39 protein-coding genes (1 of these 39 running past the window's edge) are annotated in these 57671 nt (G+C 69.4%); 12 read left to right on the forward strand and 27 right to left on the reverse strand.

The genetic code is table 11. The features are described from left to right. The 3 genes from QHF89_RS36525 to QHF89_RS36535 all read right to left on the reverse strand — a co-directional run. On the reverse strand, window positions 1-2211 hold a 2211-nt coding region (locus tag QHF89_RS36525), incomplete at its 3' end, for a GspE/PulE/PilB domain-containing protein (protein ID WP_483880026.1). A gap of 142 nt (window positions 2212-2353) precedes the next feature. Continuing rightward, a complete protein-coding gene (locus QHF89_RS36530; protein WP_284721390.1) occupies window positions 2354-3517 on the reverse strand; it encodes an NHL repeat-containing protein in 1164 nt (387 codons plus the stop codon). A 40-nt stretch (window positions 3518-3557) separates the two neighbouring features. Beyond that, the gene (locus QHF89_RS36535; RefSeq protein WP_170228962.1) at window positions 3558-4298 is read right to left on the reverse strand and encodes a sensor histidine kinase; all 741 of its coding nucleotides are present in this window, start codon (window positions 4296-4298) and stop codon (window positions 3558-3560) included. 269 nt (window positions 4299-4567) lie between these two features. On the opposite strand from QHF89_RS36535, the gene QHF89_RS36540 reads away from it, so the two are divergent. Further along, window positions 4568-4996 carry a response regulator gene (locus tag QHF89_RS36540; RefSeq protein WP_136928412.1) on the forward strand — a complete coding sequence of 143 codons (429 nt, stop codon included), beginning with the start codon at window positions 4568-4570 and terminating at the stop codon, window positions 4994-4996. 54 nt (window positions 4997-5050) lie between these two features. Here the strand turns inward: QHF89_RS36540 and QHF89_RS36545 are convergent, their stop codons facing one another. Next, window positions 5051-5473 (reverse strand): response regulator, encoded by a 423-nt coding sequence (locus QHF89_RS36545; RefSeq protein ID WP_269749864.1) that lies wholly within the window; start codon window positions 5471-5473, stop codon window positions 5051-5053. A 368-nt stretch (window positions 5474-5841) separates the two neighbouring features. Between QHF89_RS36545 and QHF89_RS36550 the strand changes: the two genes are divergently transcribed. Then, window positions 5842-6639: a sensor histidine kinase gene (locus QHF89_RS36550; RefSeq protein WP_136967488.1), complete on the forward strand. Its 798-nt coding sequence runs from the start codon at window positions 5842-5844 to the stop codon at window positions 6637-6639. A gap of 93 nt (window positions 6640-6732) precedes the next feature. Here QHF89_RS36550 and QHF89_RS36555 read toward each other — a convergent pair whose 3' ends face one another. The 7 genes from QHF89_RS36555 to QHF89_RS36585 all read right to left on the reverse strand — a co-directional run bounded on the left by QHF89_RS36555 (window position 6733) and on the right by QHF89_RS36585 (window position 19682). Next, on the reverse strand, window positions 6733-10059 hold the full coding sequence (locus QHF89_RS36555) for a MopE-related protein (RefSeq protein WP_284721391.1): 3327 nt from the start codon (window positions 10057-10059) through the stop codon (window positions 6733-6735). Next, window positions 10056-14738: a MopE-related protein gene (locus tag QHF89_RS36560; protein ID WP_136967486.1), complete on the reverse strand. Its 4683-nt coding sequence runs from the start codon at window positions 14736-14738 to the stop codon at window positions 10056-10058. The genes QHF89_RS36555 and QHF89_RS36560 overlap by 4 nt, the downstream gene beginning before the upstream one ends. A gap of 268 nt (window positions 14739-15006) precedes the next feature. Further along, window positions 15007-16617 carry an SBBP repeat-containing protein gene (locus QHF89_RS36565; RefSeq protein WP_136967485.1) on the reverse strand — a complete coding sequence of 537 codons (1611 nt, stop codon included), beginning with the start codon at window positions 16615-16617 and terminating at the stop codon, window positions 15007-15009. Between the two features lie 829 nt (window positions 16618-17446). Further along, a complete protein-coding gene (locus QHF89_RS36570) occupies window positions 17447-18589 on the reverse strand; it encodes an acyl-CoA dehydrogenase family protein (RefSeq protein ID WP_136928424.1) in 1143 nt (380 codons plus the stop codon). Between the two features lie 6 nt (window positions 18590-18595). Then, window positions 18596-18739, reverse strand: a complete 144-nt coding sequence (locus QHF89_RS36575) for a hypothetical protein (RefSeq protein ID WP_170228964.1) — start codon at window positions 18737-18739, stop codon at window positions 18596-18598. 1 nt (window position 18740) lies between these two features. Continuing rightward, window positions 18741-19007, reverse strand: coding sequence for a CcmD family protein (locus tag QHF89_RS36580; protein ID WP_136967484.1), 267 nt, complete (start codon window positions 19005-19007; stop codon window positions 18741-18743). A 3-nt stretch (window positions 19008-19010) separates the two neighbouring features. Beyond that, window positions 19011-19682 carry a cytochrome c biogenesis protein gene (locus tag QHF89_RS36585; protein ID WP_284721392.1) on the reverse strand — a complete coding sequence of 224 codons (672 nt, stop codon included), beginning with the start codon at window positions 19680-19682 and terminating at the stop codon, window positions 19011-19013. Between the two features lie 214 nt (window positions 19683-19896). Between QHF89_RS36585 and QHF89_RS36590 the strand changes: the two genes are divergently transcribed. Next, window positions 19897-21708 carry a serine/threonine-protein kinase gene (locus QHF89_RS36590; protein ID WP_136967482.1) on the forward strand — a complete coding sequence of 604 codons (1812 nt, stop codon included), beginning with the start codon at window positions 19897-19899 and terminating at the stop codon, window positions 21706-21708. 120 nt (window positions 21709-21828) lie between these two features. Here the strand turns inward: QHF89_RS36590 and QHF89_RS36595 are convergent, their stop codons facing one another. From QHF89_RS36595 to QHF89_RS36610, 4 genes are read right to left on the reverse strand one after another with little or no spacing between them, the layout of a single operon-like run. Continuing rightward, the gene (locus tag QHF89_RS36595) at window positions 21829-23193 is read right to left on the reverse strand and encodes a TolC family protein (protein ID WP_136967481.1); all 1365 of its coding nucleotides are present in this window, start codon (window positions 23191-23193) and stop codon (window positions 21829-21831) included. Window positions 23194-23236: 43 nt separating this feature from the next. Continuing rightward, window positions 23237-24709 (reverse strand): sigma-54-dependent transcriptional regulator, encoded by a 1473-nt coding sequence (locus QHF89_RS36600; protein WP_284721393.1) that lies wholly within the window; start codon window positions 24707-24709, stop codon window positions 23237-23239. A gap of 39 nt (window positions 24710-24748) precedes the next feature. Then, the gene (locus QHF89_RS36605) at window positions 24749-26584 is read right to left on the reverse strand and encodes a hypothetical protein (RefSeq protein WP_284721394.1); all 1836 of its coding nucleotides are present in this window, start codon (window positions 26582-26584) and stop codon (window positions 24749-24751) included. Window positions 26585-26634: 50 nt separating this feature from the next. Next, window positions 26635-27186, reverse strand: coding sequence for a hypothetical protein (locus QHF89_RS36610; RefSeq protein WP_136967480.1), 552 nt, complete (start codon window positions 27184-27186; stop codon window positions 26635-26637). A 311-nt stretch (window positions 27187-27497) separates the two neighbouring features. Between QHF89_RS36610 and QHF89_RS36615 the strand changes: the two genes are divergently transcribed. From QHF89_RS36615 to QHF89_RS36625, 3 genes are all read left to right on the forward strand, one after another. Further along, the gene (locus tag QHF89_RS36615) at window positions 27498-28619 is read left to right on the forward strand and encodes a PEGA domain-containing protein (RefSeq protein WP_136928431.1); all 1122 of its coding nucleotides are present in this window, start codon (window positions 27498-27500) and stop codon (window positions 28617-28619) included. A 19-nt stretch (window positions 28620-28638) separates the two neighbouring features. After that, complete coding sequence (locus tag QHF89_RS36620; RefSeq protein WP_136967479.1) at window positions 28639-29760, forward strand: hypothetical protein; 1122 nt, start codon at window positions 28639-28641, stop codon at window positions 29758-29760. 899 nt (window positions 29761-30659) lie between these two features. Beyond that, window positions 30660-30824, forward strand: coding sequence for a hypothetical protein (locus QHF89_RS36625; protein ID WP_284721395.1), 165 nt, complete (start codon window positions 30660-30662; stop codon window positions 30822-30824). On the opposite strand, the gene QHF89_RS36630 is transcribed toward QHF89_RS36625, so the two are convergent. Then, window positions 30825-32807 (reverse strand): hypothetical protein, encoded by a 1983-nt coding sequence (locus QHF89_RS36630; RefSeq protein ID WP_136967478.1) that lies wholly within the window; start codon window positions 32805-32807, stop codon window positions 30825-30827. It abuts the gene before it with no gap. Between the two features lie 104 nt (window positions 32808-32911). Between QHF89_RS36630 and QHF89_RS36635 the strand changes: the two genes are divergently transcribed. Further along, the gene (locus QHF89_RS36635) at window positions 32912-33232 is read left to right on the forward strand and encodes a transcriptional regulator (RefSeq protein ID WP_232379442.1); all 321 of its coding nucleotides are present in this window, start codon (window positions 32912-32914) and stop codon (window positions 33230-33232) included. A gap of 1 nt (window position 33233) precedes the next feature. Here QHF89_RS36635 and QHF89_RS50265 read toward each other — a convergent pair whose 3' ends face one another. Then, window positions 33234-35693, reverse strand: coding sequence for a pentapeptide repeat-containing protein (locus QHF89_RS50265; protein ID WP_136967477.1), 2460 nt, complete (start codon window positions 35691-35693; stop codon window positions 33234-33236). 54 nt (window positions 35694-35747) lie between these two features. Here QHF89_RS50265 and QHF89_RS36645 point away from each other — a divergent pair, with 54 nt between their 5' ends. Then, a complete protein-coding gene (locus QHF89_RS36645) occupies window positions 35748-36566 on the forward strand; it encodes a hypothetical protein (protein ID WP_136967476.1) in 819 nt (272 codons plus the stop codon). A gap of 6 nt (window positions 36567-36572) precedes the next feature. Here the strand turns inward: QHF89_RS36645 and QHF89_RS36650 are convergent, their stop codons facing one another. Further along, on the reverse strand, window positions 36573-37382 hold the full coding sequence (locus tag QHF89_RS36650; RefSeq protein WP_136967696.1) for an MXAN_2562 family outer membrane beta-barrel protein: 810 nt from the start codon (window positions 37380-37382) through the stop codon (window positions 36573-36575). Beyond that, entirely contained in the window at window positions 37382-38524 is a 1143-nt protein-coding gene (locus QHF89_RS36655; RefSeq protein WP_136967475.1) for a hypothetical protein, read from the reverse strand. Before QHF89_RS36655 ends, QHF89_RS36650 begins: the two co-directional genes overlap by 1 nt. Before the next feature lie 249 nt (window positions 38525-38773). Here QHF89_RS36655 and QHF89_RS36660 point away from each other — a divergent pair, with 249 nt between their 5' ends. Together QHF89_RS36660 and QHF89_RS36665 are read left to right on the forward strand one after the other, a co-directional pair. After that, window positions 38774-39673 carry a 1,4-dihydroxy-2-naphthoyl-CoA synthase gene (locus QHF89_RS36660; protein WP_136967474.1) on the forward strand — a complete coding sequence of 300 codons (900 nt, stop codon included), beginning with the start codon at window positions 38774-38776 and terminating at the stop codon, window positions 39671-39673. 175 nt (window positions 39674-39848) lie between these two features. Continuing rightward, window positions 39849-43325: an Npt1/Npt2 family nucleotide transporter gene (locus QHF89_RS36665; protein WP_136967473.1), complete on the forward strand. Its 3477-nt coding sequence runs from the start codon at window positions 39849-39851 to the stop codon at window positions 43323-43325. A gap of 4 nt (window positions 43326-43329) precedes the next feature. On the opposite strand, the gene QHF89_RS36670 is transcribed toward QHF89_RS36665, so the two are convergent. Both QHF89_RS36670 and QHF89_RS36675 read right to left on the reverse strand, forming a co-directional pair. Continuing rightward, complete coding sequence (locus QHF89_RS36670; RefSeq protein WP_136967472.1) at window positions 43330-45036, reverse strand: tetratricopeptide repeat protein; 1707 nt, start codon at window positions 45034-45036, stop codon at window positions 43330-43332. Between the two features lie 2 nt (window positions 45037-45038). After that, window positions 45039-46610, reverse strand: a complete 1572-nt coding sequence (locus QHF89_RS36675; protein WP_136967471.1) for a thrombospondin type 3 repeat-containing protein — start codon at window positions 46608-46610, stop codon at window positions 45039-45041. Between the two features lie 238 nt (window positions 46611-46848). Here QHF89_RS36675 and QHF89_RS36680 point away from each other — a divergent pair, with 238 nt between their 5' ends. Continuing rightward, window positions 46849-48255 (forward strand): DUF6600 domain-containing protein, encoded by a 1407-nt coding sequence (locus QHF89_RS36680; RefSeq protein WP_136967470.1) that lies wholly within the window; start codon window positions 46849-46851, stop codon window positions 48253-48255. Window positions 48256-48307: 52 nt separating this feature from the next. After that, window positions 48308-48916: a hypothetical protein gene (locus QHF89_RS36685; RefSeq protein WP_136967469.1), complete on the forward strand. Its 609-nt coding sequence runs from the start codon at window positions 48308-48310 to the stop codon at window positions 48914-48916. Between the two features lie 65 nt (window positions 48917-48981). On the opposite strand, the gene QHF89_RS36690 is transcribed toward QHF89_RS36685, so the two are convergent. The 6 genes from QHF89_RS36690 to QHF89_RS36715 all read right to left on the reverse strand — a co-directional run. Continuing rightward, window positions 48982-50592, reverse strand: coding sequence for a M16 family metallopeptidase (locus QHF89_RS36690; protein ID WP_136967468.1), 1611 nt, complete (start codon window positions 50590-50592; stop codon window positions 48982-48984). Further along, window positions 50589-52001 carry a M16 family metallopeptidase gene (locus tag QHF89_RS36695; protein ID WP_136967467.1) on the reverse strand — a complete coding sequence of 471 codons (1413 nt, stop codon included), beginning with the start codon at window positions 51999-52001 and terminating at the stop codon, window positions 50589-50591. Before QHF89_RS36695 ends, QHF89_RS36690 begins: the two co-directional genes overlap by 4 nt. A 71-nt stretch (window positions 52002-52072) precedes the next feature. Continuing rightward, window positions 52073-53248 carry a TFIIB-type zinc ribbon-containing protein gene (locus tag QHF89_RS36700; RefSeq protein ID WP_136967466.1) on the reverse strand — a complete coding sequence of 392 codons (1176 nt, stop codon included), beginning with the start codon at window positions 53246-53248 and terminating at the stop codon, window positions 52073-52075. A gap of 67 nt (window positions 53249-53315) precedes the next feature. After that, window positions 53316-54680: a cation:proton antiporter gene (locus tag QHF89_RS36705; protein ID WP_136967465.1), complete on the reverse strand. Its 1365-nt coding sequence runs from the start codon at window positions 54678-54680 to the stop codon at window positions 53316-53318. Then, window positions 54677-56005 (reverse strand): cation:proton antiporter, encoded by a 1329-nt coding sequence (locus QHF89_RS36710; RefSeq protein WP_136967464.1) that lies wholly within the window; start codon window positions 56003-56005, stop codon window positions 54677-54679. Before QHF89_RS36710 ends, QHF89_RS36705 begins: the two co-directional genes overlap by 4 nt. Before the next feature lie 149 nt (window positions 56006-56154). Further along, window positions 56155-57671, reverse strand: partial view of a hypothetical protein gene (locus QHF89_RS36715; RefSeq protein ID WP_136967463.1) — the 3' portion only. The gene runs 607 nt beyond the window's last position; only the last 1517 of its 2124 coding nucleotides appear in the window; its start codon lies beyond the right edge, outside the window; its stop codon occupies window positions 56155-56157.

Consider the following 57671-nt stretch of genomic DNA (forward strand, 5'->3'; position numbering starts at 1 on the left):
GACGGCGCGGCGGGCGGCGCGCGGGGGCGGGGCTGCCGCGGGCGCTGGGCCGACCTCCGGAAGCCGGGCGACGTCCGTGAGGGGCGGCGGTGGTGGCGTGGTGGGGCCGAGGCGCAGGCGACCCGTGGCGACGACGCCGAGGGGCGTGCGACGGCGACGGGACGCGGGGCCGCCGCGGCGGTTGGAGAGGTCCCAGGTGGTGTCGGAGTCGGGCGAGCGCTGGGCGAGGGGCTCGACGCGGGGGACGACCGCGTCCGGCGCGGGTGTGGGGCTCTGGAGCGTCTCCACGAGCGCGGGGGACGACGGCGCTGGGGCCGGGGGCGCTGGGGCCGCAGACGCCGCACGCGGAGACGCGGGGGCGGGCCGGGGCGCGGCGCTCGGCTGGCTCGAAGCGACACCCGCGAAGGAGGTCTCGCCCGCGCGTGGCAAGGCCGCCGCCGCTGCCGCCGACGGCGGGCTCGCATGGAGCACGGCCGGCGCCATCGCCGAGGCGGACGGCAAGGTCACGGCGATCGAGGAGATGGCCGCCGGCGGGGACTTCGGCTCGGCCGCGGGCGACTGTGCAGGATCGGCGGCGTCCGCAGGACGCGCGGGCAGCTCGAAGGCGCGCGCGAGCGCGACGAGGCCGCCCTGCCGCACCGCGCCCTGGGCCTGCGGCGGAGGCGCGGGCTTCGGCGCGCGCTTCACCGGGGCGTCGTCACCGCCTGCGCCGCCGCGCTTCTTGCGCAGGATGGCGCGCTCGATCGCCTCGGCGGTCAGCCCCGCGATGGCGATGACGTCCCCGAGCGCCGAGAGCTCGACATCGACGACGCCGTCGTCGCCGTAGAGCAGCGCGACGGTCCGGTTTCGCACGACGATCGGCAGGACGAGCACGGCCGCGGCGCGTGTGCCGGCTTCGGTGCGGCCCGATCGACCGAGCTCGGAGACGATCTCGACGTCGAGATCGCCGACGGCGGGCGGCATGATCACGGGCGCCCTACGTTCGCGTGCGAGGGCAAGCAGGCTCGGGCGGCCGAGGGGCACGGCGAGGGACATGAGCCGCGCCGCGCCCGCGCCGGGGCCCGCAGCGTCACGCCCGTCGGCGACGTCGCCGTGCACGACGAAGAGCGACGTGTACTCGAAGAACTGGTGGGCGAATGCGAAGAAGATGTCGAGGACGGCGTCGGTCGTGGTCGCCTCGCCGAGCTCCTCTTCCGCCATCGCCGTGGTGAACGGGCCCTTGCGACGAGGCCGCGCCGCGCGCCGGTCGGGCGCCTCGACGACACGTGTCTTGCGCTCGCCGGTGACCGCGCGGCGGAGCACGCTCGCGCTCGTGCGGGTGCGGTTCGACTCGCGTCGCATGAGCCGCTCGGGCCGGCGCGAGACGGGCGCCTCTTCCTCGTCGGCCGCGTCCACGATCGGCGTGGGCTCCGGCGGCGCGGCGATGGTCTCGGGCATCTCGTCGCTGGTGAGCGGGCGCGGCGCGGGCCCAGGTGCAACGACCGGCTTCGGCTCGATGACCTCGACCGTCGGCACGGGTTTCGGGTGATCCGAGCGTGCGGCGCGCGCGGCCATCGGTGTGGCCGAGAGCCTCGTGCGCGTCGGCGCGAGCGGCGGAGGCGCGCCTGCGACGAGCGTGTCCGGCGTCTGCGTGGGCGGCTGCGGCGTGGCGACGGGAGGCTCCACGAGGCGCTCGGGCGGCGGGCGAAAGGTGCCACGCGGAGGCTCCGTGCTGCGCGGCGGCGGCACGACCGTCGGGCTCGGATCGGGGCGGCTCTCGAGCTTGGCGACGAGCCGGAGGAAGCGACGATCGAGCGGGATCTGGTAGGCCTCGGCGATCGCCTGACGGATCCGCACGAGGGGCGCGACGCTCTGCCGGATCTCGACGGCGAGCGCGAAGGCGAGGTCCCCTTCGACGGCGGGCGAGAGGGGTTCGGCGGTGGCGATCGTGAGGACCCGCCGCGTGAGCGCGAGCGGGAAGATGCCGTGCCGGATCGCGAGATCCCCGGGCACGAGCCGCAACACCGGCGCGGCCGGCAGCGGGAGTTTGCCCGAGGGCGCCTCTTCGAGGCCGAGCACCTCGGCGAGCAGCGGCACGAGCATCTCCTCGCGGGCGCCGCCGACCTCGAGCAGGTTCGTCACGAGGTCACCGCCGTGCACGACCTGCCGCGCGATCGCCTCTTCGAGGGAACGCATCGGCACGCCACGCTCGGCGAGCGCGGAGCTCAACATCGATGAAGGGGCGCGGTCAGCCAAGGCGTTTCCAGCGATGGTAAACGAAGTTCGCCCGGGAGGCACAGGGGCGAAAGGGGGCTCGGGGGCCTGGCGCGGTGCGCCCGCGCCGAGCCCCCACGCGCGGGATGGATGATGACGGTCAGGGCACGGGCAAGAGCGACACGGGCGGAAGGCGCTCCGGGACGAGGGTGCCGACCTCGCGGCTCGACGCGCGCTCGAAGATGTGGATCGCGGGCGCGCCGTGGGCCTTATCGCCCAAGAAAACGTGGCGCCCCACCACCGCGAGGCCCCCGTAGTCGTAGTTACCGCCCTGCCCGCCTTCCCGCGTATCGGCCAGGACGATCGGCTCGGTTTTTCCGGACGGATCAAAGCGCACGAGGCGCGTCGCATTCTCGAGCCCCGTGCCCGCGAGGATCGCATATGCCTCGTCCGGCGCCGCGAGCTCGATTTCGACGATGGAACCTTCGAACGTGCTCTCCTCGGCGATGCCCGTCACGGCGAGGGTATCGAGATCCACGATCGCGGCCGCGTACCCGTCGTCGATCGCGTAAAAGTCGCCCGGCATCGCCAGCGCCATGGTCCGGCCCGCGGGATCCCACGGCACCGGCCTCATGCGGCCGAACGGGTTTTTCCCGCCGAGGTCGACAGAGCCGACGACGCTGCGCGAGGCCACGTCGATCGCCACGAGCGCGCCGTTCTCCGCCGCCTTCCACGTGCGGCGATCGAGGCGCTGCACGGTGACGAACACGCGATCGCCGACGACACGGAGCGCCTCGATCTCGGGCAGGCCGTCGACGTCGGCGAACATCGAGAGATCCACCGTGCCGCCGAAGCTGCCGTCCGGCTCGATCACCGCGACGCCGGGCTGCTCGTATCGCGCGACCCACAACCTCCCTTCGGCGTCGAGGTCGGCGTCGTGCGGGTTGTGCGGGCCGCCCGCCTTGCCGCCCGTCGCGAGTTCGAACGTCGTCTCGGATTCGCCGAACGCGACCCACGTCCGCGTGAGTGCGAGCGAATCCGGATCGACACGGCGGACGAGCCCCTGGTCGCGCACGCACACGAACGGCCCGCCGAAGCCGGACGAGAGCAGCGGATCGACGCCGAGCGCGATGTCGGGGATCTCGGTCAAGCAGCCGGCCTCGTCGATGCGCCCGAGGCCGCTCGCTTGCAGGTTCGTCGCGAGCATCACGAGGGCGCCGTCGAGCGCGACGCCGCTGCACGTGTGCGCGACCCCGGCAGGCTCGGAGCAGCCCGCGAGGAGCGTGAGCCCAACACCCAGGAAGACGACCGCCGCGCGTGCCATGCGGGCGAGCGGAGCATGCCCGTCCGATCGTCGCAAGCGGCTACCCGGCGCGCGCCTTCTCGGGCTCGGGCGGGATCTCGGAGGCCTTGCGCAAGGAGACCACGCCGCGGAGCGTGAGCCCCGCGTCGCTCGGCTCCACGACGAGCGAGCCGCCGTGCGCTTCGAGGATCGCTCGCGCGATCGGCAAGCCGATACCGAGCCGCAGCTTGCGCCGGCCGTGCGTCTCGCGCGGCACGATCTCCCGCTCGACGAAGGGCTCGAAGAGGCGGGCGAGCACGTCCTTGGGCACGGCGTCCCCCTCGTCCCGCACGCGCATGATCGGCGCGCCGTCCCGGACTTCGACCGTGACGTGCACCGTGCCCGCGGGCGCGCGCAAGGTCGCCAGATCGACGACCGAGGTGAGCGCCGTGGCGAGCAGATCCACGTCGCCGACGAGCGTGGACGCGGCGTCGGCGTCGTTCAATTCGAGGATGAGCCTCACGCCGCGTGTCTTCACGGCCGGCTCGATGCGCGACATCACCTCGTCGACGAGCTCGCCGAAGCGAATCGGCGCGAGCACGAGCGGCTTCTGGGTGTCGAGCAGCCAGACGGCGTCGTCGAACTCCGCGAGCATCCGCGTGAGCCGCTCGCCGGCGCCGCTCACCCGCTCGAGCATATCGCGCGTCGGAGGCGCGAGATCACGTCCGAACCGGAGCAAGTAGTGGACGCCGGCGAGCATCGTCGAGAGCTCGCCACGCAGGTCGTGGGCCACGCGGTCGAAGAAAACCTCGTCGACACTCATGAGACACTCTCTAGAGCCCGAGGACGGGCGCGGTAAGCGTTGACCGAGCACACGACGCTCCCTGCGTAGCACGCAGGAGATGCCGAGGAGCGAGGAGATCGCGAAGAGAGCCGACGGACGGATCGCGCGTCGCGCGGGGACGAAGATCGCAGAGACCGCGCCGCCGCATTGCGCATCGCGAACGCCGGTCCAAGACATGGGGGAGCGAAGCGTCTCGTCGCGCGTGGTCTCGCGCGGACGTTGAGCTGCGCGCAGGCGGAGGGGGCGGGATGGCGGAGATGATGGGCGGGGCGGGCGAGATGGAGCAGATGAGCGCGTTTCGCCCGCGGGTGCTCATCGTCGACGACGATCCCGACTTCCTCGCGATCGCCGAGGCCTCGCTCGAAGCGCACGGCTTCCAGGTCGAGCGGGCGAAAGGCGGCCTGCGCGGCGTCTTCCTCGCCACGCAGGACGTGCCGGACGCCGTCCTGTGTGATCTGCGCATGCCCGGCATCGACGGCTTCGTCGTCGCCGAAGCGCTGCGCTCCGATCCCGCGACCCAGCGCATGGCGCTCTTCGCGTGCACCGGGCGGCGTGATCTCTCCGCGCGCGCCAAGCTCGCGAACAGCGCGTTCGACGCCGTGCTCGTCAAGCCAGTCGACTGGGACGAGGCTGCCCGCCTCCTGCGTGACGCCATCCGCGCGCACGCCCACCCGTGAGCCCTCGGACGCTCTCATGTTCCCCCCCTTTTGCTTCGTCGCCGATTCGCGCGACTACCGCGCTCGCTTGCCGAGGACACGCTTGATCTCGTTCACCAGCGCGTCGGGCAAGCACGGCTTCGTCAAGAACGAGTCGCAGCCCGCTTCCTTGGCGTCCTTCGAGTGACCCGCGAGCGCGTGCCCCGTGAGCGCCACGATCGGGATGCCCTTCGTGCGCTCGTCGTTCTTCAGGAACCGCGTCGCCTCGAGTCCGTCGAGCTCGGGCAACGACAGATCCATCAGGATCAGATCGGGCAAGAGAGAAAACGCCTGGTCCAGCGCCTCCCGCCCCGTCGAAGCCTGCGCCACGCGGAACCCGGAGAAGGAAAGAAACTCCGTGAACATCTCGCGGTTGTCATCGAAGTCGTCGACCACGAGGACGAGCGGCGAGAGGCCGCCGGTTTGTTGCCCGAGCCCAGTTTCGTCTGTCGTCTTCACGACGTAAAACCCCCGGTCATTCGATGGAGCGCGTCGCCGCCGAGCCCTCACCCGCAGCGCAGCGTGCGTCGCGAGCGAGCGTCGATGATAGCCGCAGGCGAAGAATCTCCGACACGGAAACATGCCCTTCTTGGGCCGTGGAGACAGGCCTGAGCGGCATATCGGGAGAAACCCGACGCGATGCCTCCGGACATCGCAGCACGGATGGCGGAGTGAGGCGATCTCCGACTGCATCGGCTGCGCGAGGTCGCGTTACCCTGCCGGTCAAAGAGGCGATCGTGGCCGAAGCGAGGAAACGCAAACAAGCAAGCAAGCCGGCAAATGGGACGTCGCGGAGCACGTCGCGCCCCGCGACGAAACGCGCTCGTATGCCCGCCGCGCAAACCAAGGACGCGCGTTACGTGGCCGAGCTCGAGCGGCGATGCCGAGAGCTCGAGCGGCGCGCCAAAGCCTCCGAAGCGCAACGCTCGGAGCTGCTCACCATCGTCTCGCACGACCTGCGCAACCCGCTCGGCGTGGTGATGGTGACGACGACGCTGCTCGCGCGCGAGCTCGGCGGAGATCCGGCGCATGATCGTCAGCTTCAGACGATCAAGCGCGCCGCGCTGGAGATGAACCAGATCGTCGAGGATCTCGTCGACGCCGCGCACATCGACGCGGGCAGGCTGCCGATCGGGCAGGAAGTGCACGACGCCGCGTCGATCGTGGAGGCCGCCACGCTGGCCGCCGCGCTCGCCACGGCGCAACGGCCGATCGCGGTCGTGAAGGAGGTCTCTCCGCACCTGCCGGCGCTCTACGTCGACCGGGCCCGCGTGCTGCAGGTGCTCTCCCGGCTCGTCAGCAACGCCGCGCGCTTCATGCAGAAGGGCGGGTCGATCACGATCCGCGCCGAGCCCATGCCCTCCGGCGCGCGTTTCTCCGTGACGGACACGGGGCCCGGGATCGCCGAGCCCGACCGGCCGATGTTGTTCTCGCGCAGGCCGCCGGAAGGGCGCCGCGCGTGCCAGGGCATGGGCCTCGGCGTCTACGTCGCCAAGGGCATCGTCGAGGCCCATGGCGGGCGCATCGGCGCGCAGAGCGAGGTGGGGCGTGGGAGCACGATCCACTTCACGATGCCCGCGGCCGACAGCGCGGCGCTCTCGAATCAGCACGATCGCAGGGATTGAACGGGCCACGAGGGGCGCGCGAGGGACGCGCCTTCGTGAGGGGAACGAAGGACCGAGCGGGCGCCGCGCGAGGCGCCCGCTCGATTCGTTTCGTCAGCCGGGGTTCTGCGTGAAGCAGCAGCGGAAGCCGAGGTCGAAGAGCTTGAAGTTCTGATCGACCGTGTAGAACTGGAACGAGCACGTCGCGCCGCCGGGGTCGCTGGTGTTGAACGCGCCGCCCATGAGCGGGTACGTGTTCGCCGCGCTCTTCGTGATCTCACGGAGGTTGCCCGTGATGTCGTAGATCCGGTTCGTCGCGGCCGTGTTGCCCTCCAAGTTCAACCAGTCCGCCCAGCAGTTCTTCAGGCTGTCCGAGCCCGTGAAGAGCAGGCCGTCCTGATCCCCAGCGATCGACGGGCTGAAGTCGAACTCGGGGCCGAGGTTGCAGAACTTCGTGGCGTCGAACGTCGACTTGCACTGCGCGCCGCGCGGGTTGTAGCCGTACGTGCAGGTCAGGTTCGTCTGGCACGCCGTCGTCCAGTTGGCCGTCGAGCAGATGGTCCCGCCCATCGCGTTGCACGTCTGCTCGACCTCGGCCGGCGTGACGTTGAACCACGGCAGCTTGTTGGGCACCGAGCACGCGAGCGTCTTGTCGAGCGTCGTGCCCGGAGGCGCAGTCGTGTGGTAGCCGTTGCCGTTGCCGGGCGTGATGACGTTGTTCGCGAGATCGGTGATGGCGTTCGGCCGGCTCGCCTCGTAGCTGTAGACCCAGAGGCTCGACGCGATGCGCGTGACCGCGGGTTTGACGTAGTTCGCCGCGTTCGAGCCCTTCGACACGTAGGTCTCGTCGACGAGCCCGTCGCAGTCGTTGTCCACGCCGTCGCACAGCTCGGTGCAGCCGCCGGGCAACGTCGCGCAGTCGGCCTTGACCGCGCTGCACGTCGTGGCGTTCGCGCCGCTGCACACGAAGGTGCCGGTCTTGCGGCAGGCGCCGTGTCCGGGCGCCGCCAGGCCGTCGTCGCTCGCGCACGCCTTGCCGTAGTTCGGCACGTTCTCGTTGAGGATGCCGTCGCAGTCGTTGTCGAGGTTGTCGCAGACCTCGGTGGCGCCCGAGCAGTAGTTCGGGGCCGCGCCGTTGCACACGCCCGCCGGGAACGTGCACTTCCACGCGCCCTGCGTGCAAGCGACCGTGACCTGCGACGTGCACTCCGGCCGAATGGCCGTGGCGCTCACGCCGCAGACCTGCACCGGCGTCGGGGCCACGACGCCCTCGTCGATATTCCCGTCGCAGTCGTCGTCCTCGCCGTTGCAGATCTCCTGCGCCTGCTTGTACTGGCAGCTGTATTCGCAGGTCTTGTTGCCGTCGAGATCGTAGTAGCCGTTCTCGCAGCCCTGGAAGGCGCACATGCCCGACGTGCACGACCAGATCGCGTGGACCGCGTTCGCGTAGCAGTTGTTGCCGCACGCGCCGCAGTTCGCGATGTCGGTCTGCAAGTTCGGCTGGCCGGTCAGCGTGCCGTCGCAGTTCGAGTCCACTTTGCAGGCGTCGACGCTGCTCGAGGGTCCCGTCGAACCCTGGCACGTCTGCACGCCGCCCACGCAGGTGAACGTGCCCGCCTTGCAAGGCGACGTCGCGCCCGCGGGGGGCGCAGGCGGCACGTTGCAAGCGCCGAGGTTCAGGTTGTTGTCGATAACGCCGTCGCAGTCGTCGTCGAGGCTGTTGCACGTCTCCGTGCTCGGCCCGATGTACCCCGTGCACGCGCCGCCGCAGGCCTGCGTGCCCCGCACGCACCTGCTCAGGCCGCCGTAGACGAGGTTCGGCGGCGCGCCGACGGGCACGCAGGGCTGGCTCGAGATGCCCTCGTCGACCTGCCCGTCGCAGTCGTCGTCGACCGTGTTGCAGGTCTCGGCCTTCGGGTCGATGTTCCCGACGCACTGGAGCGCCATGCCCACGCACTGGAGCGTGCCGAGCTTGCAAGGCAACGTGCTGCTCTGGCCACACGCCGAGCCCGTGCCCGCGACGTCGTCGACGAGCCCGTTGCAGTCGTCGTCTTGGCCGTTGCACGTCTCGGTCTTCGGCGCGATCTCACCGACGCAGGTCTTCTGGCCGCCGGGCAGGCACTGCTCGACGCCCTTCTGGCACGGACCGACGTCGGTCAAACCGCACGTCGCGCCCACGTCGACGGGCATGTCGTCGATCGATCCGTTGCAGTTGTCGTCCTGGCCGTTGCAGAGCTCGGCGGAGGGGTTCACCGCGCCGTTGCAGACGAGCTGACCGTTCTGGCACTGCTGCTTGCCGAACTGGCAGGGGAAGATGTTGCTCTGGCCGCAGGAGTTGCCGGCGTCCGTGGGGTTGTCGTCGACCTGGCCGTCGCAGTCGTCGTCGAGGCCGTTGCAGATCTCCTGGATCTGCCCCTCGACGACGACGTTCGGCCCGGCGCACACGACCTTGTTCCCGACGCACGCCGTCTTCCCGGCGGCGGCGAGCAGCCCGCAGATGCCGTCCGGATCACCGAAGCAGTTCTTGCCGATCTGCGGATCCATCGAGAGATCGTCGGCCTCGTCGATCTTGCCGTCGCAGTCGTTGTCGAGGCTGTCGCCGCACTTCTCGACGCCGCCGTTCGACGGGGTGCACTGGTACTCGCAGCCCGTCGCGACGGAGTTGTCGAGATCGTACCAGCCCACGTCGCACTGCTTGATCGTGCACTGCGTGTTCGCTGGGGAGCACGCCTCGCCGGCGCCCGCGGTCGTCGAGCACTCCGACGTGCCGTTGATGACGACGCAGTTGTTCCCGCACTTGCCGCAGTCCGTCGTGCTCGTGCAGAGATCGACGTCCTCGTCCTTCACGCCGTCGCAGTCGTCGTCCTTGTTGTTGCACGACGCGTCGTCCTGCGTGTTCTTGATGCAGTAGTACTCGCAGGCCTTGTCGCCATCGAGGTCGTAGTAGCCCGACACGCACGTGCCCGTGCACTCCCCCGGCACCGTGCCCGGGTTCGGGCTCGGCACGCAGGTGATGGTCGCGGGATCGTTGTTGAGCAGCTTCGTGAAGCAGTTGTTGTCACACGTGCCGCACGTCGTCTTGGCCTCGAGGTTGATGTTCGGACCGTCGTCGACAGCGCCGTTGCAGTCGTTGTCGAGCTTGTCGCAGATCTCGATGCCGCCGTTCGTCGGGACGCATGGGCCGCCGCCGCCGGCGCCACCCGATCCCGGGCCGCCGTCGTTGCCGCAGAACGGGAAGCAGTTGTCGCCACCTTCGCCGCCCTGACCGCCGGCTCCGCCGGAGCCCGAGCCCGAGCCCGAGCCCGTCGGCGTGTCGCCGGCGCACTTGTCGAAGCAGAACGCGTCCGTCGTGCACCCCGCGGTCCCGAGCGCGAGCGCCGAGACCACGAGGGCCGAAAGGAGCCCTCCGAAGGGCTTAGCGAGCTTGCCGAGCGAGCTCATCGCGACACCTCCGTACCGCCGCGGCGCTCGGAAGATCGCCTGCGTGCCATGCCAAGCGCGAGCGCAGCGAGCGCCAGCGCGAAACCACCGTTCCGATCCTGCGCGCCGACGTCGCATGCGCATCCGCCGCCGCCCGTCGCGAGGCCCCAGATGCTGTCGTCCGGAGGCGCGCCGCCCGTGCCCGTGCCCGTCGTCGACGTCGGGTTGCCTCCGCCGCCCGCGCCGCCCTCTCCACCCGCGCCGCCACTTCCACCCGCGCCGCCGCTGCCGCCCTGGCCCTGCAAGCAGTCCCCGTTCTGGCAGACCTGGCCCATCGGGCAGAGCACGCCTTCGCACGGACCGTTACCGCAGTTGCCCGTCAGCGGATCGCAGTACGCACCGTCCGGGCAGCTCGGCGTGGCGCACTTGTTGTCCACGCACGCCGGAGGCGACTGCGACAGGTCGCAGACCTGCGTCCCGACGCACGCCGGATCGCAGCCCGCGACGCACTGGCCGTTCTTGCACACCTCGCCCGTGGGGCAGCTCTTGTCCGCGCACGACTCGACGCAGGTGAAGCCGGTGAACGTTTCGTTCGGCTTGCAGACCTGACCCGTCGGGCAGCTCTCGGGCTTGCACGGGTTGTCCACGCAGGAGCCGCCGTTGCAGGCCTTGTCGCAGCCGACGCAGGGCACGTTGTAGCAGTTGTTCTGCACGCACTTGCCCGCGGTCGCGCCGTAACTCGAGCAAACCTCGCCCGCGCCGCACGTCACGCCGTCGCAAGGATCCTTGCAGCCGGCGATGCCCTTGCAGACGCAGACCGGAGGCACGACGCAGTTCGCGTCCGCAGGCGTGCCCGCGGGCGCGCAGAGCACCTTGCCCGCCGCGTCCTTCACGGTCTTCGTCGGGCAGTCGCCGCAGTTGTTCGCGATGCAGAAGTTGCCGAGCGGCTGGCCGGTCTCGCTGGAGATGACCTCCTCGCAAGCCTGGCCCGGCGGGCACGGGAACTCGCCGCCCTGGCAGGGCGTCGCGCAGGTGCACGCGCTGCCGCTCTTCACGCACGAGTTACCGGGCGCGCAGATCTGCGGCATGTTCGGGTCCTGCTCGTCGGTCGTGCCGTCGCAGTCGTTGTCCTCGCAGTCGCACGCCTCGTCCGTCTGACCCTGGCCGCCGAGGCAAGCGAAGATGCCGTTGAGGCACGCCCAGTGGCCCTGCTGGCAAGCGCCCGTGTCGACGCCGCAAGCGCCGCCGATCGTCTGCGTCGCGTCGAGCGGGTTCGCCGTGCCGTCGATGCCGTCCGGCGCGGGGCCCACCTCGTCGATGGAGCCGTCGCAGTCGTTGTCGACGCCGTCGCAGATCTCGGGCTGCGGGCCGGTGCCGTTGAGGCACGTCTCGCCGCCCATGCCGTCGCACTGCAGGGTGCCCGGCTCGCACGCGCCCTTGTCGCGCGGGCCCGGGTAGAGCGTCGTGTCGTAGGACGGGGTGCATGAGCCGCCGACGACGATGCCGTTGTCGATCGTGCCGTCGCAGTCGTCGTCGAGGCCGTTGCACGCCTCGGCGATCGGGGGCACGTCGCCCACGCAGTCGAGGATGCCGCCCGTGCAGTCGATGACGCCGGGCGCGCACTGGCCCGTGTCGGTGCCGCAGGCCGCGCCTTCGCCCTGGAACGTGCCGTCGTCGATCGTGCCGTCGCAGTTGTTGTCGAGGCCGTCGCACGCCTCGGCCTGCGGGCTCTTCGCGTTCAGGCAGACCCAGCCGAGCGCGCCCTGGCAAGCGAGCGAGCCCTTGTTGCAAGGCGGCGCGAGCGTGCCGTTGTCGGCGCAGGACGCACCGGGCGGGGGGCACCACTGGAGGTTGCCGTGCTGGCAGCAGTTGCCCGCCAGATCCCAGCAGCCGTTCTGCCCCGCGTTGGGCGCGTCGAAGAGCGGCGCGTCGTCGATCTTGCCGTCGCAGTCGTTGTCCACGCCGTCGCAGACCTCGGCCTGCGCCTGGATGCCGCCCTGGCACACGATCGCGCCGTTCACGCACGCCGTTTGTCCGAGCGAGCAGGGCGGCTGGTTGATGCCGCACGGCTTGGCGAGGCCACCAATGTTGTCGTCGATGACGCCGTCGCAGTCGTTGTCCTTGCCGTCGCAGATCTCGGTCGAGGGACCGACCTGGCCGACGCACTGCACGCCGTTCGGCCCGCACTGCTGGACACCGGCGACGCATTCGCCCACGTCCGAGCCGCAGGGCCCGCCCGTGCCGGGCACGTTGTCGATCATGCCGTCGCAGTTGTTGTCCGCGCTGTCGCACTGCTCGGTCTGCGGACCGACGGGGCCCTGGCAGGCCCAGGCGCCGCTCGTGCAGACGAGCGTGCCCTTGTTGCACGGCGACGTCAGCGTACCGTTGGCGTAGCAAGTACCGCCGGCGGGCGGGCACCACTGCAGGTTCTTGAACACGCAGCAGTTGCCGGGGTTCTGCCAGCAGCCGTTCTGCCCGGCGGCCGGGCCGTCGGCGAGCGGCGCCTCGTCCACGATGCCGTTGCAGTTGTTGTCGATGTTGTCGCAGACCTCGGCCTGCGGCCCCGTCCCGCCCTGGCAAACCAGCGCGCCGTTCACACAGGCGAGCGTGCCGGGCGTGCAGGGCGCGAGCGCCACGCCGCACGAGGTCCCGACCCCCACGGCCCCCTCGTCGACCTGGCCGTCGCAGTCGTTGTCGATGCCGTCGCAGACCTCGACAGACGGCCCGACGAAGCCCGTGCACGTGCTGCTGTTGCACGGCCGCAAGCCTTGCTTGCATTGGCTCGTGCCGCCGTACACGAGGCCCCCCGGCGTCCCCACCGGCGTACAGGCCGTCGGCGCGACCCCGTCGTCCACGATGCCGTCGCAGTCGTTGTCGATGCCGTCGCAGGTCTCGGTCTGCGGGTCGTTCTGGCAGGCCGCGAGGCCGCCGCCGGCCACGCACTGGCCCGGCTGCGGCACGGGCTGGGCGGGCTTGCACGCCTGCGTGCCCTGGCAGTTCGTCGGGGTCGACAGGCCACACGCGACCGCGGGGATGTTGTCGTCCGCGATGCCGTCACAGTCGTTGTCGCAGCCGTCGCAGACCTCGGGCGAGGGCACGCAGTTCGGGCAGACGCTCTCGTCCGTCAGGCCGTCGCAGTCGTTGTCCTGGCCGTCGCAGGTCTCGGTCGTGGGACACTGCGCGGGGTTGCCGCACTTGTTGAAGCCCTCGTCGATGAGGTTCGTCTTGTTCGCCCCGTTGCCGTCGCAGTTGTTGTCGGCCTCGTCGCAGATCTCTTTGGGGTCGTAACAAAGCCAGTTCGCCGGCTGCGTCTGCTGCAAGTCGGTCGTACACGGCAGGAGCGCCTCGTTGCCGTCGGGATCCGCGCTCGTGATCGATGCGACGTAGCTGTTGAGGCAGGCCGTGCGCTGCGCGGGCGTCGACCAGGCGCAGCACGCTTTCTGCGGCGCCCCCTTGTTGCAGTAGTGCTTGTAGCCCTCGTCGGTGCAGCCGTTGCAGTTGTCGTCGCTGTTGTTGCAGACCTCGGGTTTGGCCGCGGTGCTGACGATCGTCGCCAGCGCCTTCGCCAGCTCGACCTCGTTGTTCACCGAGTACGACGACCCGGTGCCGCCCGCCTGCGCGATGAGGTCGGTCTTGGACTTCGAGCCGCCCGCGAAGTTGATGACGTAGACCGGGACCTTCCAGTTCTTCTGGTTGGGGGCGGTCCCGAGCGTGACGCCGTTCTGGTAGAGATCCGTCGCCACCGCGACGGGCGCGGACGTGTCGTTCCCGCCCGGCGTTTCACACGTCTCGTCGCCGTCGGTCAAAAGGATCACGTTCACGCTGCGACACGGCCGATCGTTGATGTTCAACGGCGTGGCGCGATTCGCACCGAAGCCAAACCCGGTCTGGCAATAATTCGTCGTGGCCCAGTTGAGGTTCCAGCCCGAGCGCAGGTACTGCGCCACAGAGCGGAGCGAGCCGGCGATCGGCGTCGCGCCGTCGGCGAACAGTTCCCGGTTGTCGCCGCACAGGCCATCGAACCACTGGAGCAAATCCGGCACGTTCGACGCGGGCGCGGCAGGCCCCCACCAGGGATCCTGCGGCAAGGGCACGACGATGTTGCCGCCGTTCCGCCAAGTGCCCTCCAGGTAGTTGGGGCTCGTGGGCCCGATCCCATTGCCGGTCGTGCAGTTCGGAAGGTTCCCGCAGCTCAAGGAGGGATTGCTGGTGGCCCCCGTGAAGTCGCCGATGTTGCACCCGTAATTATCAACGATGCATTGGGCGCCGTTCGGCGTGCCACAGGTGCTCACGCAGGCGCCGCTCGGGCAGCCCGACATGATGCCCGCGTACGTCGCGAGCCCGAAGTTCACCTCGCCGCCGAACGCCTGGACCGTCTGCCGGAGCGCGCATTTCGCGTCGTTCAGCCGGCTCGGAATCATGTTGCAGGAGTTCAGCTTGTAGAGGGGGTCGCTGGCGTCGCACTCATCCTGAACGTCGTCGCCCGGCGGCGTCGTACACGTGGTCATCGAGCCGGACGTGTCCGCGATGATCATGAAGTACGGCCGCGAGGGCGTGGGCCAATCCGCAGGGTTTTGCGAGAGGCACGCAGCGGCCTCCTGCGCGTCGGCCGGCGTGGTGAACGCCGCAGCCGCGGCGACCCCTACGAGCGCGGCAAACGAAGTGAGGATCCCTTTCGAGGGCTGCCGGAACAAAGCCATGGGTAGCTCCGAAGGGCGCACCGAGATGCACCCGTTCTGCACGCCTTCCCGTCGAAGACTCGACGTAGGCGAGCATCGTTCGTCAGGATCTCAGAGCCCTCGCCGCGCCACAAGCCCCGGACACGGCTCCGGCGCGCCCCTCCCCGCCCATTGCGCAGGAAATCAGGCGCGCCGAATGTGTCGGACGGTCGAGCCGGCGATCCTCGCGGCGACGCGTGAGCACGAAGACGCCGCGAGAACCGCCCCCGGGGCGCCCGCGGCGTTCGTTTCAGGGCTTGACAGCGAAGAGGAAAGCGTCATCGCCGGCGGCGGTCAGCGGGCCGAGGCCAAAGTCGACCGTGCCCCCGAAGCTGCCGGTCAAAATCACGTTGCCCGAGACCGGATCAAACACGAGCGACTGCGGCGACTGCACGAGAGGCCCGCCATAACTGCGGCCCCAGACGAGGCAGCCGTCCTTCGCGGCGAGCCGGCCGAGGAACATGTCGAACCCATCCGCGCTCGGGCTGGCCCCGCCGCCGAGATCGATCGAGCCGGTAAACGCGCCCGCGAGCAGCACGTCCCCGTTCGGCGCAAACGCCACACCGTCGGCGCGCTGGAAGGTCGGATCGCCGAACGCGCGCGTATACGTCTGCGCGCCGGACGAGGTGAGCACCGAGACGAACGCATCGTCGACGTCGATGTTCGTCATGGGCTTGCCGCCGAGATCAAACGTGCCCTGGAACTGCCCGGCCACGGCCACCGCGCCCGAAGGCGACACGGCAACCGCGTTCGCCGAGGCCTTGCCCGCGCCCGAGCTGAGCTTCGCCCAGAGCGGAGCGCCCTGCGAATCGAGCTTGGCGACGAACGCGCTCGGGTTGCCCTGGGCCATGACCAGCCCCGCGCCAAAATCGATCGCGCCCGACGCCTCGCCCGCGACGTACACATTGCCCGCGCCGTCGACCGCGAGGCTCTTCGCCGACTGATCGGCGTCGTTACCGTACTTCTTGCTCCAGAGGTGCTGTCCCGTCGCGTTGAACTTGGCGACGAACGCGTCGAAGGCCTGGCCCGCCGCGGTGAGGACGCCGCCGCCGAAGTCGACCTGCTGCTGGAAGTAACCCGCGATGACGACGTTGCCGACGCCGTCGACCGCGAGCGCACGCGCGTACTGGATGTTCGAATCGCCGAACTTCTTGCTCCAGACGTGGCTGCCGTCGGGCGCGAACTTCACGAGGAAGACGTCCTGGAAGAAGTTCGTGTCGCTCGTGAGGTTCGAGCCGCCGAAGTTGACGGTGCCGATGAAGATGCCCGTGACGTAGACGTTGCCCTCGGCGTCAGCGCCGATGCCCGTCGCACTCTGGTTCTGCCCGTCGCCAAAGCGCTTCGCCCAGATCACCTGGCCGGCCGAATTGAGCTTCGCGACGAACGCATCCTCCTTGCCGCCACTCGTGAGCATGGTCCCGCCGAGGTTCATCGTGCCCTGGAGAGCACCGGCGAGGAGGATGTTGCCCGTCTTGTCGGTCGAGACAGACACGCCGCTCTGCGTTTGCGCGTCGCCGTACGCGGCAGCAAACGCGGTGACGCCGCCGTTCGGATTCGGCGGGTCGCACATGGGCCCAGGATTCTGCCCGCCGGTCCCGGAAGAGCTCGACGACGAGCTGCTCGACGCGCTCGTGACGAAGTCCTGGAGCCCGTCGCCACCCTGGCCGCCGCCCGCCGCCCCGGCGCCGCCCGTTCCAGCACCCGAGCCCCCCGCGCCGCTCTCCCCGCCACTACACGCGGACGCGAGCGCCACGAGAGCTCCCGCGCAGACGAACGAAGCCAGCAAGGTGCCCGTGCCAAGGAGCTTACCGGCGCCGGAGGACGCCTTGAGGATCGAAGGATGCGCGCGACGTGTCCGCATGAAGCCATTCCTCCCGCAAAGGGAAAGTTCGCCAGTCCTCGTTGATATCAACGGTCGGCGCGCACGTGTAGAGGGGGCAGCGGGAAAAGGAGGTCTTGAGGCGCCGCAGGATGGGGGGCGCAGAGCGCGCTCGGGGCCCCGCAGCGCCGCAGAACGAGAGACGGCCTCACGGAGGAAGACTTGCAGCGCCGCAGGTCGGCGCCTCCAGAGCAAGGCTGTCGAGCTGCGGCGCCGTCGATCGGGTGCAGGTGAGCGCGGAGGGCCACCTGCGGCGCCGCAAGGCAGCAGACGCGCCCAGGGACCCGCGGTTCCCGGCGCCCAAGGTCGGCGGGCGCGCAGACGGCGGCCGGGTTGCGGCACGGCAGGAGGCAATCCGCGGGGAGCGATCACGATCTTGCAGGGATGCAGGGCATTCCGCGCCCCGTGGTGACCCCATGGGGCCGGGCGCCAAGGAGGGGTCTCAGGGTGGGGGCGCCGCGCTGGGGCGCTGCCCCAAGCCCCGCCCGGGGCTGTCCGCCCCGGGACCCGGACCAGGCACGGCCTGGACCGAGGGTCGATGAACTGCGCTCCGCGCAGTTCATCGAACAGCCAGGGTCAAGACCGGCGACGATCCTGCCCACCAAGGCGGCAGCGCTGCAGGTTCAGCCGGCAGCGTGCTCGTCGCCCGTTCGAGACGCCCCCCCATGGTCTTGCCACCGGCCCGTTGGAAGAACTGCGCACCGCGCAGTTCTTCCATCCCGGTCCAGGCCGTGCCTGGTTCGGGTCGAGGGGCGAACAGCCCCCGCGGGGTCCGGGGCAGCGCCCCGGCGCGGCGGCCCCAAGGCGGGGCTCAGCCGCCGAAGAGCTGCTTGGCGATCACGATGCGCTGGATCTGGCTCGTGCCTTCGTAGATCTGGAGGACCTTTGCGTCGCGCATGAGCTTCTCCACGGGGTACTCCTTCACGTACCCGTTGCCGCCGAAGACCTGCACGGCGTCCACGGCCGTCTGCATCGCGCTGTCGGCGCCGTAGGCTTTCGCGAAGCTCGACACGATCGGATCCCGCACGCCGTGGTCCAGGTTCCAGGCGGCCTTCTGATAGAGCAGCCGCGTCGCTTCCACGCGGATGGCCATCTCGGCGATCATCCACTGCACGAGCTGGTGGTTCGCGATGGGCGTGCCGAAGGTCTTGCGCTCCTTCGCGTAGGCCACGCACTCGTCGAGGCAGCGGCGCATCAGGCCTGTCGCGCCTGCGCCGATGTCGGGGCGCGTCTGGTTGAACGTCTCCATCGCGAGCTTGAAGCCCTTGCCCTCGGGCGCGAGCAGGTTCGCCTTTGGCACGACCACGTCCTCGAGGAAGATCTGCGCCGTGTCGCTCGCGCGTTGCCCGAGTTTGTCCTCCTTCTTGCCCACGCGGAGCCCGGGCGTGTCGCGATCCACGATGAACGCCGCGATGCCCCGGTGCCGGAGCTCGGTGTTGCTCGTCGCGAAGATCACGTAGAACCGCGCGTAACTCGCGTTCGTGATCCAGCACTTCTGCCCGTTCAGCACGTAGTCGTCGCCGTGCTGCGCGAAGCGCGTCTGGATACCGGCCACGTCGCTGCCTGCGTCGGGCTCGCTCGTCGCGTAGCTCGCCATCACCGGCTCGCTCGTCAGCAGGCCGAGGTACTTCTTCTTCTGCTCCTCGCTCCCGCCGAGCTTGATCGGCGTCAGCGCGAGGCCGTTCGCGAGCAGGCTCGTCTGGATGCCCGTGCACCCGTACGCGAGCTCCTCCGTGATGATCGCGTTCTCCAGCTCGCCCATGCCCGAGCCGCCGTACTCGGCGGGGACCGTCGGGTTCACGAGGCCGATTTCCCACGCCTCTTTGAAGACATCCATCGGGAAGCGGGACTCGTGATCACACGCGGCCGCGATCGGGGTGATCCGCTCCTTCGTGAAGCGGCGGGCGGTCTCGATGAGACCCTTGTGCTCTTCGGACAGCGAGAAATCGACCACGGGCTCCTACTCCTTCATCCTGCGCTTGCGCTTCTCGAGCTCTGCGCGCACGGCGCGCGCGCCCAGGGTGTAACCGACGACGAGCCCGAGGAGAAGAACGCTCGGGATGTAGATCACGTGCTGGGGCGTGATCTGACCGAAGTCCGGCACGTCACTCGCTCCCGGTCTTCGCGCGCGCCTTCTGGAGTGCCACCTCCAGCGTCTCGATTCGCCGGTCGAGCCGACGCTGCCGTCGGAACATCGACGCGACGAACACGAGGACCACGATCCAGATGACCGCGTATGCCTCGACGAGCAGCTTCTCGCCGCTCTGCATCTGGTTGCCGCCCTCGACCGCGCGAAACGTCGTCGAGCGATCGTCGGCCGTCCCCTGGCCTGCTGTCCCCGGCGCTTGTTGTCCTGCTTGATCTGCCGACATCGTCTACTCCTCGCCCACGCCGAGCTCGAGCGCCTCTTCCTCGGCCTCACTCAGCCGCGACGCTGCGAGCTCGATCCGCACGCGCGTCCAGATCAACACCACCGCGAGCAACGTGAACGTCAAGAACCCGAGCATGAGCGCGAGCTTCATGTCTGGATGCTTGAGCCCGCCGCCGCCCGACGTGATCACCTTCGGGTGGTTGCCGCCCCACTTCTGCACCGAGTAGTGGATGATCGGCAGGTTCGCCGCGCCGAGCACCCCGAGCGCTGCCGCGAACTTCCGCTCCGAATCCCCGTCGCCCGCGAACGCCCGCATCACCACGTACGCCACGTAGATCAGCACCGAGAGCAGCGCCGTCGTGAGCCGCGGATCCCAGGTCCAGTACACGCCCCACGCCTTCGCGCCCCAGAGCGCGCCGGTCACGAGCACGAGCACGCCCATCGCCACCGCGCACTCTGCGCCTGCGCGGGCGAGTGCGTCCCAGCCGCGCGTCCCGCGGGCGAGGTACCCCGCCGAACCGAGGAAACACACGGCGGCCCCGACGTACATCGAGTACGCGATGGGCACGTGGAAGTAGAAGATCTTCTGGACGATGCCCATCGTCGACTCGACGGGCGCCTTGAAGAAGATCACCTGGAGCGTGATCAGGAACGCGGCCGCGCAGAGGGCGAGCACCGTGTAAAAGACAACGTCCCCCCAGGAGCGGGAGCCGGACGTTTCGACTTTCGTTCCGGCTGCCAAAGCCTCGCTCGTCGCCATGGTGAGCGGCAACGGTAGTGGCAAGGTCGCGGGTGTTCAAGGACCCACACCTCCCGCGTCGCGCTTCCCCTCCTGGAAAGTATCCCTCGGCGACGAGCTGATCTAGACTCGCGTCCGAGCCGCTATCCCCATGGCCCCCATTCGCCCCGAGCAAGCTCCGGCAGATGTACAGGCCGACGTCCCCGCGTTCCGTCCCGGTACCGTCGTCGACGGTCGTTACCGCGTCCTTCGGCTCATCGGAGGCGGCGGCAACGGCCTCGTGCACGAGGTCGAGCATGTCCGCACGGGCCAGCGCTTGGCCCTCAAGTCCCTGCTCGATCCGACGACGTACCAGCGCCTGGAGCAGGAAGCCCGAGCGACGAGCCTCCTCAAGAGCCCGCGCGCGGTGAAGATCGTCGACATGGGCATGAGCCCGACCGAGGGCCCGTACCTCGTGATGGAGCTGCTCGCCGGGCAGAGCCTGCGCGAGCTCTTGCACGAGGCGGGGCAGCTCCCGCTCGAGCTCACGGTCAACGTCGCGCTGCAGGTCGGCGAGTGCCTCGCCGAGGCGCATACGCAGGGCATCGTCCACCGGGATCTCAAGCCCGACAACATTCACCTCGGACCGGGCCCGAGCCCCGGCGTCTACGACGTCAAGCTCCTCGACTTCGGCATCGTCAAGATCGCCAGCGACGCGCCCGTCCCCGGCGGCTCGCTCACGCGCACGGGCTCCACGGTCGGCACGCCGTACTACATGAGCCTCGAGCAGCTCCGGAACCCCTCGGGCGTCGACGGCCGCAGCGATCTCTACTCGCTCGGCGTCGTGCTTTACGAGTGCTTGACCGGCCGCAAGCCTTACGACGCGGACACCATCGGCGACCTCGTCTTCGCGCTCTGCTCGGGCCCGCCCACGGACATCGCGCGGCTGCGTCCCGATCTGCCGCAGCCCGTGGGCAAGGCGATCATGCGCGCGCTCGCGCCCGACCGCGACGATCGACAAAGCGGCGTGCTCGACCTCTGCCGCGACCTCGCGCCGTTCGGCGATCGTTCCCTCTCCGCGTGGATGCACGAGCCGCAGCGGCCCGCCGCGCCCGAGCCGCCGCGCCCCTCGCACGCAGGGCCTTTCGGCGGTGCGCCGACGCCCTCGGGCCTGCGGTCGATCCCGTCCAGCGAGGCGACCCAGGCCTTCCCGCTGCCCGACGGCCCCGTGCCGCCGATCGACGAGCTCACGCCGTCGTTGCCGTCGAGCCCGGGGCGCGACGACGACGACGAGCCCGGCGAGCGGCGCGACACGCCCACGACGTTCTACGTCAAACCCGAGCTGCCCGAGCGCGTGCCCGACAGCGAGAAGACGCGCATGCTCGTCGAGCCGAGCCGCGGGCAACGCCAGTACGCGATCCCGTCGGAGAACATCGACGATCCGCCGACGGCGCCGGTCAAGCCGGGCGACTTCGCGGCCGCGAAGAACACGTTCGGCCCGGGCAACAAGTACGCGAAGACGGCGCCGATCGACACGAGCCAGTTCCCCGAGCTTCAGAACCTGCCGCCGCTCGGCCCGTATGGCCCCCCAAACCCGGGGGGCTTCGGCGCGCCCACGCCGACGGGGTCCGGCGTCTACGCGGCGCCGCCTCCGGGCATGATGGGCCAGCCTGGGATGCCGCCGGGCATGTTCCGCCCGCCGCCCATGCCGGGCCAGCTCATGACCTCGCAGAGCAACCTGCCGGCCGTGAACATCCCCGGCACGACGGGCCCCTTGCCCATGGGCCCCGGCGCGCCGCCCGCATGGATGACGCGGCCCGGTCAGCCCACGCAGGCGCCTCCGCCGCCCGCGGGCGGCGGCCTCGCGGCGCTCGTGAACTTCTGGCAACACGCCCCGCCGCGCACGCAGCTCGCCATTGCGGTGGGCAGCGCGAGTGGCCTCGTCGCGCTCCTGCTCATCCTGCTCTGGATCGTCGTCCGATAGCAGGGGGCCGATAAACTTGCTGCGCGCCCCGAATCGTCGGTCGGGCTCCTCGGAATACTGGAGTATTCCTGCGTCGCCCTCCCTAGCTTCGAGGCGCTCGCTGCGTTTCTCAGCCCCCTGCTAAAGGCCGTCGGGCGCGATCGCGTCCCAGCCGGTGGCCTTCGCGAGCCGGCTCATCGCGAGATCGAGCTCCATCATCGCGTTCATCAGGTTGAACCGGTTCGTCGCGAACGCCTTCGCCGGGTCGAGGACGTCTTTCTCCTCGCGCGTCCCCACGTCGATGCCTTGCTGCACCGTCACCAGCCACTTGCGGGCGTACGACACGGCCTTCGAATACGCGTCCACGCGCCTCTGCCAGTCGACGACCTCGGCGTAGGCCGTCTCCACCTCGACCCCCGCGCCGCCGAGCGCGAGTTTTTCCGTCGCGCGCATTTCTTCGAGTTGCGCCTCGGCGTACTCGATGCGGGCCGATTGCGGCAGGAAATCGAGCTTCCAGTTGAACACGACGGCCGCGCCGTACCAGAAGAAGTTCGCCGTATCCGAGCCGAACGGGTTGATCTGGTTCGCCACCTCGGGCGCCCGCGCATACCCCGCGTTCAAGCCGAGGCCGATATCCGGGAAGAGCTGCGCCCGCGCCACCTCGACCTGCGCGCGCCGCGCTTGCACGCCGGCCCGCGCCATCGCGAGCTCCGGCCGATGCAGCCGCGCCGCCGTCAGGTACCGCGACACATGCCCGAGCTTGTGCGTCGGCGGCTTGAGCGGCGCGTCGGGGATGTCGAGATCCGGGATGCCCGTGAAGAACCTGAGCCCCGAAAGCGCCACCGTCGTGTACCGCGTGACCTCGGCCTCGCGCACTTCGAGCTCGGCCGTGTACGTCTGCAGCTTGAAGAGCTCGATCGGGTCGCCCTCGTCCTCCTCGATCGACTCCTTCATCTTGCCGATGGCCTTGTCGATCGCCGCGCGCACGTCCTTGAGGAGCAGGGCCCCATCACGCGCAAGCTGCAGGCCGAAATAGGCCCGGCGCACGTCGAGGCGCACGGCGTCGCGCTCCTTCTCGACGTTCGCCTTGTTCACCTCGACGTTCGCCTCGGCCGCCTCCCACAGGTTCGTGATCTTGCCGAAGGTCCAGAGCGGCACGACCCCATCGACGCTGGCCCTCCAGGCGAGCCCGAGGCTGCTCGTCAGCGACACGTCCGTGTTCGGGCTGAACATGTTGTTGCCGAGCACGGTCGGCGCGAGGCCCACGCCGCCGCTCATGCGGAATTGACTGAACGGCGCGCGGTGGGCCTCGTCGAGCTGCGCCCGCACCTGCGCGAGCCGCGCCCGGGCCGCGAGCACGTTCGGGTGGTTTCGCTCGGCGATCTCCAGGATCTTCCGCAGATCGTAGACGACCTTGTCCGCGGCCTCCGCGGGCGCCGGCAAGGCCAGAAGGCCCAGGGAAAGGGCCGCCCCGAGGAGCCATCGCCGGATCGACCGCTGCGCCATGTCCGCGCTCTTTTTCACAGGGGCCCGCTCGCTGCAACCGTTGTTAGCCTTCGTCGTCCTCGCCGGCGCCGTCGTCCGCGGACGCGCGTACTTTTTTCATGAGCCGCCGGAAATTCGAGCGATCCATCCCCGCCTGCCGCGCCGCCTCGCTCACGTTGTTGCTCGTTCGCTTGAGCAGCCGCTCCACGTAGGCGCGCTCGAACGCGAGCGCCGCTTTCTCCTTCGCCTGCGTGAACGGCAGCTCCGACAGCGTATCGCCCCAGAACGCCCGCGTATCGCCCGGCGCCCCGTCCTCCCCCGCGGGCGCCTCGTCGCGCCCGAACGGCAGGTCCGAGGGCAGGATCGAGTCGCCGCGCGTCATCACCACCGCGTGCTCGATCGCGTTCTCGAGCTGCCGCACGTTCCCCGGCCAGGGCTGCTCGCGCAAAAGCCGGAGCGCCTCGACCCCGATCCGCTTGATGTCCCGGCCGCTGCGCCGCGCGTACTTGTGCAAGAAGTGGTACGCGAGCAGCGGGATATCTTCTTTCCGTTGCCGGAGCGGCGGCAAATGCACGGGGATCACGGCGAGCCGATAATAAAGGTCCTCCCGGAAACGCCCCGACGCGATCCGCTCCTTCAGGTCCACGTTCGTCGCGGCGATCACGCGCACGTCGACCGTCTTCGGCTCCGTCGCGCCCACGCGCTTGATCTCGCCCTCGGCGAGCGCGCGCAGGAGCTTCGCCTGCGCGCTCAGCGGCAGATCGCCGATCTCGTCGAGGAACACCGTCCCTTTGTCGGCGAGTTCGAAGAGCCCCGGCCTGTCTTGCGCGCCGGTGAACGCGCCGCGCATGCTGCCGAAGAGCTCGGTCTCCACGAGCGTCTCGGGGATCGCGCCGCAGTTGATCGCGCGGAGTGGCCTGTCGCTCCGCAGGCTGTGCTGATGGATCGCGCGCGCGACGAGCTCCTTGCCCGTCCCGTTCTCCCCGAGGATCAGCACCGTCGACGTCGTCGGCGCCGCGCCGAGCGCGATCCGGTAGACGTCCTGCATCCGCGACGAACGGCCGATCAGCTCGCCGAACCGCTCGTGCTCCACGAGGCGCTGCTCGAGCAGGCGTGTCCGATCGACGAGCCGCTTGTGCTCGGCGGCCTGCATGAGCGCGAGCGCCACGGTCTCCGTGGGCCCGAACGGCTTCGTCAGGAAGTTGTAGGCGCCTTGCCGCACCGCCGCGACGGCCGTGTCGATGTCGCCGAACGCCGTCATCATGACGACCTCGACCTCGGGGTGTTGCTCCTTGATCCGCGCGAGCACTTCCATGCCGCTCGGGCCGGGCATCATCACGTCGAGCAGCACGACGTCGACCGCGCGCGCCGTCGAGAGCAACGTGAGCGCGGCAGCGCCGTCCTCGGCCGTCATCACGTCGAAGCCCTCGGCGAGGAGCACGCGCGCCAGGCTGCGACGCAGCGCCGGTTCGTCGTCGACCACCATCACGTGCGCCTTCGGCGCCTTGGTCGCCCCTTGCGTCGTCTCGCTCGGCACGTCGCTTCCATGGTCGCAACCGAATCCCCCGCGCGCAAGTCAGCGTGACGCCGCTCGGGCGGGCAGCGGGGGGACGAGGTCGACCGATACCCAGATGTCCGTACCGGGCCGCCCCGCGCGCCGACTCCCGCCGACCTCGAGCGCCACGCACCCGTCCGGATGCCGGTACGAAAGTGCGCCGCCAAGACCCACGATCGCCCGCGTCCACAGATCGGTGTCGGCGCGGATGTTCCCCGTGATGCCGCTGAAGAGCGGCCTCGAATACCCCAGGCCGAGGAGCACCCCACGCGCTGCCACGAGCCCGATCGTGTCGCCGAGCAGGAGCCCGCCGCCGAGCGAACGCGCGAGCGCGCCCTTTCCCGCCGCGCGCCCGTACACGTCGAGGAGGACCGTCGTCTTGTCCTCGAAACCCACGCGGAGCTCCGCGAGGGCAGAAATTCCGTCGCCTGCTTCGTCCGGGAGCTCGACGCTCCCCTTGCTCGCGATCGCCTCGATCCGCGCGCTCACGGGCCCACGCGTGCCCTCCGCGCTCGCCCATCCGACGGCGCTCGTCCCCGTGGTCGTCGCGACGAGCCCGCCCTTGACCTCGGCTTCGAGGGAGCTGCCGAACGCTTGCCCGAGCGAGCTCGATACGCCGAACGCCGCGAGCCCGAGCGCGGGCCCGAGATCCGGCCGTATCGCCTGGAAAAACGCCCCCGCGCCCTGCGCGACCGCGCCGCGCGCTTCGAGCCGCGGCGAGATGCGATGCACGAGCGGGGCCGCGTCCTTGGCCCCGGCGAACGATTGTTCCAGGGTGACGAACGCCTCGGCCCGCGCCTCGGCCACGGCGTCCCAGGCCACCGGCGCGCCCTCGGGCCCCGCGAACCGCGCCCGCGTCCCGAGCCGCGCCCGCGTGAAGACCGGCCCGAGGCGAGGCGCGACCTCGATCCCCGCCTCGGCGCGCGCGTACGGCGCATTCGTTTGCCCTGAAAGCATCGCCAGCGCCGCGTTCGCCTCCCAGCTCCCGCGTCGCCCCACCGCCCCGGAGGCCCCGGCGAATGCCGTTGGCCCCCAAACGATCGGCCCTTCCCCACGCCGCGCCCGCGCGACGAGCCCGGTCCCGAGGATCGCGCCCGCGCCGCGCCCCGGCGAGACCTGCATGGTCACGCTGGCCGCGCCGACGTCGAAGGGCTGCGCCGCTGCCGTGAGCGAGGGCGTCGCCACGAGTCCCCGCGCGCCCCGGATCGCATCGAGGTCCCAGGCGATCCGCACGTCCGGCCGCACGTCCGACCGGACGAACCCGTGTGTATCCGCGACGAACCGATCCTGCCGGAGCCGATCCCACGTGAAGCGCCCCGTCATCGTGGGCCCCTCGATCCGCGCGCCGAGCTCCACGCCTCCCTGCACGTACCCCGACGCGAACAGCTCGACCGCGCGGAGCCGCCCGTCCGCGCCGCGCCAGGGAAACCGCGCCCCCGCGCCGAGGAGCGCGCCATCGTCGCCGCGCATCGCAAACCGCGGCGGCAAGAGCCCCACGCGATCCGCGGGCCGAACGAGGAGCCACGGCAGCACGAAGATCGGCAAGGCCCCGAAGTAGAGCCGCGGCCATCGCAGCTCGATGTCCCCCTGCCCCGTCGCCCGCGCGCCCGAGACCTCCAGCGAGACGGGCGAATCTTTGCAGGGGCAATGCGTGAGCCTCGCCGTCCCGCGCATCTCGACCGCGTTTGGGCCGAGCGTGATCGCGAGCTTCCGGCTCGTGAGCCGGAAGCGGTCGTAGGTCACGACGACGTCCCCTTCGAGCTCGACCTTTCCGTGCTCGGGATCCGCGTGCGCCTCGTCGGCGCGAAACTGGACCTCCCCCGCCACGCCGAGTTGGTCCTGCCCGCGCGCCTGCACGCCCGAGATCCACGCGGCGACCCCGATGGCCGCGGCGACCGCCCGTCGGTTCAGCGCATCGCCCCTTCGGCTTGCGCTTGTTTCGGCGCGGCCGGCTGCGGCTGGTTCCCTGCGGCGAGCGCCGGGAAATCGACCTGCAACGTCACGCCGCCCTCCGTCTCGACGAGCTTGTAGCTCGGCGTGCTCGGTTGCTTGAGCTCGATCACGAGATCCACGTCGCCGTCATCGAGCTCGGCGAGCCGCACGCGACCCACGGGCGTCGGGAAAAACATCGTCTCCAGCGGCAAGCGATTCGTCCGCGTGGGCACCACGACGCCCTTCATGCGGTACGCGATCCGCCCTTCGGCCTTGTGCTCGGTGATGTCGACCTTCTGGCTGATCTCGACCGACACGCGGCTCACGCCGCCCGCGAGGAGCTGAAACCCCGGCGAGTTCGCGACGGGCGCCTTCGGATCCCGCTTCTTCGCCTTCTTCCCCTTCCTGGCCTTCCTCACGGGCGCCTGGGCGGCGGCAGGAGGCGCAGGCTTCGGGGGCGACGCCTCGGCCGAGGCGAACGAGCCGATCAAAAGGCCGGCGAGCGCGAACGGGAGCGAGCGGCGCATCCGGCGATTGGAACATGGTCCCGCAGCGGGAGCTAGTTTCCCGTCGGGTCCGCGGGAGGACGAAGCCGAGCGCGACCGGAATGCGAGCCTGAGCGCAGGTCCCCGGGGGTGGAAATTCATTTGGTCCACAAATGATGTCGGCTCGATTCCGACCCTCTCGAACTTCCGCGGGGTGACCCACCTTCGGTCTCCGCGAGGGGCGCGGGCCCTGGCCGCCGGCGCCGCGAGACGCGCCCGGATCGAAACTTTACGCTTGAGGGAAAGGCCTCTTGTTTGGTCCAATGCGCGCCGAAGCAAGGAGCGCAGGGTCGATGACGATGCGACGAGGGCGATGGTGGGCAGCAGGCCTGCTCGTGACGGGCATTTGGACCAGCACGCCCGCCGCGTGGGCGCAGGGCGCCCCGGGCAAACCGGCGACGCCGGACAAAGGCGCCGCGGCGCCCGCGACCCCGACGCCGGCCCCGTCGCCGGCGGACGCCGACAAGGAGTCGGTGCGCCTGTTCGAGGACGCGAAGAAGGCGCACAAGGCCTTCCAGTGGGACAAGGCGCGGGACGCGGCGCTCGCCGCGTTCAAGCTGAAGCCCGATCCCGCCTACGGCCTGATCCTGGGCCAGTCGGAGCTGCAGACGGGCAAGCCGCGCGACGCGGCCGAGCACCTCGAGCTTTTCGTGCGCGAGGCGAAGTCGGCGACGTCGATCGAGAAGCAGGCGGCGCAGAAGCTGCTCGACGAGGCGAAGGGCAAGCTCGGGACGCTCGTCATCCACGCGAACGTCGAGGGCGCGGACGTGGTCGTCGACGGGCGCGCGGTGGGCCGCACGCCGCTCGCGGCGCCGGTCTTCGTCGATCCGGGCAGCCACGAGATCGAGGTGAAGAAGTTCGGCTTCGACCCGGGCAAGGAGCTGCTCGCGGTGGCGCCGGCGACCGAGAGCGAGATGGAGTTCGCGCTGGCGCCGCTGGCCGCCGAGCCGGACAAGCCGGAGCCGGAGAAGAAGCCGAAAGAGGAGCCGAAGCCGCCGCCCCTGCCCTCGCCGAAGTGGCGCACGTACGGAATGATCGGCGGCGCGGGGCTGACGGTGATCGGGCTCGGGCTCGGCGTGGGTCTGACGATGATGGCGAACAGCAAGAGTGACGAGGCGGATCAGCAGCTCATGATCCTGCGGCAGACCACGCCGACGACGTCGGGCCTGTGCGGCGCGGGCGGGTTCGTCCCGAATGCGGCGGGATGCGCGAAGCTGAAGGACACGCTCTCGTCGCAGGACGCGGCCGCAAACGGCGCGATCGCGGGGTACGTGATTGGCGGCGTGGCGGCGATCGGCACGCTGGGGTTGTTTTTGCTGCCGCGCACGCCACTCGGCCGGAAGCTGATGGGTGTGAACGTCGTCCCGGTCCTCGGCGCAGGCCAGACGGGCGGCATGGTGGTCGGCTCGTTCTGAGGGAATGGAGGACCGGGACATGCGGCGAACGAATCGCGCGACGTGGATTTTGCTCGTGCCCATGGCGGTGCTCGGCCTGATGCAGGGCCCAGGCTGCTCGAACGAGGCGGAGGACATCGACCGCAACGGCGAGAACACGGCGTTGAAGGGCGAGTGCAAGCTGGCGGCGGACGACGGCGACCCGTGCACGGTGGAGGGCTGCGAGGGCCAACCGAACGCGCACGTGAAGGTGGCGGGCCTGCCCTGCGGGACGAACAACGCGTTGAAATGCAACGCGAACGGCCAATGCACCGGGTGCACGAGCCCGGATCAATGCGGAGAATCGACGGACTGCGCGCCGTACGCGTGCAACAGCGGCGTCTGCACCCTGACGTTCACGCCGTCGGGCACGCCGGTGCCTGCGCAGGTGCCTGGGGATTGCCAGCAGATCCAATGCGACGGCAACGGCGAGGAGACGACGGCGAACGACAACAGCGACGTGCCGTCGACGGCGTGTCAGCTCTCGTCGTGCGTAGGCGGGACGCCGACGAGCATGCCGGCGGCGCAGGGGACGCCTTGCAGCGTGGGGAATGGGAAGAGCTGCGACGGCGAGGGGAATTGCGTCGAGTGCAATACGGATGCGGATTGTGGAGTAGCCGGCATTCATTGCGATCCCAAGTCAAACACGTGCTTCTCGTGCACGGATGGCATCCGGAACGGCGATGAAAGCGATAGCGATTGCGGTGGCAACAGGTGCCCCAAGTGCACGCAGGGCAAGTCATGCAACACGGGAGGGGACTGCACGACGGCCAATTGCGCCGATGGGGCATGTTGCAGTTCCCCTTGCAGTGGTCCCTGCCTCGCGTGTGATCTGCCTGGTTTCGTTGGCGAGTGTAATCCCATCGAAAAATATGGCGAAGATTCCTCCTACGGGAATGGGATGTCCTGTTTGAACGCTGCTGGACTAGCTTGCAGCGCTGCGGCAAGCTGTTTGCAGGCGCTCAATACCAGCTGCGCCAGCAATGGGGATTGCGCCAGCCTCCGATGCGCTGACCCTGACAACAATGGCCAAAAAACTTGCGTCAAGGGACCTGGCGACCCGTGCAATCAGCCCGTTGAATGCTTCAACAACACATGCACGAACGGCGTGTGTGGCCCTTGAGGGCGTGACCGCCTTCCCTGAGGGGTAACCCGATGCGCTCCATCCGGATCCCGCTGGCCCTTCTCCTCGCCGGCACGATCGTCGGATGCAGCGTCGCTCTCAGCCTCGACGACTACGAAAAGGTCTGCGACGACGCTGGTTGTCGCGCATGTATCACGACAACCGATTGCGGAGAGCCTCCGCTGTGCACGGTCTGGACGTGTGAAGCGAACGTCTGCCAGCAACGACCAGCGGAGGCGCGGAGCACCTGCCCGCTTGGTGTCTGTGATGGCGCAGGGGAGTGTGTAGGTTGCATCAACGCCGACGACTGCGGAACCACGACGGCATGCGAGCACTGGACGTGCGCCGCGCGGATCTGCACGCGTACCCTCCCTGCGGCAGGAGCACCGGTAGCCCCCCAACCTGAAGGGGACTGCAAGCAGGCTCAATGTGACGGGAAAGGCGGAGAGATCTCCGTCGTCGAGAACGTAGGTACGCCATGCACGGTGAACGGCGGCAAACTCTGTGACGAGGCAGGGACGTGCGTTCAATGCCTGACACATGCCGATTGCGGCCCAAGTGGCAGCTTCTGTGAGCCCGATTCAAAAAGCTGCTTTCGGTGCAACGACGGCAAGAAGAATGGCGACGAAACGGACGTCGACTGCGGTGGCAGTTTTTGTCCTAGATGTGCGCAAGGGAAAGGATGCGCGGGCGCGAGTGACTGCCAAGCCAGCTACTGTGCGGACGGGGTCTGTTGCTCGAATGCGTGCGACGGCCCGTGTAAAAGCTGCAATCAGCCCGGAACCATTGGATTTTGCGATTGGACACCTAAATACGAAGAGGACTCCACCTTCGGCAACGGCGAATCTTGCCTGCACGTCGACAACCTTGCGTGCAACGGTGGCGGAGGCTGCGAGAGCATGTTGGGCCTGCCATGCTTCATCAACAGCGACTGCGCGAGCAACCAATGCGCAGACCCTGATAGCGATGGCCAGAAAACCTGCGTCAAGGGGCCGGGCGACCCCTGCACCCAGCTCATCGAGTGTTACAACAAGAAGTGCCAGAACGGCCTCTGCGCCCCCTGATCACTCCGGATCACACGCCCCCTCGCAGAACGCCTTGATCACCCCCGTCCGGAAAAACTCATGGCTCTGCGAATAAGCCGCATCGAGCCCCCGCACCCTCCCGTGCGGGTCGTCATCCCCCTTCGGCGGCGTATTCGTCTTCGGCGCCTCGGGCAAACCGAAATCGTATTCCACGATCGCCGCCCCTGACAGCGGCGCGGGTGCCTCGTCCACGCCCCAGATCGTCCGGTTCACCGGCGTGAGGTTCTTCGCGCCCACCGCCCGCGCCAGGATGTGCGCGCCGAGCGGCGTCACCTGGTAGTCTCCGATCGCCACGTGAATCAAGAGATCATGCGCAGGCGTCCCCGGCAGCATGTTTTCGCGGATGTACGGCGCGTATCCGCTCGGCTCCGTCCGATCCCACAACATCTGCATCAGCCCCTCCACGAGTTGGATGTTCCGGCCCGTCCCGTAGGCGCCCTTCAGGAACAGGAAAAACGGCGCGAAATCGGTGCTCCGATCCAGGAGCATCGTGTAGGGCATTCCCGGCACGCTCAGGAGCCCACGCGTCACGTCCGTCGAGAGCGCCATGTACGTCGTCCCGAAGATCCCGCCCTGGCTGTCGCCCCGATAGAATCGCTGCGTCGGGTCGATCACGCTCTCGCCGTTCACCTGCAGGAGCGGCTCGTTCACGAAACGACCCGACATCATTCGCATCGCCAGCAGGCTGTTCAGAATGCCCTGATGCTGCCGGTCCACGCTCTTCCGGAAGCCCCCTGCGTCCGTCACCAGCGCGTCCGTGATGCTCGGCACGTCCTCGCTGGCCATACCCACGAGATCCACGGAGAAAGCCACGTAACCGTGCCGGTTCGCGAGCTCCCCGAGGTATCCGTCGCCCCCCTCGAACTTCGAACCTAGCAGGCCGTGCCCATTCTGGATCAGCGCGAGCTTTTGCCCCTGCTTCGCCGCGTGCGGCACGTGCACCACGAATTCGTATTCGGCAAAGCCGTTCTGCTTCGGCAAACCATCGTCCCCCCGCACGAGCGACGACCCCGGCCCCGGCGCCTCCAGGTAAAGCGGCACCTTCATCATGCCCACGAGCCGCTTCCAGATGCGCGGGTTTTCCGCCTCCGTGAACTCCTCCGTGCTCGTCAGCGTATATTCCGGCCCCTCCGCGCCCACCTTCATGAGCGCGTCGTCCCGCATCGCCACGAGTGCGGCCGTGTTGTTCTCGCGGCTCGCCGTGGTGAAATCCCACGCGATCTGAAGATCCTTCCGCGAGATCCCCGCTTTCTCCAGCCGCGCGAAGATATCGTCGTAAAGCCCGCGCCGCGCCTCGACCGAGGGATCACACGACGCCGCCCCGTCCCGGAGCGCCTGAAACGCCGGCGACGCTGCGATCGGCTTGCCGCTCGTGTCCACCACGTTTCGAATCGCCACGATGTACCGCCGCGCGTCCGCGAGGCGCACGACCGGCCGCACCAGAAATGCTCGCTCCTCGTCCGCCTCCGCCACGAGGCTCCGATCGAGCTCCGAGAAATGCGGCACCCGCTCGCCCGTCTCCGCATCCAGGATCACGGTCGGCGACGCGTCCGAAAGCGAGAGCTCGATCGAATCCTGCGTCGGCAATCCCGTGATCGTCGCGCCGGGCAGGTGCGTCAACGCCGGTTGCCCCGGGGAAAACCCGTCGCTCGACGCCCACCATTCCGGATCCATCGGCCCGCGGCCCGCCGCGACCGGGAGCGTCGCCGCCCCGAACGCCACGCGTTTTCCCGTCGGTTTGCTCGTGTCGTCCGTGAGCCACACGTTCGAGGGGAACGGATAGCCGCATTGTGTCGGGACGAGCGGATCACAATCGGCCCCGAGCAGCTTCGGCGCGCCCGCGGGCGGCGTGACGGTCTCACAAACGAGCGGATCCTCGGTGTTCGAGGAACATGCGGCCGAGCCGAGCCCGAGGCCCACGCCGATCACGGCCCGGACGAGGAGGGAGAGCGAGCGCTTCATCGGCCCTACTCTATCAGGAAATCACGGCGTCTCGGCATTTCCTCGGCGCCCGCCCTGCGGAGGGCCGTGCCTTCCGTGCGCTCTTCCTGTAGAATTGTCGTATCATGAAGGAAAAGGAGCCGCCCGTCCCCAAAGAGCGCGCCGAGACCACGCGGCAGGCGCTCCTCGAAGCATTACGATCCGGGCGATCCACGGCGCGCGCGCTCTCCGTCACGCTCGGGCTGCGCGAGAAAGACGTGCTCGCCCACCTCGAACACGTCGCCCGCTCGCTCGCCGGGCAGGGCAGCGCCCTCGGCGTGAGCCCAGCGACCTGCCTCGGCTGTGGGTATGTCTTCGAGGATCGACGCGCGTTCGGGCGCCCGAGCCGCTGCCCGCGTTGCAAAGGCGAGCGAATCGAAGCGCCCAAATTTTTCGTCGAGCCCTGAATCAGACGATCACGCCGTCGAGCTTCGCGCCGGGGAAACGCGCGCCGACGAGCTTCGCGCCCGTGAAGTCCGCGCCCCGCAGATCGGCGCACTCGAAGTCGGCGCCCGAGAGATCCGCGTCGCGAAAGCTCGCGCCCGTGAAGTCCGTGCGCGAAAAATCCGACCTCGCGAGGTTCGCGCCGTCGAAACGCGCGCCAGCCATGAACGCGTCGGTGTAATTGCCGTGGGAGAGGTTCGCGCCGGAAAAATCCACCTTCTCCGCGATCATGCTGCAGCCGCTCGCCCAGGGCAGGTGCGCCTTTTTCGCGTCGAAGTCGGGCGGGAGCTTTTGCCTTTGCAAGCTCGCCTGATCGTCCCGTTTGCCCCCGGACGCGCCGGCATACACGGCCAATACCATGCCACTCGCCTCCAGCGAATGGAACACGCCGCCCGCGCCGCCGGCATCCAGGAATTTTTTGTGTTTGGCGAGGAGCTTCTTCCACCGCTCCTTCGTCATGGCCTCACTCGACGCCGCGACGCTACGCATGAGGCCATGCTCGAGGTTTCCCGTGGGCGCGCCGGGCTGATCGGAGAGCGGGAACAACCGCGCGAGATCGGCCGCGTCCCTTCGAGGCGGCGCCTTCGCGGGCTTCGCCTCGGTTGCCTCGGCCTTCGCGGCCGGCGCCGTCTTTCCCTCTTTCAAAGCGACGAGCACGTCCTCCGCGAGCACCTTGACGCCGAGCTGCTCGGCCTTCGCCAGCTTGCTCCCGGCCTTGGCCCCTGCAATCAGGTAATCGGTCTTCTTCCCGACCGAATCCGAGAGCACCGCGCCGTGCGCCACGAGCAGCTTCTCGGCCTCGGCGCGCATCATCGTCCCCAGCGTGCCCGTCAGCACGACGGTCTTGCCCTTGAAATCGACAAACGGCCCGACCGACGCACCCGGGCTCCCCGGCTGCAGCGCAATCGGCTCGAGCTGCGCGAAATGGGGCAGATCCGCATTGAGCGGCGTCGTCTGCGTTGCCGCGGCGAGGTCCTCGGCCCGCACGATCGAGAGCCCCATCGCCGTCGCGATGAACACGTCCCCCTCGTGAGAAAGACACACGTAGGGGACCCATATCCTCTCCTCGCGAAGCGCCTCGCAGGTATTCTCGAAAACGAAGCACCGCGGCGCCTCGCCCTCCCCAAACCGGAGGACGTGCGCCGCACTCGTGACGAGGAGCGAGGCGCCGTTGTTCGTGACGACCCCGTCCCAAACCCCCTCGGGGGCCAGGTTTTGCGCGATCGGGCAAGGCGTCGCGCTCGGGGTGGTCGCGGCGATGCGGACGACGGCTCCGAGGGTGGGAATGACCCAGGCCGAGCCGTCCGGGAGCGGAATCACATGCCGGAGGCTGCCGATGCCCTGCCGGCCGCCTAGTTTGTCGAGGGTTCCATCCGGACGAACCCTCCACACGTAGCGGAGGCCGGTCGCCCATATCGTGCCGTCCTCGCCGGCACGCACGGAGCGAATGTCCTCGCCCTCGAGGTCCGGATGGACGAGCGACCACGACCCTCCCGCCTCCTTGCGGACGAAAAGCCCGTCCTTTCCTCCGGCCAAGACCCGCCCATCCGGCGTGATCGCCACGCCGACCGCGCTCTTGATCCCGTGCTTGGCCCCGAACCGTGTCACCTCGCCCGAGCGCTCGCGCAAGAGCAATCCCTTGGCCGTGCCGATCCAGAGGTTCCCCGCGCCGTCCACGGCCATCGATTTCGCGACGGCGCCCCCGCTCACCGTGCCGACCTCGAACACCGGCGTGACCTCACCATTCCGCGACACCGCGGCGAGCAAGAGCGGGGTGAGCACGTACACGCCGCCCTCGGCACGGGGCGCGAGGCCAATCGCAGATTCCAGCGACGTTCCGAGGACAAACGAGCGGCGAACCGGGAACACCTGCGCGAACCGCGGGCGTTTCGTCCTCGGATCGTCTTCACATTCCCGCCAGGTCGGCCCACTCCATGCGCGCGACGCGAAAAACCCGAGCTTCGAGATGTTCGGCGCATATCGCTTCGGCAAGAACGCGACGAACTCCGCCGTATCTCCCATCGGATTGCGCCTGTGCCCGCTACCGCCCACCTTCGCCTGCACCTCCACGACGAGGACGGGGAGCTTTTTCTTCCTGTCGAACTCGAAGTTCATCTTCCAGAGGGTCTTGATCTCCCGAGCGAGGGGCGTGCACTCGTAGCCAAACGTCTCGCCCGCGGGCGACTCGCATTCCAGCACGGCCTCGTCGAAGAGCCGGACCACGAAGCCGTGATCCCAGCAGATCGGCGCATCCGGGTGCGTGCTCTTCACGTGAAATCGTGCCTCGACGAAAGGCCCAGCCTCGTCGAAGAAGCGCGCCGCCGTCTCGATGTTCGGCCCGAACGCGAGGGCGCGCCGCTCGGCCTCGTCGCGCGTCCACTCCCGGTACGATCGAATGCTCACGTCGTAGAGATCGCTGCCCACGAAAATCCGTTCCCCCAGCACGCGCGCGGCGTCAAGCTGTAGACTCGATCCATCGTGCGACACTCCTTCCTCCTCGCCGCGCTCACGACCGCCGCCACGGCCTGCGGCTCACCCGCACCCCCCGCGCCAAGCTCGCCGCAGGTTCGCGTGGCGCCTGAGGTCCTCCCGAGCGCCTCCGCCGCCGCCGATCCCGGCCCCGAGGCCACGTCTCCGGACACCGCGTGCCCACCCGACAAGGCCGAGGACGACCCCGCCTGCGTCTATGCCGCGATCGTGAAGAGGATTCCGCGGCGGCTCGAGATCGATCGGGCCATCGAGCCTTATGCCGGCAACGTCATCGAGGTCAAGAAGGCGTACGACGACGATTTCGCCCTCGCCCACACGCTCAGCGGCGAACTCGAGCCGCTCGCGGCGCGCGCGGAGCCCCGCGTCCTTTCCATCCGCGCACGCATTCAGCAAGCCGCCCTCCACGACGTCGTGCGCCAGCGCCTCGCGGGCGCCGAGCCGCCGCGCGTGAACCTCTACAGCGACAAGGAGGAAGATTTGCTCACCAAGGCCGCGACGAGCGGGAATCCAAACCTCATCTCCATGGCGGAAGAGCTCCGCCGCAGGCGCGAGGAGATGTTCCAAGCCGCGCGGGAAAACTGGCTCCAGGAGGCCGAGGGCCCCCTCGTCCGCCATTACGCAGATGCCTTGCTCCGCGCGAGGGCCTGGTCCCTCGAGACGCCCGAGATTGGCCGCGCCCGGGCGCGTTTCCGCCATTGGTCCGAGCTCCTCGGCGACGCCAAGATCAAGGCGTACACCGAGGGGCTCGTCGATCCCGCGAACGGAACACCGTTCACCTATACGCCCGGGGCCCTCGAAACCCCTTGAGGCGGTTCACATCTCGAATGTGAGACCCACGGTCCAGGTCGAGGTGCCGACCTTCATCTGATTCGCGCCGAGGCCGAGGTTGTGGTTCGTCCACTCGCCGAAGATGTGCACGTGGTTGATCCCCGACTCCTGATCGAGCGCGGCCATGGAGCGGCGGCCGAGCCAATCGAGCGCGAGCATGCCGCCGACCGCCCAGTGCACGCCGTAGCTCAACCCGATGCCCTTGATCGCGTCGTCGTCGGTCCCGACCTCAGCCGTCTCCTCGCCGACGTCGACCCACCAGAGCCCCGTCCCGAAGCCGATCTTGCCAAAAGGAATGAGCGGGATCCCCGTGCGGCGAAAGAGCTCGTCGAGCCGAAGCACGGCCGAGACGTGCATCGGGAGGATGGTGAGCGAGGTCTCGCCGACGCGCCGATCGTCGTAATAATAGGCGCCATCGGCGGCATCATACGTCCCCTCGCGGAACGCCTTGCCCGTCGCGGAAGTGTATCCAAGGCCGACCCCGGGGCCGAGCGATCCGACAAAGGGAATGCGCAGCGCTTGCCAATCGAACTCGCCGCCGAAATGGAACCGGCCCTTGTCGCCGAAGAACTTGCTGTATGGGCCGGTGCCGCCGAACTCCTCGTCGACGGCCGGATAATACAGGCCGAAGCGGATTTCGAGCGCGAACCGCTGGGGGCTGCCCTGCTGCACGCTGCCGCGCTCGCTTTGCCGCCAATTCGAATCGCGAATCCGCCTCGTTTGCGCCTCCGCGCCCTCGGCCGCGAAGAGCGCCGCGATCCCGACGAGCGCCGATACGAGCATCCTCGTCCGCATCACGACGCCCCCTCGTTCCCCGCGCTGCCCCCGCGTCTCTCCGTTCGCCTGCGCCGTCGCAGCCCGAGCGCGACCGCGCAGGCGGCAAGCGCACCGCCGAAGAGCCCCGCGGTTCGGGACGCAGGCAACACCGAGACGGAGCACAAGCCGCCGCCCGTGCCGCCGAGATCACGGTAGACCTCGAAGAAATCGTCGACCGGAATGGGCGCCACGCATTGCACGTCCGACAGCGGCCCGACATTGCCGCGCGTATCCGTCGCCGCCACGGCGATCGCGTATTCGACGCCATTCTCCAGATCCTTGACGATATTCGATTCGCTGCAAGGCTCCCACGCGGGATCGGGGCGCTGCCCCGCCACGAACGGGCTCGTGCACGTCGCGCCGCCGCTCCCGCCTGCGCCACCGCTCCCGCCTGCGCCACCGCTCCCGCCCGCGCCGCCGCTCCCGCCTGCGCCACCGCTGCCGGTCTCCCCCCCAGGGATGAGGACGTTTCCTTTGGCGCAGTACACGGCAACGCCCGCGTAATCGGTGTCCAAGGGGCGCTTGTACACGACTTCAAAGCTCCCGTCGCCCTGCGTCACGGACACGTCCGTGGGCATGCCGGGCCCCCAGAGGTCGAGCTTGGAGTTCGTCCATTTCACGTTGCTGACCACGGATCCGCTGCCGAAGAGCAGGAAAAACACCGTGATCGCCTTCTCCGCCCCCGTGACGTTTTTCTCTGCGCACGCCTTGATGTCGGGGTCCGGATCGACGGCCACCATGTCCCCCGCCGTCATCACGACCTGCCCCGTGTTGTTCACCGGGTTCGCCTGCGGGATCTCCGATGGATTGAGCTTGAAGCATTGCGCCGTGGGGCCCGTCCGTTGCATCGGATCCGTGCAATCGATCCCCGCCGTCGTCGTCCCCCATACCTCGAACGAATACGAGCTCGTGAACCCCGTGAACGTGAGGTTGAAGGTGAAGGTCTCGTCGGGGTTCAGGCACTCCTCTCGGTTGATGTCCCACTGGGTCGTGAGGCGTAGCGACGCGGGGCTCCGGATGACCGGCTGCTGCGTCTGGAGCGCCACCGTCTGCGCCTCCGCCGCGCCGCTCGTCAACCACCCCGCCGCGACCCATAACGCCGCCCATGCGCCTCGCAACACGCGCCGCCTCCCGAACGAAGGTCCCCGAAGACCCGACGAACCTGTATCCATCCTGCGTGTTTGAGCACAGCTCGTGCCACGGGGCAAATCCTGCGGCGCGAGGCCGATTTCCTCCGGACGGAGACCCCCGCGCGTGACGAGTTGGCCGGACGGATGGGGCACGCGTGACAAGTTGGCAACGCGCACGAGCGCCTGTGGCGGATGCCGCGGGGGGCGTGTAGGGTCGCGGCCGCGAGGAGGCTCGATTCCATGACCGTCTCAGCGATCTTCGATCCCGCGCGCTGGCGCGAGGTGCCGGGTTTTTCGTTCACGGACATCACCTACCACCGCGCCGTGGACCAGGGCACCGTGCGTATCGCGTTCCATCGGCCCGAGGTGCGCAACGCGTTTCGGCCGAAGACGGTGGACGAGCTGTACACGGCGCTCGAGCACGCGCGGACCACGGCGGACGTGGGCTGCGTGCTCATCACGGGCAACGGCCCCTCGCCGAAGGACGGCGGCTGGGCCTTCTGTTCGGGCGGCGATCAACGAATTCGCGGCAAGGACGGGTACAAATACGAGGGTGACGAGCCCGGCGAGGTCGACGCGGCGCGCCTCGGGCGGTTGCACATCCTGGAAGTGCAGCGGCTCATTCGTTTCATGCCGAAGGTCGTGATCGCGGTCGTGCCGGGCTGGGCGGTCGGGGGCGGGCACAGCTTGCACGTCGTCTGCGACATGACGCTCGCGAGCCGGGAGCACGCGCGGTTCAAGCAGACGGATCCCGACGTGGCGAGCTTCGACAGCGGCTACGGATCGGCGCTCCTGGCACGGCAGATCGGCCAGAAGAAAGCGCGGGAGATCTTCTTCCTCGGCCTCGATTACACCGCAGAGCAGGCCGCGGCGATGGGGATGGTGAACGCCGCCGTGCCGCACGAGGACCTGGAGAAGGTGGCGCTCGAATGGGGCGCGCTCATCAACGGCAAGAGCCCGACCGCGATGCGAATGCTCAAATACGGCTTCAACCTCCCCGACGAGGGCCTCGTGGGGCAGCAGCTCTTCGCCGGCGAGGCGACGCGGCTCGCCTACGGCACCGACGAGGCCGAAGAAGGCCGCGACGCGTTCCTGGAAAAGCGCAAACCCGATTACAAGCGCTTCCCCTGGCATTATTGAAGCCGCGGCGCGCTCGTTCGTCCTGAAAAACGTATCCGCGGCCGCTGCGGTCTAGGCCTGGCCGTCCACGACACGAGCGGGCGGGCTCGGGCGCCCCCCGACATTCGGAGCCGGGCGCCCACCATGGCCTACCAAGGCGACCGTCTCGCTACGGTATACTACCCTTTCACGCCACGTGGCCGACCCCCCCGCCCCGACCGCATCGACGTCCTTGCCGAACGACGGCCCGAGCCCGGGGACCGTCGCGACGAACCGGGACAAGGCGCGCCACGCAGCCGCGTCATCGCTCCTCGGCATCGCCCTCAACCGCGCCGAGATCGAGCGCGTCGCGCTCCTGTCCGGGCTGCTCTTCCTGTCCGCGCTGCTGCTCGTCGTCGGCCGCACCGCGCGGGACGCGCTCTTCCTGACGCGTTTTCCCGTCACGTGGATCGCGCCGATGTGGATGGCGTACGGCGTGGTCTCGGCCGTCGTGGCCTTCGGCTACGAGCGCGGTCTCCGGAAGCTGCCGCGCGCGCGCTTCGGCGCGGTGTTCGCGATCGGCGCGGCCGCGAGTTACGTCCTGCTCCGCGTGCTCATCGGCGAGGACATCGGCGCCGCGTACCTGATCTTCGCGATCTGGGCCGACGTCATCGCGAACCTGACCGGCATGCTCGCCTGGAGCATCGCGCAGGACCTCTACGACGCGCGCAGCGCCCGGCGTATCTTCGGGCTGATCGGCGCCGGGCACATCGCGGGCACGGTCGTCTCGGGCCTCGGGGCCGGCGCGATCGCGCCGATCATCGGCGCGGAGAACCTCATCTTCGTGCTCGTCGCGGCGCTGCTCGGCGTGGCGCTCCTCTGCCGCATCACCGCGCGAAGGCACGGCACAGCCTCGCGGAGCCGCGCCGATGATCGAGCGAGCGCGCAGCAGCAGGAACAAACGCCCCTCTTGAACTCACGCTACGTCGGCGCCCTCGCCGTGACGATCCTGGTCGTCTACACGATCCTCACGGTCGGCGATTACCAGTTCAAGGCGATCGCCCGCACGTCGTACCCGGACCGCGACTCGCTCGCGCGGTTCATGGGCACGTTTTACGGCGCGATCGGGATGATCGGGCTCTTCGTCCAGCTCGTCGTCACGCCCCGGATGCTCGATCGCGCGGGCGTGCTCGGAGGCGCGGCGACGATGCCCGTCGCGTTCGTCGCGAGCACGGTCTTGCTCCTCGCCTTCCCCTCGATGCCACTCGCGGCGGTGCTCAAGGCGAGCGACAACGCGCTGCAGTTCTCGATCTTCGACGTGACGCTGCAGATCCTGTTCTTCCCCTTCCCCGCGGCGCTCCGGGATCGGGTGCGGACGCTCGCGTCCGCGATCATGAAGCCCCTCGGCTGCGGCGTCGGCGCGGCGCTCTTGCTCGCGTTCAGCCCCTCGGCGAGCGAGGCGCAGCCGGGAGCTTCGCTCATCACGGCCGCGGCGAAGCTCGGGTACGTGACGCTCCCGCTGGGCCTCACGATCCTGCCGCTCCTGCTCGTCGTGCGGCGCGGCTACGTGGAGGCGATGCAGGGGACGCTGCTCCGCGGCAAGCTCACGCCGGAGATGCCCCAGCGCGGCGGAAGGGCCGTGGCCGCGCTGGCCGGGGCGCTGTCGAGCCTCGACGCGCCGCAAGTGCTCTTCGCCCTCGATCGGCTGCGGCAGCTCGATCCGGCGCGCGTCCGCGAGGCGCTGCCCGCGCTCACGCGGCACGTCTCGGCGCGCGTGCGGGCCGCGGCGCTCCGGACGTCACGCGCGGTGGGACACCCCGAGGCCGCGGCGCTGGCCCGCGAGCGGCTGGAGGATTCCGATCCCGAGGTCCGAGGCATCGCAGTGGAGCTGCTCGCCAACGCGCTCGGCGAGGACGCGCATGAAGAGCTCTGCGCGCTCGCGACGCGAGGAGGCGACGACGCCGTGCGGGCCGCGTCGATCGCGGCGCTGCTCCGGCACGGCGGGCTCGGCGGCATGCTGGAAGGCGCGCCGAGGCTTCGGGATCTGCTCGACAGCGAGGACCCGGCCGAGCGCGTGACGGCGGCGCGCGTGCTCGGTTTGGTAGGACAACCGCAGCTCGAACGGGCCGTCGCGCGGCTGCTCTCCGACACCGACCCGGCCGTGCGGAAGGCCGCGCTCTCGGCCTCCGCGACGGTGGCCGCGCCGAAGCTCCTGCCGCTCCTCGAAGGCTCGCTCGCCGATCACACGCTGGGGAAGGCCGCGTCGAACGCGATCGTGGCGCTCGGCGATCGCGCCATCCCGCGGCTCGTGACGACGCTCTCGGATCCGAACGCGGACGCGGTCGTGCGGCTCGCGATCCCCCGTCTCCTGTCACGGATCGGCACGAGCGCCGCGCTCGCCGCGCTGCTCGATCGGGTGGACGAGCCGGACGATCGGGTGCGGCAGAAGGTGCTCGCGTCGGCCTCGCGGCTGCGCCTCGCGCTCGGCGCGCCGCCTGCGCCGCTCGAGCCGATCCGCGAGCGCATCGAGCGAGAGGCGCACGCCCACGAGCGCGAGCGGGACGCCTACCTCCTCGTGCGCCCGCGCCTCGCACGCCCGCTGCTCGACGCGCACGTCGAACGCCGCTTGCGCAAGGGCCTCATTCGGATCCTGCGCCTCTGCGAGCTCGTCTACCCGCGCGACGTCGTGGCCGGCGTGCGGACGCACGTCTTCGGCAAGGATCGTTCGCTCCGGGCGAACGCCTTCGAGGTGCTCGAATCGCTGCTCGATCGCCGGCGCGGCGCGCGGCTCGTCGCGTTGTTCGAGCGCTACCTCGAGCTCGCCGACGGGCTGCCGCGCGGCGGCGCGCATCCGAGCACGGACGACGTCGTGACCTTCGTGCGGTCCGAGCTCCAGTCGAACGACCCTTACCGCGCCGCGCTCGTGCTTGAAGCGGTCGCGGTGCACCGGATCGAGGCGTGCGCGAAGGACGTGATCCTCGCGCTCGACGCGCCCGATCCGCTCGTGCGCGAGGCCGCGGCGATCGCGGTGGTCGAGACGCGGGCTGCAGGCGCGGAGGAAAAACTCCAGGCCCTCGTGAAGGATCCGGATCGGGTCGTCGCGCGGTGGGCTGCGTACTGGGCGAGGACGGGGCGAAGCGCGATCGAGGCGGGAGACGGCATGTACACGACGATCGAAAAAGTGCTTTTTTTGCAGCGTGTCCCGATCCTCTCGAAGATCTCGGGCGAGGAGCTCGTCGGGCTCGCGCGGACCTCGGAGGTCCTCGGCCTGCCGCGGGGCGAGGTGATCTTCCGGCAAGGGGACTCCGGCGCCGCGCTCTACTTCATCATCTCGGGCTCGGTCAGCTTGCGCGTCGAGGGCAAAGAAGTCGTGCGGCTCGGGGCGAACGAGGTCTTCGGCGAGACGTCGATCATCGATCGCGAGCCCCGCGCGGCGACCGCGGTAAGCCTCGAACCCGTGGAGCTCCTGCGCGTATCGGGCGAAGACTTCAGCGCCGCGGTGCACGACACGGCCGAGATCGCGATGGGCGTCTTGCGCGTGGTGAGCGTACGTCTGCGCGAGGCCGATCGCCGGCTCTCGATGGCGGAGGCCGAGCTCGCGCGGCTGCGCAGGGCGTCGAGCCCGACAGACGAGACGCCGCAGCCCGAGGGCGACGCGGGCGCGACGCGCCGGAGCTGGGACGACGACGAGTGAGGCGTCAGGGGCGCTGCGGAGATCGCAGATCCGCCTCGATTTGACGGAGCAATGTGGCCTCGCGGGTTCGGTTCGGGTGATGCTCGACGAAGGGCGCGAGGGTCGCCCGTGCTGCGTCGAGCTGGCCCTGGCGCGCCTGGAAGACCGCGAGGTTGAAGACGGCCTTCGTCGAGTCGGGATCGAGCTCGACGGCCTTGCGGAACTGCTCCTCGGCCTCGCGCGCGCGACCCACGTCGAGCAGCGCCACGCCGAGCTGCGCGTGCGGCTCGGACCACGTCGGCAGGATCTCGGAGGCACGCTCGAACGGTCGGATCGACGCGGCCGACTTGCCCTCGTTGAGCAGCGCCGAGCCGTAGTTGTGATGCGCCCGCGCCGACCTCGGTACGACCTCGATCGCCGCCTCGAACAGCGTCCGCTCGTTCTTCCAGTCCGCAGCGCGGCTCCACGCGAGGGCCAGGTTGCCGAGCATCACGGGCGCGAACACGAGCACGAACGATCGCACGTGCGCCGGATCCACCTTCGGCGGTTTCTGCGCCGCGCGTTTCTTGCCCTTCCCTGCAGAGGCCGCGGGCACCATGAGCGCGCCGGGCGTTCGCTCCAGCATCCACTCGGCGAGCCGCGCGATCCCGAGCGCAAACCCCGCCGCCGGCACGTACAGGAGCCGCTCGGCGAAGATCGTCGGGAGCACGAAGGGCAACTGGCTCACGACGATCCACGGAACAAGCACCATCACGGCCGCGAGCGCGAGCAAGGGCTCCCGCCGGCGCAGGCGAATCGCCACGGCGACAAGGCCCACGAGCGCGAGCGCGGACGCGAGGACGGGCAGGACGAACGGGCTGTGCTCCGGGAGAATCGCGGCGTACGAGTAGTCCGCTGACAAACCCACGGGCAGGACGATCTTGCCGAGCGCCATGCCGAACAGCCGCAGCGACGTCCAGATCCGCGGCCCCCATCCCTCGGCGAGCAGCGGGTTTGCTTGAAGCTCACGCGCGACCGCGGCGAGCGGCGACGCGAAGGCCAGGCTTCGCACCACGATCACCACGCCCGCCGCGGCGACGAGAGAACCGTACCGCGCTGAAAGGAGCCGCGGCGCGCGCCCCGGCGGCGAGAGGATCCGATCGGCGAGAAAAAGGAACAGCGGAAAGACGATCGCCGACTCCTTGGACGCGAGTGCCCCCGCGAACGCGAGCGCCGCGCCGATCACGCTTCGAGGCGTTTCCGCCTCGTCCGCGCGCCCCGCGACGAACCACGCGAGCCAGCAAAACCCAGCCGCCATCACGTCCGCGCGCCCCACGAGCCCCACCACCGCCTCCGTGTGGATCCCGAGCACGCCGAACACCATCGCCGCGACGACGGCGAACGTGGTCCGCCCCGTGTGCCGCGCGAGCGCGAGCGCGAGCACCACCGACGTCGCCGCGTGCAACACGAGGTTCGTCTCGTGAAACCCGCCCGTGACGTGTTTGTTCAGCCAGAACGACAGCACCACGAGCGGCCGCCACGTCCCCGGCCCCTCGCCCGGCGGCCGCCCCCAGAAGTCCGTGCTGAAGAGCGCCCCGAGATCGAGGTCGCCCTGCACGACCGGGTTCTCCTGGATCGCTCCGCGATCGTCGAAGACGAAGTTCGCGCCGAGCGCGCGCGCGTGCCCGAAGAAAGCAGCCACCGCGACGAGCGCAAGCGCGCCGCGGGACAACGCTGCCTTGGCTCGGGTCATGGTTACTTGATGATGCGCGCCTGCACCGTGCCCGCACGCAGGTCGTCGCGCAGGACGAGCTCGTAACGGTTCGAGTCGAGGCTGCCCGACCGCAGGACGAAGATGATCGCTTGCGCCCGTCGATCGCTCAGATCCGCGCTCACGCCCTTCGTGCCGAGCGAGACGCTGACCTGCTCGATCTTCGGGTTCGCGCGCATCGTCGCCGCGATCTCCTCGAGCGCCGCCTGCCCCTCGGGCGTGAGCTGATCGCCCGTGCTGAACTTGATCGGCGGTTTGATCTCGAACGATTCACCCTTGAGCCGCGCGTACTTGGGGCAGCCCTCGGGCGCGGGACCCGGCTCGGTCGGGCACTTGTCCACGGGCTCCGGGAGCTGATCGTTGTCGACGTCGGGACAACCGTTCGCCTCGGCGCTCGCGTGTTTGACGCCCGGGCTCTGCGGGCAAGCGTCCTCTTCGTCGCGGATGCCGTCGCCGTCCTTGTCGCTCGACGGACAACCACGCTCCTTCGGATCCGCGTTGTCGGGTCCGGCCGCGTCGGGGCAGGCGTCTTCGGCGTCGGGGATCTTGTCGAGATCGCGATCCGACGGTCCCTTCGGCGCCATCGGCTTGGGTTTGCCGCCGCCGACGTACGCGAGGCTCAGGACCCCGCGGAAGCCCGGCGCGCCCGCGGCGCCGCCAAACCCCGGCCCGCCGCTCAAGCCGACCTGCATCCCGCCGAACGCCATGCGCACCGACGCGAGCGGCTCGATCTGCAGGTCGATCGAGCTCGGCGGATCCTTGCCCTCCTCCACGGACGCGTGCGTCTGGTTGAACATCGCGAAGCTCGGCTCGAGCCCGACCCACAGGAACGACGCGGCCCGGAGCTGCGCGGCGCAAGCGAGCGCGATCCGCTCCCCGTCGGAGCCGGCCACGTCGATGAAGAACAAGGGCGAGACGAAGGCCGTGCACCCCCATCGGAACGAGCCCTTCTCGCTCGCGACGCCGAGATCGACTTCGGCACGAAGCCTCTTGTCCGAGAGGAACGACGCCGTCGATCCGACCGGCGCCCAGAACCTTGCACCTGCAACGAACGTGAACGCCTTCGTATCGACGGGACGGAAATGCAGACCCGCGCGGAGATCACCGACGCCCAACGTCTCGGGCTGACGGATGATGACGCCGTACCTGTCGAGCGACTCTTGGAGGTCGCCGTTCAGGAAGAGCCCGACGGGGAGCGCGAGATCGACCGTGAGCCAGGGCAGCGGCGTGATCGAGCCGCCGACGTGCGCGAGAAGTGCGTTCTGGACCGGCGTCGCCGCGATGGTTTCGCCGCCTTGCCCGTCGATCGTGACGGCCTTGAGCAGCCCCATGCCGTAGTCGAACGATAGGCCGAACGCGAACTCGATGGTGTTCGTGCCCTTCTCGTGAGGCCCGAGCGCACGGAGGAAGGGGCTCTCCGGCGAGGCCGGCTGGAGCTGGTCGATGCGGATGCCCTCGTCGAGACGGGCCTTGTTTACCTGGGCCGAAGAGGAGCCCGCGAGGGAAAAGCCCGTCGCAAACGCGAAGAGCCCTGCCCATCCTTGCCGTGCACGCACGGGGCCACCTTACATGCACTGCCGGGCCCGTTGGAACTGGGACCTGCATCCAATCGAAGATCCCGCGCAATCCGGTTCGCGTCCCGACCCCGGGGGCGCATCTCGCGCCGGGATCACGAGGCGCGGAAACGATCCGGGCCCTGGCCCGTCCAAGGGATCACGGCGCGGAACGACGCTTGCAAGACCGTAGCGACGAGCGCTTCCGCTCTGGCAACTGCTTCGACGAGGTCCCATCATCATGAACGCCATGCGCTTTGCCGAGACGTCGCCCCGCACCGATCGACCCGCGCCCCGGCCCGCCTTGCCAGGGCGTCGCTTCACTTCCATCGCGCTGTCGCTCCTCGCGGCCGCACTTTCGTTCACACCTCTGGCTGTCCAAGCGGATACACCCGCGGGCCTGCCGCAGGGCTGGACGAGCGACGCGCCCGAGGAGGCCGCAGCCCCGAACACCGACCGCTTTCAGCCCACGCAAGCCGTGGACGCGCAAGTCAGCGTGACGGTGTCGGGTGACGAATACGTCGACACGGATCCCGCAGCGCTCAGCGATTTCCGCGAGCCACTCGCGGCCTACGGCACGTGGGTGGACGATTCCACGTACGGCACGGTCTGGGTGCCGAGCGCCACCGTCGTCGGCGCTGACTTCGCGCCGTATCAGACGGCCGGCCGCTGGGAGCTCGACACCGACAGCAACTGGATGTGGGTCAGCGATTACGACTGGGGCTACATCCCGTTCCATTACGGTCGCTGGACCTGGATCGGCGGCCGCGGCTGGGGCTGGATCCCGGGCCGCGTGTATGCGCCCGCGTGGGTCACGTGGCGCATGACGGATTATGGGTACGTCGGCTGGGCTCCGATGGCGCCGTCCTGGTACTGGTTCGGCGGCTCCGCGGTGAACGTGTGGGTGACGCCGTCGTCCGCGTTCGTGTTCTGCCCGTCGAGTTACGTGTTCCACCGCCACGTGCACACGTACGTCGTGCGGGATCGCGACATCGTCCGCCGCATCGGCGCGCATTCGCGACCGTATCGCCCGGCCCAACCCACGGCGGGCGGAGGCGGCGCGCATGCGCGTTCGTCGTATCGCCCGGCTTCGCCCTCGCTCGCCGAGGCAAAGATCCCGTCCGGTGCCGCCCCGGAAAAACGCTCGGCGCCCGACGCGCGCGCGGCCGCTTATTCGCGTCGCAGCACGACCGCACAAGCGAAGGCGATGCCGGCGCCGTCGCGCGGGCTCGTCGCTTCGCCGTCCGTTTCCAGGGCCCAGGGCGGGCATGCCGAGGGTCGCGGCGTGCACGTCGATCGCAGCCCGCGCGGCGACGTCAGCCCGCGTGAGCCGCGCGGCGGCCGCGGCGAGGTCTCCACGCCGAGCGCCTCGCCGTCGCGCCCCGCGGTTTCGCCTTCGAGGCCGGCCGTCTCCTCGCCGAAGCCCTCGCGGCCCGCGACCGAGTCGCGTCCGTCGGCCTCGCCGTCGCGGCCTTCAACGTCGCCCTCGCGCCCGTCGGTCTCGCCCTCGCGGCCTTCGGTTTCGCCCTCGCGCCCGTCGGTTTCGCCCTCGCGCCCGTCGGTTTCGCCCTCGCGCCCGTCGGTTTCGCCCTCGCGGCCTTCGGTCTCGCCGTCTCGCTCGTCCTCGCCGTCTCGGCGAGGGCGGTAGCTCGCGGAGCTTGGCTCGCCTCTTGCGAAACCACCGAACAGGAGCACGTCCGATGCCTTCTTTTCTACGCAACGTGAAGCTTGGTTCACTGACGGTGTGGCCGGCGGTTCTCGGGCTCGTCGCCTGTGTCGGCCTGGGGAGCAGCACGACGGGATGCATCATCGTCGACGACGACAATGACGAGACGGTGATCATCGACGATGGCCGCCCCCCGGAGCAGCCGATGGAGATGAGCATCGAGACCGATGTTCAGCTCGACGCGGTTCCGGGCGACGGCGTGGGGGTGTTCGTCGAGTACTACTCGAGCGGCGTGTACCGGATCTGGACGACCTGCGACACGAACTATTCCGGCGTGGTTTGCCCGATGGACATCTTCATGTCGGTCGACACGAGCTCGACGATCGACGCCGTCACGACGGACGATCTCGAAGGCGCCGATCACGTGAACATCCGCGAGGCTCAGGGGACGGTCGACATGCACGTCGATACGGGCGTGGACATCGACGCCATCGAGATCAGCACGACGCCCGGCGCGATCCTCCGCCTCGAGGTCCTCATCGACAACGTCCCGCAGCCGCGCTTCGTGTACTGGTACGGCAACGGCGTCCTGCACGACGGCGCCCCGACGAGCCCGGTCGACTTCGTCCCGACCGTGCCGTGAACGAAAAAGGCCCGGCCGACGCTCTGTCGACCGGGCCTTTGGGTTTCCCCGCCTCGCGCCTTCTCCTACTTGCCCTTCTTCACGCCGGGTTTGTCCGCAGGCTTCGCCGCCGGTTTGTCTGCAGGCTTCGCCTCGGGCTTCGCGGCGGCATTCGCCGGCTTGCCCTCCGGATCCCATGACTCGGGCTCGCCGAGGCCAAGCGTCGCGAGCTGCGGCCCGACAGCCTCGCGCGGGCCCACGACGATCACCGTCGCAGAGGTCGGATCCACGTGCGACTTCGCGAGCGCCGTGACCTCCGCGAGCGTCGCGCTCTGTCGTGCGCGGGTCGCCTCGCTGTCGTGACCGGGCGGGAGCCCGAGCCGCGCCAGCGTCGCGAGCCTGCGCGCCGTGCCGCTCACGGTCTCGTAGGTCTGCATGAGGTCGGCTCGATCCTGCGCCTTCGCCTTGTCCAGCTCCTCCGCCGTCGGCCCCGAAGACGCCATCTTCGAAAGCTCGCTCAACATCTCCTTCAGCGCGACGCCGGTCGCGGGCGTCTCGACCGAGGCGATGGCCCAGAACCCGCCCTTGTTGCGGCTCTCCTGGAACGTCGAACCTGCGCCGTACGCCCAGTGATGCTCCTCGCGCAGGTTCATGTTGAGACGCGACGTGAACGAGCCGCCGAGCGCCGTGTTGATGAGCTCGAGCCGCGGGAGCACGGGATCACTCGCGGCCACGCCGTCCCGCACGACCGCGATGACGGACTGCGGCGCGCCGGGTCGATCGACGAGCACGAGCTTTGGGCGCGCCGAGGCTGCGCGCGGCCCTGGGAACTCCTTCGGCGCGGCCTTCGCGGGCGGCGCTTTCCAGGCGCCGAGCTGCGCGTCGACGATGTCCGTCACCTCCTTGCGGGAGATGTCGCCGACCACGACGAGCACCGCGCGATCGGGGCGGAAGCTCTCCTTGTAGAAGCTCTTCACGGCCTTCAGATCGAGCTTCGCCGCCGCTTCGAGCGAGCCGTCGGCGGGGTGGCCGTAGGGCGTCTCCGGGCCGAAGAGCACCGCGGCGTTGATCACGCGCGAGACGCTCATCGGCTCGTCGGACCGCTTTTTCAGGTTGTTCTGCCAGAGCTCCGAGACGCGCTTCCACTCCTTCGCATCGAAGTGCGGCCGCGCGACGACGTCCGAGAAGATGCCGAACGCCGCGTTGAAGTTGTTCTTCAACACGGTGAGCGAGAGGACGCTCGCGTCGGCGCTCGTGCCGAGCGCGAGCGTCGCGCCGAGATCGTTGATGCCGCTCGACACCTCGACGGCGCTGCGCTTGCCGGCGCCCTCGTCGAGCATGTCGGTCGTGATGTGCATCAGGCCGGGCAGGTTCGCCGGATCGGCCGAGGACCCGCCGCGCACGACGAGCACCGCCGACACGAGCGGCAAGCCGTGCTTCTCGACCAGCCACACCGAGAGGCCGTTCTTGGTCGTGAACGTCTCGACGGCGGGAGGTGTGAACGGACGGCTTGCCGGGAGCTCCGGCTTGGGGCCGAGAACGTCCACCGCGGGCGTCGTGGGCTTCGGCTCGGCGACGGGCGGGGTCGATTCCTTCTTCGTCGGATCGACCGGCTGGACCTGGGGCTCGGCGCCGCACGCGGCGAGGGCCGTGAGCGCGACGAGCGAAAGGAAGGCCGACGTCTTGGCAAACCTCACGGGGCACCTCCGGCAGGCTTCTTCTCGGGCTCGACGCGGATGATCACGCGGCCGTTCAGGTCGAGGGTGCTCTTCGCGGTCCGCTGGAGCGACTCCGGCGTGACGCCGCGGTAGCGGGCGAGATCCTTCTCCGCGAAGCCCGGATCCCCGACGTACGTCTCGTACTGGTTCAGCATCGAGGCGCGCGCGGTGACCGACTGCAGGCGCGAGACGAAGCCCGTCTCGTACTGGTTCTTCGCCCGCACGATCTCCGCTTGGCTCGCGGCCTCGCTCGTGATCTTCGTGAGCTCCTTGTCGATCGCGGCTTCGAGCTGTTCGAGGGTCACGCCCGGACGCGCGATGGCCTCGACGACGAAGTACGAGCCGAGATCACCGGACGCTTGGTACGCCGACACTTCCTGCGCGACGGGGTTGTCGTAGACGAGCGCCTTGTAGAGCCGGCTCGCCTTGCCGTCCGTGAGGATCACGCTGAGCAGGTCGAGCTCCGCGTCGCCGGGCGCGTACCGCGCGGGGCTGTGCCAGGCCATCACGACCTTGCCGAGCTCCACCTTGTCCGTGAGCGTCTCGCGCACGACCTTGTCGAGCTTGACGGGCTTCGCCTGCGGCGCCGCGGGCAAGGGCGATGACGGGATCGAGCCGAACCACTTCTCGAGGATCGGCTTGATCTCGGCCGGCGAGAAATCACCGGCGACGACGAGCGAGGCGTTGTTTGGGACGTACCAGCGCTTGAAGAAGCCCTTCACGTCGTCCACCGTCGCGGCCTGCAGGTCCTCGTGCGAGCCGATCACGGGGTGGTGGTAGGGATGATCCGCGGGGAAGAGCAGCTCTGGGAGGCGCAGCTCGACCTTGCCGTAAGGCTCGTTCTCCGTGCGCTGCCGCCGCTCGTTGCGCACGACCTCGCGCTGCACGTCGAGCTTCTCCTTCGTCATCTCATCGGCGAGCGAGGAGAAGCGATCGGCTTCGAGCCAGAGCAGGAGCTTCAGCGTGTGCGCGGGCCCGACGTCGAAGTAGTCCGTGCGGTCCTCGCTCGTCCATGCGTTGTTCCAGCCGCCCTCGGACTCCATCCACGTATCGAACATCTTGGGCGGCGCGCGGCGCGTGCCCATGAACATGAGGTGCTCGAAGAGGTGCGCGAAGCCCGTGCGCTTCGGCTCCTCGAAGCGCGAGCCCACCTTCACCATCGTGTTCACCACGACGAGCGGCAGCGCGTGATCTTCGTGCAGGATCACGGTGAGGCCGTTCGATAGCTTGTACTTCTCGAACGGGACTTTGATCTCGGCCTTCTGCTCGGCGTGAGCGGTCGCGACAAACGCGGGCAGGACGAGCGGCGCGGCGAACGCGAGCGCGGAGGCGAGGAGCGCCGCGGCTCGCACGCGGCGCCATCGAAGAGGAGGACGGATCGATCGCATGGCCGGAGAGCGTGCCCCTTTGGCCCGCGATTGCAAGCGGCGAGCGCGGCCTTGGGTGCGGAGAGAAGAACCTAACGACCGCTTCGCGAAGGGGCCTTCGCGGGCAAGCTCGCGGGTGTGCGCGTGTCCGACGACGAGGAGCCCTTCGACTTTTGGCCATTCATGAAGACGGCGATGCCCGCGACGACGGCGATCAGGAACAGGACGAAGAAGAAGATCTTCCAGAACGAATACGGCGCCTTGCCGATCACCTCGCCGGTCTGTCCGTTCACGAGGAACTGGTAGGGCTTGTCCTGGTACCGATAGGCCGCGATCCACACGGGCAAGAGCACGTGCTTGAAGGTCACGCGCGAGAAGTGGTTGTCGACGTGCAGGTTGCGTTGCTCGTCCCCCGGGACGTCGCTCCGGCAGCGGCTCCACTGGGTCGAGCCCATGATCGTTTGCCCCGTGTCCCACGCGGGCATGAGATCGATCGCGTAAGATTCGGCGCGCCAGCCAGCGAGGAACTCGGGGCGATAGGGCGTGAGCTCGCCGGTGTTGAAGGTGCGGAAGCTGTCTCCGAGGTTCTCGGGCAGGCCCTTCGAGGCGCACACGATCACGTCGTCGAAGGTGTCGGTGCGACGGCCACGCGCGGACTCCCAGCGCGTCTTCTGCACCTGCCGCGTTTGCCGGTTGCCCTGCTCGTCCGTATATGTTTCGGTCTCGTAATAATGGTAGCCGGCCTCGGCGGTCCACGACGAGTCCACGCGCGCGTCGAACGTCCAGTACGGGACGTACACGCCGGCAAACCCCTCGACCTTGGCCATCTTCTTGAGGTCGTTCGGGCGGAACCAGAGCGAGCCGATCCACTCGTCGAAGCGATGATTCGCGCTGTTCTTGTCGACCTTGAAAGGCACGACGGACTCGGGGCGGATCGCCGTGCCCGCGGACTGCTGCGCGAGGACCTGGTGCGATCGACAGAAGGTGCACGTCGCGGTCTGCTCGCCGGGCGGGACGTTGACGGTCGCGCCGCACTCGCGGCAGCTCACCTGCGCGACCGGCGTGCCGTACCCACGCGCGGCGAGGCGCATGCCCTCTTCGATCGGGATCTCACGAACGTGGCCCCCGCCCGCCTGGGGTACGGCCTGCTGGAAGCCGCAATAAGGGCACTTCATGGCCTGCGTGCCCGCGTCGTAGCCGAGCTTCGCGCCACACTGGCCGCACGGGAACGTGTCGCCCGAAGGGCCCGGATCGAATGCGCTCGTCACCCTCTTGTCCTCCAGCTCCGATGTTACAAGGAAGCTCGCCGCAAAGGCCACGCGCGCGAACCGCGCGTCACGTGGCCTCGACGTCAGCCTCGGGCGTGGGGGCGTGCGAGGGGAGATCGAGGAGGCTGCCTTCGCGCTTCTTGCCGATCTCGCCGGCGCGCGCGAGGGCCATGCGGAAGAGGACGGGACCGATCATCTCGTTGATGACGATCGTGCCGAGGATGAGCGTCGCCGCACCCTGGCCCCAGGGCTTGAACGAGCTCGCGACGAGGTTCGCGAGGCCGATGGCGACGCCGGCCTGCGGGAACATGCCGAAGGGAACGCGGGCCGCGACCGCGGGCTCGACCTTGGCCACGCGAGCGCCGAAGCGCGCGCCGACGAAGATGCCCGCCGCACGGGTGAGCGCTGCCGCGGCCGCATAGGGCGCGACCGAGAAGAAGGCGTGCAGGTGCACCTCGGCGCCGACGACCGCGAAAAAGACGGCGAACGTGGGCATCGCCGCGACCTCGGTCTCATGGATGACCTCGTGGCCGCTGACAGGGCTGATGTTCTCGAGGAAGAGGCCGGCCGAGAGGCCGACGAGCAGCGGGTCGAGGTGCAGCGCACCGCCGATCTCGGCGACGACGAAAAGGACGGCGAAGACGAAGAGGCCGATGCGCTGGCCGACGCGGCGAATGTAGAGCGCCGCGACGAGCCCGACGCCGATGCCCGTCGCGATGGAGCCGAAGATGTGCACCGCGAGCGCGCCGAAGATCGAGCTCTGGCCCGCGCCGCTCGCCGTCGCGGGGAACACGGCGTGCGCCACGGACTCGGTGAAGGAGAAGGCCACGACGACCGCGAGATCCGCGAGGACCACGATCGAGAGGCACATCTCGCTGAGCGGGCCGGTCGCGCGCGTCTCCTTGAGGATGCCCATGACGACGGCGGGCGAGAGCGCGCAGAGCACAGTGGAGCAGATGAGCGCGACCGCGAGGCGCTGCGCCGAGGTCATGTCCGCGGTGAACTCGATACGCCCGAGGACGAACGCGAAGAGCCCGAAGAGCAGGATGAACTCGGTGAGCAGGCCGAAGATCGAAACAAGGCCGATGCTGCGGATCTTCGGGCGGAGGCGCGCGAAGTTGAGCTCGCATCCAGCGTTCAACGCGATGAGCCCAACCGCGACCTTCTTCACGAGCGTGAGGTCGCCGAGCATCGACGGCGTGATGAGGCGGAGGACCTCGGGGCCAAAGAGCGCGCCGCAGAGGATGAAGCCCGTGAGGTGCGGCAGCCGGAGGTCGTGGAAGATGTGCCCCGTCTGCATCGCCGCGATCAGCAGGAAGCCGAACGCGAACGCCGCACCCGAACCCGTGATCGTGGCATCTGCGGGCAAGAAGGATCGCGCAGCAAAGGAGATGCCGGCGACGAGCGCGAGGACGATCGCCGCGCGGATCACGCGCTTCCCTCCGGCGTCGTCGGCGTCGTCGAGAGGACAGGCGCCGCGTCGGCCTGCGGCTTCGGCGGATCCGGCGGCAGCACGCGCGTGGGGGGAATCGGCGTGAGATCCACGCCGACGCGCCGGCGCCGCCATTCGAGGATCCGCACCACGACCTCGGTGAGCACGCCGCCGATGATGACGGCGTTGATGACCCATCGAACACGCTCGAGTCCGTACCCGTGGTACAGGGTCGCCGCGCTGACCATGAGGACGATGGAGCTCGGGCTCTGCGGCGCGAGCGCGAGCGCCAGCATGCCCGCGCTCGGCAGCTCCTTCGGCCCCACGCGCTTCGACCAGATCGCGCCGAGACGTTTGCCCGCGACGCGTGCGAGGACGAACGCCGTCGCGAGGAGCCAGCCCTGCCATTCGAGCGGCCGCCATGTCGCGCCGACGACGAGGAGGAAGATCAGGTAGATCGGGCGCTCGACGTCGAGCAGCGTCTTCTTCAAGCCTTCGAGATCACGGATCGGGAGGTTCGCGAGCAGGGCGCCCGCGATCGCGCAGACGACGGGGACGCTCAGCGCGAGGTACCCGGCGACGCCCGCCGAGAGCGCCACCGCGCCGAGCAAGAGCGTGAGCTCCTCGGCCGCATTGTGCGCGCCGCGCAGGAGGACGTACGTCACGATGCCAAGCACGCCGCCGAGGCCGAGCGTCAGGAGCAACCACGCCGATGACGGCAAGACCCAGCGCGTCGTGTCGTTCTCCGGACGGAAGAGGATCGCGACGACGCCGAGGAGCGCGAGGCCCGTGACCTCGTCGAGGCTCGTGACCTCGTCGATCATGCGCGCGGCCTTGCGACCGACGCGGCGCTCCCAGATCTCCATGCTGATCGGCGCGCTCGGCGCGGCGCAGGCCGCGAGCACGAGCGCATCCCGCGCGAAGGCGTTCCGCTCCCAAGGCACGCCCATGCCGAGCAGCGCCATGGCGCAGAGGCCCGCGGTCGTGAGCATGGGGACGACGGACTCGAGGACGATGACGGGGCCGAGCGACGCCGGCAGCGCGTCGAGCTTGCGCACGTCGAAGTGCAAGCCCACGACAAACCCGACCCAGCCGAGGCCGAACTCGAACGCGGGCTTGAGGTCGAGGAGGACCTGGGGCGTCAGAATTCCCACGCTGTCGAGCGAGAAGATCGCGCCCATCGCGAGGAACGGCACGCCCGCGGAGATGAGGACGGTGACGCCGAAGCGCTGCTCGAGCGCCTTCACCTTCGGCTGCGCGAGCAGCACGGCCAGCCCGAGCGCGACCGCGAGGCCGACGACGACGCGGAGCCGATCGGGAGGCATCACTCCGCGAGTATCGGCCAAGATCGGCGGCTTGGCCTGCGGAAAACGCGCCAAAACGCGCATGCGTTCCGCACGTCGGAGGGCCGCGCCTCACGGCCGCGCACGCATTTCCGCGCCCACGTCGAAACGCGGGCGTCTGGGCTCTTTCGTCAGGATCGGGTCGTGCGCGGGGCCGGGGTCCGTGAGCGACCGCGGCTCGTCGAAGGCGCGCGCGGCGGCGCCTCCTGGCTCGAAGGCATGGGCGTGACCGAGCGGGCGCGCAGGAGGTTCCCGTCGCACTCGACCTCGACGCCGAGCGCGCGACAGCGACGCACGAGGCGCTCGAGATCGACGTCGGGCGCGAGGAGCAAGCCGGACGGCGGAGACGGATCGATGAAGAGCTCGGAGGCGGGGCGTCGCGTGCGCAAAAGCTCGCGGATCTCCGCGTCTTCCACCCACAGGAAGCCCGCGGCGGGGACGAAGCTCGCGCGGCCGATCACCACGCTCGCCTGGATGAGCATCTGCGAGATGCCCTCGGGGAGCTTCGCGACGGCCTCGATCCGCGTGCGCAGCGCGTCGCTTTCGAGCCCGGCGGAGAGGGCGCGCGCGATCGACGAGGGCGCGAGGAGGAGATCGACCTTGTCGCCGATGCGCGTGATCTCGGCGAACGGGACGAGCGCGAGCACATGCGCGACGCGCGCCGAGGGGGCGATCTGGAGGATCTGCGTCTCGACGAAATGGCTCGGTGCCGCGTCGAAGCTCGGCGCGGTGCCCGCGAGCATGGCGCGGCCGCGCGGCGTGAGGCGCAAGGCAGGGCCGTCGTCGAGGTCGTCGCCGCCGAGGTCGAGGATGCCGAGCGCCGGCAAGGATTCGAGCGCGATGCGGCGCGTGATTTCGAGGACCTCGGGCGCTTCGTTGGAGGTGCGATCACCCCAGCGGCGCAAGAGGCGCTCGACGCCGCCGATGCGATCGTCCGCGGCGAGGTAGCCGCGGAGCGAGGCCCACGGCACCCAGCGGCCCTCGCCGAGCTCTTGCAGCGCGTCGATGACCATCTCGCGGAGGGCGCCGATCGGGCTCGACTCACGGCCCTCGGAGGCAGCGCGCAACACCTCGCGCTCGGGGCGCGCTTCGTCCCAGGCGCCGCCGCGGCGCCACGTGTCGAAGAGGACGCGGCCGAGCTCGTGCACGGCGAGGGATCCCGGAGGCGTGGCCGGCGAGGCCGCGGAGGGCTCCCACAAACCGATGGCGCGCGAAACCGCGGCCGAGAGCGCGACCATCTCCACGTCGCGGCCGAAGCGCTGGGCGAGACGAACGAGGAGCGAACGAGGCGTGCCCACGCCGGGACGAACGTCGCTGCCCGGCTCGCGCACCGCGTACGCGAGGCCGAGCGCGAGCATGCCCGGATCGGGGGCGAAGCGGGCGCGGCGCGGGGCGTGATCTTCTTCGAGGACGAACGATCGGATCTGCGCGCGGCGCGCCTCGCGTGCCTTGCGGCGCTCGGCGCCGACGATGGTCGAGATCTCGGTCGGGATGACGTGGCGGTTCGGGTGGATCGGGATCAGGAAGGCCCGACGTTCGAGCGCGAAGCCCGCGCCTCGCCGGCTGGCCGTGATGCCGGTGGCGCCGCGCAGGCGCATGGGCTCACGTTCGAGATCGAGCAGCTCCTGCGTGTCGACCTCGCCGCCGA

Origin of the sequence: Polyangium sorediatum (assembly GCF_029946465.1) — a bacterium.
Classification (GTDB): domain Bacteria; phylum Myxococcota_A; class Polyangia; order Polyangiales; family Polyangiaceae; genus Polyangium; species Polyangium fumosum.

Coding starts and splice junctions, on each gene's coding strand:
- QHF89_RS36530 (WP_284721390.1), bottom strand. CDS start 3,517: ATGGCACGCGCGGCGGTCGTCTTCCTGGGTGTTGGGCTCACGCTCCTC.
- QHF89_RS36535 (WP_170228962.1), bottom strand. CDS start 4,298: ATGAGTGTCGACGAGGTTTTCTTCGACCGCGTGGCCCACGACCTGCGT.
- QHF89_RS36540 (WP_136928412.1), top strand. CDS start 4,568: ATGGCGGAGATGATGGGCGGGGCGGGCGAGATGGAGCAGATGAGCGCG.
- QHF89_RS36550 (WP_136967488.1), top strand. CDS start 5,842: ATGCCCGCCGCGCAAACCAAGGACGCGCGTTACGTGGCCGAGCTCGAG.
- QHF89_RS36555 (WP_284721391.1), bottom strand. CDS start 10,059: ATGAGCTCGCTCGGCAAGCTCGCTAAGCCCTTCGGAGGGCTCCTTTCG.
- QHF89_RS36560 (WP_136967486.1), bottom strand. CDS start 14,738: ATGGCTTTGTTCCGGCAGCCCTCGAAAGGGATCCTCACTTCGTTTGCC.
- QHF89_RS36565 (WP_136967485.1), bottom strand. CDS start 16,617: ATGCGGACACGTCGCGCGCATCCTTCGATCCTCAAGGCGTCCTCCGGC.
- QHF89_RS36580 (WP_136967484.1), bottom strand. CDS start 19,007: ATGTCGGCAGATCAAGCAGGACAACAAGCGCCGGGGACAGCAGGCCAG.
- QHF89_RS36590 (WP_136967482.1), top strand. CDS start 19,897: ATGGCCCCCATTCGCCCCGAGCAAGCTCCGGCAGATGTACAGGCCGAC.
- QHF89_RS36595 (WP_136967481.1), bottom strand. CDS start 23,193: ATGGCGCAGCGGTCGATCCGGCGATGGCTCCTCGGGGCGGCCCTTTCC.
- QHF89_RS36610 (WP_136967480.1), bottom strand. CDS start 27,186: ATGCGCCGCTCGCTCCCGTTCGCGCTCGCCGGCCTTTTGATCGGCTCG.
- QHF89_RS36615 (WP_136928431.1), top strand. CDS start 27,498: ATGACGATGCGACGAGGGCGATGGTGGGCAGCAGGCCTGCTCGTGACG.
- QHF89_RS36620 (WP_136967479.1), top strand. CDS start 28,639: ATGCGGCGAACGAATCGCGCGACGTGGATTTTGCTCGTGCCCATGGCG.
- QHF89_RS36625 (WP_284721395.1), top strand. CDS start 30,660: ATGTTGGGCCTGCCATGCTTCATCAACAGCGACTGCGCGAGCAACCAA.
- QHF89_RS36630 (WP_136967478.1), bottom strand. CDS start 32,807: ATGAAGCGCTCGCTCTCCCTCCTCGTCCGGGCCGTGATCGGCGTGGGC.
- QHF89_RS36635 (WP_232379442.1), top strand. CDS start 32,912: ATGAAGGAAAAGGAGCCGCCCGTCCCCAAAGAGCGCGCCGAGACCACG.
- QHF89_RS36650 (WP_136967696.1), bottom strand. CDS start 37,382: ATGCGGACGAGGATGCTCGTATCGGCGCTCGTCGGGATCGCGGCGCTC.
- QHF89_RS36660 (WP_136967474.1), top strand. CDS start 38,774: ATGACCGTCTCAGCGATCTTCGATCCCGCGCGCTGGCGCGAGGTGCCG.
- QHF89_RS36670 (WP_136967472.1), bottom strand. CDS start 45,036: ATGACCCGAGCCAAGGCAGCGTTGTCCCGCGGCGCGCTTGCGCTCGTC.
- QHF89_RS36680 (WP_136967470.1), top strand. CDS start 46,849: ATGAACGCCATGCGCTTTGCCGAGACGTCGCCCCGCACCGATCGACCC.
- QHF89_RS36685 (WP_136967469.1), top strand. CDS start 48,308: ATGCCTTCTTTTCTACGCAACGTGAAGCTTGGTTCACTGACGGTGTGG.
- QHF89_RS36695 (WP_136967467.1), bottom strand. CDS start 52,001: ATGCGATCGATCCGTCCTCCTCTTCGATGGCGCCGCGTGCGAGCCGCG.
- QHF89_RS36710 (WP_136967464.1), bottom strand. CDS start 56,005: ATGCCTCCCGATCGGCTCCGCGTCGTCGTCGGCCTCGCGGTCGCGCTC.